The sequence below is a fragment of the Duganella sp. CF402 genome (genome assembly GCF_900109645.1).
GTDB lineage: Bacteria > Pseudomonadota > Gammaproteobacteria > Burkholderiales > Burkholderiaceae_D > Rugamonas.
Window position 1 is genome coordinate 224,503 of sequence record NZ_FOBG01000004.1, and the last position, 54,471, is coordinate 278,973.

Sequence of the window (54,471 nt, forward strand, 5' to 3'; positions counted from 1 at the left end):
AATTCCTGGGTAAAACCCTGCTGCAAAAAGGCGTGCGCGAGACACACACCTACGCCGTGATGGAAGAAGTGAAGAATACCACCAAGTTGCCCATAAAATAGCATCAAAGAAATAAATTAGTGGAGCCGCCCAAGGCGCCTGTTGTGATAACGGGGGACAGATGAAGCTTTTGCAGCATAAGTTGGTGCAACGTGGATTGTGGATTTTGGGTGCGACGGCTGGCGGTACCTGCCTCGCTTACTTATTCAACCTGATGGGAGCCGGCCCGGTGACGGCGGCCATTCCGGCTGCACTGGGCGGCGCGGCGGTGGCCTGGTGGGCGGCGCGCGGCGGCAATGAAGACGGCGGCGTGCGCCACTTCGCCCATACCGTGGGCGCGGAAATCGACGCCATCATGATCGGCGCGGCGGAAACCTCGTACTTCGTCGATTCGGTCAAAAAGAAAATCGAGCTGGACGTCGGCACTGCCGGCAATATTGTCCACAGCTCCAGCCAGAACGCCGACGCCACCGAGCGCATCGCCGCCAATGCCGAACGGGCCGCTAAAATTGCTGCCCAGGTGCGCGGCGAAACCGTGGCGGGCCGCACCGAGGCCGACAGCGGCCTGCAGCGCATCCGCACTGCGCGCGAAGATGCGCAAACTGCCGCCGCCGTGATGGCGGCGTTGCAAACTAACTCCCGCAAAATCTATGGCTTCACCGAGGCCATCAGCGAAATCTCGGCCCGCACCAACCTGCTGGCGCTGAATGCCGCGATCGAAGCGGCGCGCGCGGGTGAACAAGGCCGTGGCTTTGCCGTGGTCGCCAGCGAAGTGCGCCAGCTGGCGCTGCGCACCAAGGAAGCCACCGACGAGATCAGCACGATGGTGCGCGAGATTAACCAGCAGGCGGAGAAAGCGGCCAACGGCATGAGTTCGCTGGCGGTCAAGGTCAGCGAGGCGGCTGGCAACGTGGAAACCGTGCACGGGTTGCTGGGCAATATCGAGCGTTCGTCGAGCGAATCGGAGGACCAGATCGGCGAAATCGCCCGGGCCTCGCGCGAGCACGTGGCCACCACCGAGGAAATCGCCCATGCCATCGCCAGCATCCGCGACAGCCTGTTATCCACCGAGAAGGAATTGCCGCGCGCCGCTAGCTCGGCGATGGCGCTGGCGGAACGGGCGGAAGTGATTACCGGCGCGCTGGGCGAGTCAGATATCGAGAGTTCGCACGATGAAATCCGCCTGGCGGCGCAGCGTGCGGCGGCGGAAGTGGGCAAGATTTTCGAGCAAGCCATCGCCAGCGGCAAGATCACGCGCGAGGCGCTGTGGGACCGCCAGTACACGCCGATCCCGAACACCGATCCACCCAAGCACAAGACCCGCTTCGATGATTTCACCGACCGCGTGCTGCCGCCGCTGCAGGAAGGCTTGCTGCAAGCCATGCCGCAGCTGGCTTACGCCGGTGCTGTGGATAACAACGGCTATTTCCCCACCCACAACAAGAAGTTTTCCCAGCCGCTGACCGGGAACTATGACGTCGATATCGTCAACAACCGCACCAAGCGGATTTTCAGCGATCGCACCGGCAAGCGCTGCGGCTCGAACACCAAGCCGTTCCTGCTACAGACGTACAAGCGCGATACGGGCGAGGTCATGCATGACCTGTCGGCGCCGATTTATGTGGACGGCAGACACTGGGGCGGTTTCCGTATCGGTTACCGCTCCAGCAGCAAATAGTTTGACGAGTTAGCGGGTGGAAGCCGGCGGCGTCGGTGGATTGGCGACGCGGCTCTGGGTGACCGAGTTCATTTTCTCGAGGTGCATGCGCAGCCACTTGTGGGCCGGGCTGCGCGCATCGCGTTCGTGCCACAGCATGTCCAGGTGGACCGCCGGCAGCTGGAACGGCAATTCCTTGTGGATCAGCGCATCGGTCATGCCGGTCGCTGCGATCAGGTGGCGCGGCAGCACCGTAATCAAATCCGAGTTGGCCACCACGCGGCCGGCGGTAAAGAACTGGTTCACCGTCAGCAGGATGCGGCGCTCGCGCTGCAGCTGGGCCAGCGCCTCGTCGACCAGGCCGTGGGCGCGGCCCGAGAAACTCACCAGCAGGTGGTTGGCATCGCAGTAGTTTTCCAGGTTCAATTCGACCTTGGACAGCGGATGGTCGCGCCGCATCACGCACACATATTTACCCGAATACAAACGCTCATGGCGGATCGGCGAACCGGTTTCGTACGACAGCTGGGCCGCCACGCCGGGGAAGAAACCCACCGCCAGATCGATGTCGCCGCGCAGCAGCATCGGGCGCGGCTCGCGCGTGGTCAGCGGCACCATGCGCACGTTGACGCCCGGCGCCTCGCTCTCGATCGAGCGCATCAGCGACGGCAGCCACATGGCAGCGGTTGCATCGGCCATCGCCATCCGGAAGGTGGCGTGGGCGGCCGAGACGTCGAAGGTTTCCGGCGCCACCGCCGCTTCCAGGCTGGCCAGCGCGCTGCGCACGGACGGCCACAGCGATTCGGCGCGCGGGGTCGGCTTGACGCCGTAGGCGGTGCGGATCAGCAGTTCATCCCCGAGACTTTCGCGCAGCCGCTTGATGGCGTTGGAAACGGCCGGCTGGGTCATGGCCAGATGGCCGGCGGCGCGTGTCAGATTTTGCTCTGTCATCACGGCGTCGAAAACGCGCAGCAAATTCAGGTCCAGCGTCAGGAAGCTCATAGCGGCTCAAGGGAAGTGGTGTTGGAGAAATAACGATAGCACAGTCCATTCACCAAACGAATAATTGTTATGGAGAAAGAGAATTGGATACTTATGTTGCGCCGCACTATAGTTACGTCAGATTCTAAAGCTACGCTTAAACTATGTCCATCGCGATTTCTGTAATGCAAGATTTTTCATTGTTCGCCGCAATCAAGCTGGCGCTGGTTATCGCTGTGAGCGGCGGTTTGCTGGTGCTGTTCCAGCCGCTGCTGCGCGGCTGCCTGCGTGCGGCGGTGCTGGTCGTTAAGCCAAAGTTGAGCAAAGAGGAACGCTTGCAGCGCCGCCAGATGCGCGACGCCATGCTGCTCAAGCGCATGTTGAACCGTAGCGAGTGCGACCCGAGCCACGCCGCCGAACTGCGCGCAATGGCTTCGCGTGCTTAAAAATTAGGCGCGGTCACTGCTACCGCGCTGCACCATCAACCTCGCTTCACTTCTCCCCAAGCAAAGCCGGCTTCAAGGAACTATCGACCGGCTTATCACCCAGCCAGATACGCAGCACGGCGTTGTAGAACGCCACGTCCGGCATCAATTCCCCGAGTTTTTTACCGTTCAGATAGCACTGGGTGCCCTCGTTCGGGGTCCAGTCCAGCGACAGCTGGTCGCCTTTTTTCAGGGCCGGCGTCTGTGCGAACACTTCGCCGAACTTGGTGATTTGCGGCAGGATCTTGTTGCGCTCTTCCTTGCTGGTGTTGGCATTCAGGCCGTCCAGGAAGGCCTTGCCGAAATCGTCCGAGCTGACTTCGCGCAGCATGGTGATGGCCACCCGGCGCGGACCGGCCACCGCCAGCACGTCCGGCACGGTAGTTTTCTTTTCGGTCAGGTAGAGACCGGCGGCGTAGACCTTGAAGATGACCTTGGTGCGGATGCCGGCGCCGTTCAGCTTGAGCGGCTGGCCGGCCAGGGTGATGCTGTCGTCGAATTTGACGCCAGCCACCTCAACGGCGGCAAACGCAGGCACGGCGGCCAGCAGGGCGGCCGCCACGAGGGTACGCAGGGTAGTTCTACGGTTCATGAATGTCTCCGGGTTAGAAGTCTGTCGACTATACCACTGCGGAGACGGTGCGGCGCAGTTGGCCGCACGGTCATGCTTTTTTGCGCGGTTTTGGCTCGTCAGGCCTTGGCGGCCTGCAGCAGTTCGAACTTGGCGAACAGCTGGTCTTTGGTTTCGCGGTGTTCCGGGTGGAACGGAATGCAGCTGACCGGGCACACTTGCTGGCACTGCGGCTCGTCGAAGTGGCCGACGCACTCAGTGCACTTGTCCGGATTGATTTCGTAAATTTCCGCGCCCATGTAGATCGCGTCGTTCGGGCACTCGGGCTCGCACACGTCGCAATTGATGCAGTCGTCGGTAATCATTAAGGCCATGACAGAACTCGCTTATTCGGCTTGGGTGGCAGCAATTTTCTTTTGCAGCCAACGGTCGACCGATGGGAACACAAACTTGGACACATCCCCACCCAGCATGGCGATTTCGCGCACGATGGTGCCGGAGATGAATTGATACTGGTCGGACGGCGTCAGGAACATGGTTTCGACGTCCGGCAGCAGGTAGCGGTTCATGCCCGCCATCTGGAACTCGTACTCAAAGTCGGACACGGCGCGCAGGCCGCGCACGATCACGCGGGCGTCGTGCTCGCGCACGAAGTCCTTCAGCAGGCCGGAAAAGCTTTCGACCCGCACATTTGGGTAGTGGCCCAGCACTTCATTGGCAATTTCCAGCCGTTCATCGAGCGAAAAGAATGGCTTCTTGTTCTTGCTATCCGCCACGCCGACCACCAGCGTGTCGAACAAGCCCGATGCGCGACGCACCAGGTCCTCGTGACCACGGGTCAGCGGATCGAACGTACCCGGATAAACAGCTACTACCATTGCGGCTCCCTGCAGTGCACCAATATAGAACGCGCATTATGCCCTAAAAATGACATTTGCCTTCATTTGGCGCTGTTTTAACTGCAATTACGCTTGATATTTTATTAAATGATAGAACACCATCCCGGCCTTGTCGGCCCGGAGGATTTCCCAATTTGCCATCCATTCAGGGGCTTCGCCCTCGGCGAATTCCAGCGACAGTCCAGATTCAGCATATACCAGTCCGCCCTCTTTCAACAGTTTGCTGCACAGCGGCAGGGCGCGCTCCAAAAAAGTCTGCTGGTACGGTGGATCGAGGAAAACCAGGTCGAATTTCTGGCCGCGCAGGGCCGCCGATTGCGCCGCCGCCAGCGCATCGCCGCGCGTGATGGTGACGTTGTCGGCTTTGAGCTTGGTTTTGATCTCGTCCAGCTGGCGCGTGACTTGGGTGTTGCTGTCGATCATGATGACCGACTGCGCGCCACGGCTGGCAGCCTCGAAACCGAGCGCGCCGCTGCCGGCGAACAAGTCCAGCACCTGCAGGTCGGCCCAGTAGCCGTCGCGCTGGTGGTTGATCCAGTTAAACACCGTCTCGCGTACGCGGTCCGGAGTCGGGCGCAGGCCAAGCGCGCTCAGCACCGGCAGCGGCGTGCGCTTCCACTGGCCGCCGATGATGCGTACCTGGTTGGAATGCTGAGGACCGTGGACCGGAACTTTGGCGGGTTTGGCAGGCTTGCTGGCGGGCTTCTTCGGCATGTGGCGATGATCTAAGTCATTGATTCAAAGGAGAATCATACCACAGCAGACCTTAGCGCTGCTCGGCCGCCAGTTGCTTGAGGTCGTCGATCCAGCCCTGCATGCGTTTGTTCGCGTGGGCTTTCTGGGCCGGCGTGGCCAGCTGGATCACGGTCAGGATCAGCTGCACATTGCCTTCCTCTGCGGCATCGAAAAACGCCTTGCGCTCGGACGGCTGGTCCATGCGGTCAAAGCTGTCCTTGATCAGTGTGTGCAGCAGCGCGATGGTGGCGTCCTTGCTGAGTTTGTCCTGCTGCACCTTGCGCACCGCCGTCAGGATCATCTTCTGGCGTCGCTGGCGTTCGTCCAGCCACAACGCATTGTCCAGCGGCCGCGCGTCGGACGCCTTGCGGATCTGCGCTTCCTGCTCGCTGGTGAAGTTGCCGAACCACAGCTCGAACTGCTCCATCGATTTCTGATAGCGGAACTTTTGCTGCGCTTCCCTGTCGCCGCGCATATTCTTTTTGCGGAACTCGGCAGTGTTGGCAGCAAACTTGCGTTCCAAGGTGGCGATCTGGTCTGGCTGCAATGAGCGCGCCAGGTCGGCCAGTTCCGGCAGCGCCTTGAACAGCAGCAGCTCGGTACGGTCCTTGATTTCGTCGTAGTCGTTGTGCAGGTCGGCTGCAGTGGGCCCGGCGGCCAACTGGCGCTGCGCCGTCTGCAGGATTTGCATGTAGTCGCGCAGCTGGGTCTTGCGGTGCCAGCGGAACAGCTCATCGATATCCTTCCTGACCCAGTCTTTTTGATCGCTGTTCAGGTCGACATAGCCGTCGATCCACCAGTACAGCAGCGTGTCGCCATTGTTGTAGGCCAGGCGCAGCGAACTGCAGCCGGCCAGCACGGTCATGAGCATGATCAGGAACAGGCCGTATAGCGTCCGGCGGCCGACTGGGGGCATGTTAGACTTTTGCATTTACACACTCACTCGATTTGGCACCTCTATGAACGTCGTTATCCTCGCCGCCGGCATGGGCAAGCGCATGCAATCCGCACTGCCGAAAGTTTTACATCCGTTGGCTGGCAAGCCGCTGCTGCAGCACGTGCTCGATACCGCGCGCAGCCTGTCCGCCGGCCGATTATGCGTGATTTACGGTCACGGCGCTGCGGCTGTCCAGGCCTTGCTGGCCAAGCAGCCGGCGCCGGTCGCCACCGCGCTGCAGGAACAGCAACTGGGCACCGGCCACGCCGTGATGCAGGGCCTGCCGGAGCTGGATGACAACGTCCCTACCTTGATTCTCTACGGCGACGTGCCGCTGACCACTGCCGCCTCGCTGCAAGCGCTGATCGACGCCGCCGGCAACGACAAGCTGGGCATCCTGACGGTGGTACAGGACGATCCTACCGGTTTGGGCCGCATCGTGCGTGAGAACGGCCACATAGTGCGCATCGTCGAGCAAAAAGATGCCAATGAGGCTGAACGCGCCATCAAGGAAATCAACAGCGGCATCATGGTCGCGCCGACCAAGCGCCTGAAACAGTGGCTGGGCGCCATTAAGAATGAAAATGCCCAGGGCGAGTACTACCTGACTGACATCGTCGCGCTGGCCGTGGCGGATGGCGTGCCTGTGGTGTCGGCCCAGCCGTCGGCGGTGTGGGAAGTGGCCGGCGTCAACAGCAAGGTGCAGTTGGCCGAGCTGGAACGCATCCACCAGCGCAACATCGCCAACCAGCTGCTGGAACAAGGCGTGACGCTGCTGGACCCGGCTCGCATCGACGTGCGCGGTGAGCTGGTCTGTGGTAGCGACGTCACCATCGACGTCGGCTGCGTGTTTGAAGGCAAGGTTGAGCTGGGCGAAGGCGTGCACATCGGCGCACACAGCGTGATCGTCAACGCCCGCATCCTGGCCGGCGCGCAGATCAAGCCGTTCTGCCACATCGAAGAGGCGGTGGTGGGCGAAGTGTCCATCATCGGGCCATATGCGCGCCTGCGTCCGGGCACCGTGCTGGCCGAGGATGTGCATGTGGGTAACTTCGTCGAGATCAAGAACGGCCAGGTGGCCGCGCACAGCAAGGCCAATCACCTGGCCTACATCGGCGACGCCACCATCGGCTCGCGCGTCAATGTCGGCGCTGGCGTTATCACCTGCAACTACGACGGCGCCAACAAATTCCGCACCGTGATCGAAGACGACGCCTTCATCGGCAGCGACAGCCAGCTGGTGGCCCCGGTCACGGTCGGCAAGGGCGCGACGCTGGGCGCCGGCACCACCCTGACCAAGGATGCACCAGCTGGCAAGCTGACGGTATCGCGTCCGCGCCAGGTCACCATCGACAACTGGACCCGTCCTGTCAAAGTCAAAAAGTAAGCGAGAAGTTTTCCACTGGAATGGCGCCTGCGGGCGCCATTTTTTTTGTGGATAAACTTGTGCGTAAGCGCTTGGCAAGCGCAGGACAACGCGTGGACAAATAATTCATACAGCTATGAAATATCTAGCGTGCTGCAATTTCAGCACCTGCTGCCAGTAAACCCGGCAAATGTGTATAACTTTGTGAGTAAGTGGCTGGGTAAGTGCTGGATAAGTGCTGGGTAAGGCTGAATAAGTAGCGGATAACTATTTCTTCGCCAAATAGCCTGTGCATAAAGCTGTGGGAAAGCGCTGGAGTAGCGTCGGGATAACTGCGGGATAAGTTGGTCTGTACAAGTTTTCCCAGTTCGCCGGAAAAGGCTTGTGGAAAAACTTGTGGCTAACCTTGTGAAAACAGGCGGGATAAACTTGTATAAGCCTGGGATAACCTGGCTCAAATGGCGATGCGCGTCTCGAACTTGCTGCGGAAAGTCGAGAAATACGCCTTCACATTGCGGACGTTGGCGTGGCTGGTGAATACCCGGTGCGCCAGCGCGTGGTAGGCCGGCATGTCGGGGACCTGTACCACCAGCACAAAGTCCGGCCCCGGCGCCACGCGGTAGCATTGCAGCACCGCCGCCTCGCCGGCGACCAGCGCTTCAAACTCAGCCATGCGCTCGGCGGCCTGGATATCCAGCGAGATTTCCACAAGCGCCGTCAAACTGGGCCCGACTTTTTCGGGCGCCACGATGGCGACTTGCCGTTGGATCACCCCGCTTTCGCGCAAATGCTTGACGCGGCGCAGGCAGGTTGGCGGTGAAACGTGCACGGCAGCGGCCAATTCAGCGTTGGTTTGAGATGCATCAACTTGCAGCGCATTCAAAATGCGACGATCTATTTCATCCATAGGGCGTTTAAGAAATAATATTTCACAAGATGGGTATGGTGAAATTTTATGCCAATTTAGCGTAAATTAAGAAAGCTTATTTCATCAGCGCTGTTCTACGATGGCTTTCTGACTTAACTGAAGAGGTTTCCCATGTGCGGCATCGTCGGCGCGGTAGCGCAACGCAATATCACTCCTATCCTGCTGGAAGGCCTGAAACGCCTGGAATATCGCGGTTACGATTCCTGCGGCGTTGCCCTGCATGTGGATGGCCAGCTGCAGCGCTCGCGCAGCACCTCGCGTGTGGCGGATCTCGAAAAGCAGATCAGTGACGCGCACCTGCAAGGCTTCACCGGCATCGCCCACACCCGCTGGGCCACGCACGGCGCGCCGGCTTCGCACAACGCCCATCCGCACTTCTCGCCATCGACCGAACAGGCGCGTATCGCGCTGGTCCACAACGGCATCATCGAAAACCACGACGAACTGCGCGCCGAACTGACCGCGCTCGGTTACGTGTTCCAGAGCCAGACCGACACCGAAGTGATCGCCCACCTGGTCGACCACATGTACAACGGCGACCTGTTCGACACCGTGCAGCACGCCGTCAAGCGCCTGACCGGCGCCTACGCGATCGCCGTGTTCTGCCGCGAAGAGCCGCACCGCGTGGTGGCCGCGCGCCAGGGTTCGCCGCTGATCGTCGGCATCGGCCAGGGCGAAAACTTCGTCGCCTCGGACGCGATGGCGCTGGCCGGCACCACCGACCAGATCATTTACCTTGAAGAAGGCGACGTGGTCGACCTGCAATTGGGCCGCGTCTGGGTGGTCGACAGCAATGGCAAGCAAGTCCAGCGCGAAGTGAAAACCGTGCAGGCGCACACCGGCGCGGCCGAGCTGGGCCCGTACCGCCACTACATGCAGAAAGAAATCTTCGAGCAGCCGCGCGTGATCGGCGATACGCTGGAAGGCGTCACCGGCGTCATGCCCGAGCTGTTCGGCGACGGCGCCTACAACGTCTTCAAGCAGATCGACCGCGTGCTGATCCTGGCTTGCGGCACCAGCTACTACTCGGGCCTGACCGCCAAGTACTGGATCGAATCGGTGGCCAAGATCCCGGTCAACGTCGAAATCGCGTCCGAATACCGCTACCGCGACAGCGTGCCGCACCCGAACACGCTGGTGGTGACCATCTCGCAAAGCGGCGAAACCGCCGACACCCTGGCCGCGCTGAAACACGCGCGAGCGCTCGGCATGGAACATACGCTGACCATTTGCAACGTCGCCACCAGCGCGATGGTGCGCGAATGCAAACTGGCCTATGTCACCCGCGCCGGCGTCGAAGTGGGTGTGGCGTCAACAAAGGCCTTCACCACCCAGCTGGCCGCGCTGTTCCTGCTGACCCTGTCGCTGGCGCAAGTCAACGGCCGCCTGACCGATGCGGAAGAAGCCGAACACCTGAAAGCCATGCGTCACCTGCCGGTGGCGATCTCGGCGGTGCTGGCGCTGGAGCCGCAAATCATCGCCTGGGCCGAAGATTTCGCACGCAAGGAAAACGCCCTGTTCCTCGGTCGCGGCATGCACTATCCAATCGCGCTGGAAGGCGCGCTCAAGCTCAAAGAGATTTCCTACATCCACGCGGAAGCCTATCCTGCGGGCGAGCTGAAGCACGGCCCGCTGGCGCTGGTGACGGAAGAAATGCCGGTGGTCACGGTGGCGCCGAACGACGTGCTGATCGAAAAGCTCAAATCGAATATGCAGGAAGTACGCGCGCGCGGCGGCCAGCTGTACGTGTTTGCCGACGTCGACTCGCGCATTACCTCGGGCGAAGGCGTGCACGTGATCCGCCTGCCGGAACACTACGGCCTGCTGTCGCCGATCCTGCACGTCGTCTCGCTGCAGCTGCTGGCCTACCACGCCGCCCTGGCGCGCGGCACCGACGTCGACAAGCCGCGCAATCTGGCGAAGTCGGTAACCGTGGAGTAAAACATGGCGCATTTCAGGGGTGTCGCCGGCGCATTTGCTCTAGTGGTTTTGTCCGCTTGCAGTTTCAGAGGTTTTAAACCTCCACCGCCTGCTTTTGAAAGTTACGTGCGCGCAGGCGCGTCGGGCGATGATGTAAAACGCTCGATGCTGGCATGCGGGTACCGTAATGTCTTCATAACCGATCGTGATGAAACGCTGAATGATCTCGCAAGCCATGAAAATTGTATGTTCTCTCAAGGCTATCGACACCCTGATGGCTGGAAAGGTCTATGCTCCAGAAACTATGAGCAGGATCTTGCCTTGCCGGCTTGCGTTGAGAAGAAACAAGGCTATCCCGTAAGCCTTGATCAGCTAAAAGCGCTGCCTTTTTATGGCGACGCGGGGTTTGCGCGGTTTTCGCAAAGTGAATCGCATTTTACGGAGTCTGACCGCATCACTTGGCGTAGGGCTGATTCATCCCTGGATTTCCGGCAGGTTGGGGAGAATCAGCGTATCGCGTTGCCTGTAATGTATGAATGCGCTTACCCCCAGCCCTTGGGGAGCAATACGACTGAAGTCACGGTGGATACCGTTGTGAAGGCGCAAGTGTGTATGCAGAACAGGGGCTTTATTCCTGCTGGGACTCGTTCAGTTCCGCACCCAATGATTCCGATTTGTCGATGGTATCCAAAGCTGCCTGAATGTCAGTAGGTTTCAGGGCGCTATTCGGGGATCGGTTTGGTGACCAGGAAGTGGTAGGCCATTGCGCCGGCGAAGGCGATGCCGGCGCCGGTCAGCAGGGCCGGCACGAACGACCAGCCCTGCGCGATATAGCCGGTCAGCACCGGCGCCAGCGCGCCGCCGAGGAAGCCGCCGAAGTTCTGGATCGCACCCAGCGAGGCGATGTGGCTGCGCGGCGCCGCCACCGTCGCCAGCGACCACGCGCAGGCCGACGAGGCGTTGGCCAGGAAGATCACCATCGAGATGCAGGCCACGGCCACCACATTGCTCTCCACCAGCGCCGCCGGGATGGTGAACGCGACCATGCCCAGCATGGTGGCCACCACCGCGTTGCGGCGGCCGGAGATCGGCGAGGTGGCCGCCTTCACCACCCGGTCGGAGGCCCAGCCGGCCACCAGCGCGCCAGCGAAGCCGCACAGGAAGGGAATCGACGCCGCCACGCCGGCGTAGGCCAGGTCCATATGGCGCTCGGTGCGCAGGTAGCCCGGCAGCCAGGTCAGGTAGACCCAGTTCAGATAGACCGAACCAAAGAAGCCCAGCATCATGCCCCACGTTGCCCGATGGCGGAACAGCGCGCCCCAGGCGGCGGCGCTGGTCTTGGGGGCGGCGGCGCCGGTCTCGGCGATTTCAAGGTAGGCGCGTTCTTCGGCGTCCAGCTGGGCCGGGACCGGATCGCGATACAAGCTGACCCACACCAGCGCCACCACCAGCCCGAGCGCGCCGGTGACGAAGAAGGCCCAGTGCCAGCTGGTGGCCAGGATCAGCGGCGGCAGGCACAGCGGCGCCAGCGCCATGCCCAGCGGCGAGGCCGAATTGAAGATGCCGGTTGGCGTGCCGCGCGCGCGCGGCGGGAACCAGTTGCTGACGGCGCGCGCCGCCGACGGGAAATGCGGCGCTTCGCCGATGCCCAGCGCGATGCGCGCCAGCACGAAGTAGCCGAAGCCCGAGGCCAGTCCGCCGGCCGCCTGCGCCAGCGACCACACCAGCAGCCCGATGCCGAGCAGCCAGCGCGGGCCGATCTTGTCGACCAGCGCGCCCACCGGCAGCTGGCACAGTGCATAACTCCACGAAAACGCCGATAGCAGCAAGCCCATCTGGCCTAGCGTCAGGCCGAGATCGGCGCGGATGAATTCATTGGCCACCGCCAGCGTGGCGCGGTCGAGGTAATTGATGACGCCGCCGACCACCAGCAGCGTCAGGGTCAGGATCTGGCGGCCACGGATGCGGGCGGGAGGGGCTGGGATGGTTATCATGGCGGCGAGTATAGCCAACTCCGCCATGCCGCCGGGAATTTCCTTAACCGGCCGCCGGCAGCGCCAGGTAGCGCGCGGCAAAGTCCTGCGGCGGCATCGGCCTGCCGAGCAGGAAGCCTTGCGCCATTTCGCAACCGGCCGCGCGCAGCCAGTCCAGCTGCGCCTGGTCTTCCACGCCTTCCGCCACCACCGTCAAGCCAAAGCCGTGCGCCAGCGCCAGGATGGCGTGGATCACGGTCTCGCCGCTGTGTGGCAGCAGTTGCACGAAGCTGCGGTCGACCTTGAGCTGGTTGATCGGGAAGCTTTGCAGGTAGGCCAGCGAGGAATAGCCGGTGCCGAAATCGTCGATGGACAGCCCAACGCCGAGCGCCCGCACCGCCTGCATGAAGGCCACCGCGCCGGCGACGTCCTCCATCAGCACGCTTTCGGTCAGTTCCAGCTCGAGCCGCTCGGGGGGCAGCCCGCTCAGGGCCAGCGCACGCATCACGTCGTCGATGAAGCCCGGCTCGCGCAGCTGGCGCGCCGACATGTTCACGGCCAGGGTCAGCGGCGGCGCCCCGGCCTGGTCCCACGCCATCACCTCGTGGCAGGCGCGGTGCAGCACCCAGCTGCCGAGCTGCACGATCAAGCCGCTGTCCTCGGCGATCGGGATGAACTCGGCGGGCGACACCAGCCCGTGCTCGGGATGGTTCCAGCGCAGCAGCGTTTCCACCCCGACCAGCGCGCCGCTGGTGCAATCAAACTGCGGCTGGTAGTGCAGCGTCAGTTGCTGCTGGTCGACGGCATGGCGCAGCTCGCGCTCGAGCGCGGCACGGCGCTGGGCGGCGACGGTCATGGCTGGCACGAACTCGGCCAGACGGTTGCGACCACCGTGCTTGGCGTGGTACAGCGCGGTGTCGGCGCTGCTTACCAGTTCGCTCATGCTGTGGGCGTCGTCCGGATACAGGCACAGGCCGACACTGGCGGTGGCAAAGAATTCGCCCGATTCCAGCTGGAACGGCCGCCGCAGCGCCTGCGTGACCTGGGACGCCATCGCCAGCGCGGCGGCGCGGTCGGCCACCGGCCAGGCGATGATGGCAAACTCGTCGCCGCCGATGCGGCCCAGCAGGTCGGTCGCGCGCACCGCACCCAGCAAGGCCGCCGCCACTTGCGTGAGCAATTCGTCGCCGGCCGCGTGGCCGGCGGTGTCGTTGACCACCTTGAAGTTGTCGAGGTCGACCAGCAGCAGCGCCAGTTGCTGCCCCTGGGCCCGCGCGCGCTCGAGGTCGACCGCCAGCCGCGCATAGGTGGAATGGCGGTTGGGCAGCCCGGTGACGTGGTCGGTGTGCGCCATGTACTCGAGCTTGCGCTCGGCGGCGGCCACGCGCGCGCGCGTCTTGCGGCTGAGCACCGTTACCACCAGCATGGCCAGCAACGAGGCCACCGCCAGCAGGCCGAGGTAGCGCAGCATGGCGGTGCGCAGCTGGCTGGTGCCGGTCCGCAGCACGGTCTGGCCCAGCACGGTGTTGCGGTGGCGCACGGTCTCGGTGACGGTCACCACGTCGTCCGGGCTGTCGCCGGCGTCCGGCTGGCGCGCCGGCAATTGGCTGTCCGGATAGGAAAATTCGGCGAACAGCTGGCCATGTTGGTCGTAGACGCCGATCGCGCGCAGGCCGGGTGCGTAGCGGAACGCGCGCAGCACGTCGCGGGCGGCCTCGCGGTCGCCAAACATCAACGGCGCGGTCACGCTGTCGGCCACGATGGCGGCCTGCACGCGCGCGCCCTCGGTCAGCGCGTGGCGCATGTCGAGCAACTGGTAAGCGATCAGCACCGCGCCGGTGATCACCAGTGCGGCCACCGCCGCAATCAGCTGGCTGGTGCCGAGGGCGCTGGCGATCGGCACCGGCCTGGGGGCGGGCGTGCGGGTCATCGGACATTCCTTGCCAGCCGCAGCAGGCGCGAGCTGAAGTGCAGGCCGGCCCGTGCCGCCTCTGCCGTATCGATATCAAAGCGCAAGTGCTGGTCCTCCTCGATCAGGGCCACCGCGCCGGCGTAACCGTTCTTGGGCTCGTCGACGATGGCCAGGATGCCATTGCCCAGTTCGGCGGGCCGGGGGCCGCCGCCGCGCAGCACGGCCACGTCGCATTGCACGCCGGGGCCGGCTTCGAGCACGGCCAGCGGCCGCCCGCTCACCGGCTTGCCCTGCAGCTTGCGCAAGCTCTGCCCTAGCGCATGGCCGCCGCTGACGCATACGGTCAGCGGGCGCGCGGCCGGCGCGGCGGCCGGCCAGCTGGTGAACTGCGCGATATTGTAGACATAGGCGGCCTTCAGCGCGGCGTCGTCCGACTGGGCGCAGGCATAACGCGCCAGGGCCGGGACCAGCGCCAGCACGGCCAGCGCGACGCCGCACCGCAGCCTGGCTCCGCTGGGCCTGAAGTCAGAACGCATAGCCGATCTTGGCGACCACGGTGCGCCCTTCGCGCGGGATCGTCTGCTGCACGAAAGCCGGCCCGGCCGGGTCGGCATAGCGCTGGTTGCCGGTGTTGAAGAGGCTGACCGACCAGTCCAGCCCGGCCGTGCGGCGGCGCGCCGGCAACACGGTCAGGTTCCAGCCGCAGTAGCCGGCGGCGGTGGCTTGCTCGGTCAGGCGGCGCGACATGCACCGGCCTTCGATGCCCAGCCGCAGGGCCGCGCCCAGCGGCGTGGTGGCGTTGAGCTTGGCCAGGTGGCGCGGCGAATTAACCAGCCCCGCCCCGTCGCCATCGCGCGCGCGCTGCCAGGCATAGTTGGCGCGCAGCCGGGTGCCGCCGGCAAACATGCGCTCGGCGGACAGCTCGATGCCGTTGGCCGAGGCCCGCTCGGTGTTGTCGAACATCAGCAGGCCGTCGGCGCGGACGATCTGGGTGATCAGGCCGGAGAGGCGGTAATGGTAAGCCGCCACCGTGACCTTGCTGTAGGCGTCCGGCTGGCGCTCCCACACCAGCTCGTGCGTGGAGATTTCTTCTGCGCGCAGGCGCGGGTTGGCGGCCTGGCCGCCTTCGCCCTCGCCCACCGCGTAGTAGAGTTCGTAGGCGTTGGGCGAGCGGTAGGCGGTGCCGTAGATCAGCTTGAGGGTGTCGATGGCGCTGGCCTGCCAGACCAGCGCCGTGCGCGGACTGAAGCGCTTGCCGGAAATGCTGTCGTGGTCATAGCGCAGGCCGGCGTTGAGGATGAGTGCGCTGGTCAGCCGCAGCTCGTCTTCCAGATAGGCGCCGGCGCGGCTGTCGTGGCGGCGGTCGTCCAGCCGCAACTCGCGCGGGTCGAGGTCAAAGTTGAATTGGTCGCGGCGGGCATTGCGGCGGGCGTCGAGCCCGATCACCAGCCGGTGGTCGCGGAGGCCGGTCAGGGTGGCGTTGAGGTTGAGCGCATACCACGCGGCGTGATCGCCATCGACGTTCTGGCGGGGCTGGCCCTGCTGGTCCGGATACCAGCCCACACCGGTGTATTCGGCGCGTCCCCAGTCCACGCGGCTGGTCAGCGATACATGCTCGCTGGCGGTCATGTTGTAGGACAGGCTGGCAAAGCTTTGCGTATCGCGCGTGTAGTTGGGGGCATTAAAAACGGCGCCGAAGGAAGCGGTCGGCACGCCTTTCACGCGGTCGATGTAGCCGCTGCTGAAGGCCCAGCCGCCGTGGCTGGCCTTGAAGAACGCGCCGTGCGTGCGCTGGTAGTCGAGGCCCTCGGCCAGGCCGTTGTTTTGCGACGGCGTATCGAATTCCGCCGCGTACAAGGCGTCGCCGCGGCGACGCGAGGCGTTGACGGAAAACAGCACATCGGTGCCATCCTGGGCATGGTAGCCATAGCTGGCGCGGCCGCGCCGTTCGCCCTTGCTGCCGACCGAAAACCCGGCTTGCGGCCCGCTCATGGCACTGCCGGCCTTGGTGATGACGTTGATCACGCCAAACAGCGCGTTCGAGCCGTACACGGCCGCACCCGGCCCCGGCACGTATTCAATGCGCTCGACCAGGTCCATGTCCACCAGGCTTTCGTTGCCGATGGAGGCCTGGTCGTACACGCTGTCGTTGATGCGCACGCCATCGATCAGCAACAGGAAGCGGCTGTCGTAGTCGCCAGGGCGCAGGAAGCCGCGCGCGCCCAGGTAGTCGTAGTTGCGGTCGCTCGATACGTACAGGCCCGGGAGGGAGGACAGGGCGTCGCCCAAGGTGCGCCAGCCATGCTCGCGCACGTCCTGCGAGGTCAGCACCGCCACCGCCGACGGGGCGTCGCTGACGCGCTGGGCCAGGCGCGAGGCCGACGTCACCATCGTGACGTCCATCAGGCTTTCCAGCGGCAAGGCGCTGAGTTCATCCTGCCCGGAAACCTCGGCCGCCTGCGTGTGGCAAGTCTGGAAGAAAAACAAAAGCAGCAAGCTGCGGAGGCGGTCGGATGGATTCACAATCGGGCGATAACACATTGGCTCAGGGAAATCATGTTACCCTCGGCCCGCCCGGAAAACCCGATTTCATGCCATTTTGGAAATTTCCTGCTGCGTCATTGCAACAGCCTGGCGCCGAGCAGCCACCGTGGCCCGACCTTGTCGATCAATGCGCCGACCGGCAACCGCACGGCTGGGAAATTGCTATGGCGCCTGTTGTTGAATCGGCTCTTCCCCTGGGCGCAGGGTTAACACCTGCACCCCGTTGCGCGTCACGGCCACCGTGTGTTCGAACTGGGCCGAGAGTTGGCCGTCGCTGGTGACGACGGTCCAGCCATCGTCTTCGGTGTGGACGTGGTGGTGGCCGGCGTTGAGCATGGGTTCGATGGTGAACACCATGCCTTCGCGCAGAATCAGTCCGGTACGCGGGCGGCCCCAGTGCAGTACTTGCGGCGGCTCGTGCATTTTGCGGCCGATGCCGTGGCCGCAGTAATCGCGCACCACTGAGTAGCCGTTGCGGCGCGCGTGTCGTTCGATCGCGTAGCCGATGTCGCCCAACTGCGCGCCCGGGCGGACCGCGTTGATTCCCTTCCACATCGCTTCGTAGGTCGCTTGCACCAGTTGCCGTGCCGGCGCCGAGACCGCGCCCACCAGGTAGGTTTTGCTGGAATCGGCGATGTAGCCATTCTTTTCCAGCGTGATGTCGAAGTTGACGATATCGCCGTCCCGCAAGATCTCCGAGGCGGATGGCACGCCGTGGCACACCACGTTGTTGCGCGACGAATTCAGCGCGTAGGCGTAGCCGTATTGCCCCTTGCTGGCCGGGCGCGCCTTGAGCTCGTCCACGATGTATCCATCGACCAGGTCGTTCACTTGCATGGTCGACATGCCAATCAGATCGAGCTGGTCCAGGTAGCCGAACACGCCGGCCAGCAGCTTGCCGGACTCGGCCATCAAGGTGATTTCTTCCGGCCGCTTGGTCATATCGAGACTGCCCTGAGCGCCTGTGCATCGACGCCGGCGGCGCGCAGCTCGCGGCTCACGATGTCGTTGAAACTCTGCGTCGGGTTCATCTCGCACAGCATGCCGATCTTGATCCAGAACGCTGCCTGCGCATTGATGGAGCGGCAGCCCACGGCGCTGGCCTTGCGGACCTGGTCGTGCAGGTCCTCGTCAATGTTCACAATCCCCATAATTATCCCCTATATACGAAACGTATACGAAGTATATAGTATTTCAGGGGTGGCGGCTTGCCCTTGCCGCGCAACGTGGTTGCTAGACCTCGCTCCACTGGCGCAGCAGGTTGTGGTAGTGGCCGGTGAGGCCGACCATTTCCGGGCTGTCGCCCAGGCGCGCGCGCAGGCTCTGGATGTTCTGGTCCAGCTCCAGCAGCATGCCGCGCCGCATGTCGTCGCGCACCATGCTTTGGGTCCAGAAGAACGAGCAGATGCGCGCGCCGCGCGTCACCGGTTGCACCCGGTGGATGCTGGTCGACGGGTACAGGATCAAGTCGCCGGCCGGCAGTTTGACTTCGTGCTCGCCGTACTGGTCGGTGACGATCAGCTCGCCCCCGTCATATTCTTCCGGATCGCACAGGAACAGGGTTGACGAGACGTCGGTGCGCAGCCATTGCGCGCTGCCGGGGATGCGGCGCATCGAGCCGTCCACGTGCGCGCCGTAGTGCTCGCCGCCGGCGTAGCAGTTGAACAGCGGCGGGCTGATGCGCAGCGGCAGCGCGGCGGAGAAGAACAGCGGGTGGTTGGCCAGCGCCTGCAACACGATCTGGCCCAGCTCCGCGCCCAGCGGCGAGGTGTCCGGCAACTGGCGGTTCTGCTTGACCTTGGCGCCCTGCGTGCCCACGGTGGCGCGGCCGTCCACCCATTGCGATTCATCGAGGCGGCGGCGCATGTCGGCCACTTGTTCGCGCGTCAGTACGCCGGGGATGTGCAGCATCATGGTGAAACTCTCCTCAAAAAGCAAAAGCCCCGCCGGTCAGGGCGGGGCCAGCATACCAGAATCGGGACTGGTGCTTAGAACTTGAAGTTGGCGGTCAGGCTGCCCGAGCGCGGTGCGCCTGGGGTGTAGCGGTAGCCCGACTTGTTGATCGCTTGCACGTACTCTTTGTCGGCCAGGTTGTACACGTTCAGACGCAGGTCGATGTGCTTGTTGATCGGGTACGAAGCCATCGCGTCGAACACCCAGTACGAATCGGCGTAGGCCGGGGTGCCGACGGCGCCGTCGGTGCCGCGAGCCAGCTTGTCGCTGAAGCGCGCGCCGCCGCCAAGCTGCAGGCCGAACGGCAGGGTGTACGAGGTCCACAGGGTGAACGATTGCTTAGGCGTGTAGGTCAGCTGGTTGTCGCCGCTGGCGGTGATGACCTTGCCCGACTCGACGCTGGTATTCTGGTGCACATAGCCGGCGCTGACCAGCCACTTGGCCATGATCTCGCCGGTCACGCCCAGTTCGATACCTTGCACGCGCTTCTTGCCGGTCTGGTAGTACAGCGCATCGACCGGATCCTGTTCCACTTCGTTTTTCACTTCGGTGCGGAAGGCGGTTGCCGACAGCGACAGTTTCTGGCCCAGCAGATCCCACTTGGTGCCCAGCTCATAGTTGGTGGTTTCCTGTGGATCGAACTTCGGATTGGCGGCGCTGCTGGCCGAGGTGCTCAGCGCGAAGTTGGTGCCGCCCGGCGGCGCTTTCGACGAGGCCACCAGCGCGTACACGCTGCTGTCCTTGGTCGGCTTGTACAGCGCCGACAGCTTGCCGTTGACCAGGTTGTCCGACGCTTCGATCGAGCTGGCCAGCAGGGTGCCGACCGGGATCAGCTGCGGCTGGCCGGCCGCCACGGCCGCTTGCAGCGTGGTGGCGTTGTAGGTGGTGTTGTAGTGGTCGACGCGCACGCCGCCGTTGAAGATCCACTGCTCGCCGACCTTGATGGTGTCAAACACGTACAGGCTCTGGGTGTTGGTGGTGCCGTCGCTGCGCGCACCGCTGCGCTTCAGGTTGACCTGGGCGGTGGTGATCGCGGTGTATGGATTCGGGTGGTAGATGCTGGTCGGCGGCAGGCCGGCGGTCGCGCTCGGCGCCGTGTTCACGTATGAGTAGTTGGTTTGCTTCTCGTTGGTCAGCTCGACGCCGCCCACCACGGTGTGCTTGAGTGCGCCGGTGGCGAAGTCGGCGGTCAGGGTGGTCTGGTTGGTCAGGATTTCGTTCAGCTGATCCTTGGTGGTCAGGTTGGTACGCAGCATGGTCCAGTTATCGGCGCCAGTGGTTGCGGTGTTGGCGTTCAGGTTGGCGTTGGTGGCCATGAACGAGGTCAGCAGGTAATCCTGCTTGGTCTTGCCGTAACGGCTGGTGTTGACCAGCTTGGCGCCGTTGGCGAAGTCGTGCTCGACTTTCACGGTGGCCATGTCGGCTTTGACATTGTCGTGGTCCAGCACCGAGCCGTAGAAGTTGCTCGGATCGACCGGCTTGGCGCCCGCCATGAAGGCGAAGCTCTTGGCCGGCTTGGCCGGGCTGGTCGCGGTGGCAGGCACGGCAGCGATGTCGGGCGGTGGGGTCCAGCCTGGCAGGCCGATGGTCAGCACGCCGCCGTCAGGAATATTGTCCTGCTTGACGTGGAAGTAGTTCAGGTAGACGCGGGTGGCCGAGTTCAGGCCGAAGGCGACCGATGGCGCCACGCCCCAGCGCTTGGATTTGACGAAGTCGCGGCCCGGGTTTTCGCTGTCCTGGTCCAGCAGGTTCAGGCGGAAGGCGGTGCCGGCATCGGCATCGATCACGGTGTTGATGTCGGCGGTGGCGCGGCGTTGCTTGCCGCTGCCCACGGTGGCCGAACCGCTGTAGGCGTTTTCCAGCTGCGGCTGTTTGCTGACCAGGTTGATCGAACCGGTCGGCGAGGAGCGGCCGTTGTCGGTGCCGGCCGGGCCTTTCAGCACGTCGATTTGTTCGATGTTGAAGGTGTCGCGCGAGATCGAGCCGATGTCGCGCACGCCGTCGACGTAGATGCTGGACGAAGCGTCGAAGCCGCGCATGTAGATGGCGTCGCCGGTGTTGGTGTTGCCGTTTTCACCGAGGAAGAAGGCGCCCACGCCCGGGGTGTTGCGCAGCGCTTCGGTCAGAGTGGTGGCGCCCTGCTGTTCGATCAGCTCTTTCTTGATGACGGTCAGGGTCTGGGCGGTGTCGACCAGTTTTTCGGTGTACTTGGCGGAAGAGGCACGTTCGGCTTTGAAGTCGTTCTCGCGGCTGCCGTTGACTTGCACTTCTTGCAAGGTCTTGGTTTTCTCGGCGGCATCCGGTGCTGCAGCGGCGTCGACGGCGTGGGCGGCCACTGGCAGCAACATTGCAGCCAGCGCTGCACTCATGTGTTGGTTGAAGCGCGTCTGCGCATGTTTGCGACTTTTAATCATTGCCATGTGCTTTCTGTATGTAAAGAGACGGTAAAAATGATGGGAAATATTGTAACAATAAAATACCGTAACGTAAATGCGAATTATTATCAATATGATTTAGATAGGGGCGTGACGGTGCCGGCGTTGCGGAAACGCCTAAAAAAGCGGCAGGGAAGAGCTTAGGATTGTTCGCGTTCCAGCCAGGCGCGGGCCTGGGCCAGAGTCTGGTCCAGCTCGGTGCGGACGTTGCGGTAGAGCGCGTCGAGCTCGTCCTCGCGCTGATCGTGGATGGCGTCTTCCGCCGCCATCGTGGCCTGGATCAGGCGCCGCGCACCGAGCACGCCGACCGCGCCGCGCAGACTGTGGAAGGCGCGGGCGGCATCGCGCAGCCGGCCTTCCTGCAGCGCCACGGCGGCCTGGTCGAGCGGCTCGCTGCCGCTGTCGATGGCGCCGCGCACCATCTTGAACATGGCAGCGCGGCCTTTGGGATCCTTGCCCATCACCCGCATCAGGCCGTCCATATTAAAGATGGCGGCTTCGCCGGTCGGCATGGGCGAACTGACCAGCCTGGGTGGCGGCGCGGTCGCCGCCGCTTGTGTCGGCGCCGGCAGGGGCGCGCCCAGCGGCACGGCGTCGCGCGGGGCGAACACCGGGGCCGGCGTTGGCGGGTCTGCCGCTGCCGCCATCGCGGCCAGCAAGTCGTCTTCGGACGGCAGCGCTGCCGCCGCTGCGGCGGATGGCGGCGCCGAGTTTGCCTGCAGTGGCTGCAGCGGTTGCGGCAAGTGCTGGCGCAGCACCGCCAGCATTTCCTCCACCTCGATCGGCTTGGGAATGAAGTCGGTGATGCCGGAATCGCGGCTGCGCTCGCGCTCGGACTCCAGCACCCCGGCCGTCATGGCGATGATCGGCAAGGTCAGCTTCAGTTCCTCGCGCAGGATGCGGGTGGCGGTGAAGCCGTCCATCACCGGCATTTGCATGTCCATCAGCACCATGTCGTACTCGCCGGGGCGTTCGCGCAGGATATCGACCGCCTGGCGGCCGTCGCCGGCGATGTCCAGCGTGGCGCCGGCGTGCTCGAGGATGCCGCGCGCCACCGCCTGGTTCAGCAGATTGTCTTCCACCAGCAGGAAGTGGATGTCGGCCAGGGTGCCGACGATGCCCTGCTCGGCCGCCGCCTGCGGATCGGCCTCGCCCTGCGCGGCCACGGCCTGGTGCAGCGCGTCGAACAGGTTGGAGCTGGTGATCGGCTTGACCAGCACCACGTCCGCCTCCGGCGCGCTGGAAATTTCCTCGATGCGGTCGCGGGCGAAGGCGTTCAGCATCACCACGATCGGCTGCGGCTTGCCGTTGGCGGCGGCGCGGATGCCCTTGGCCGTGGCCAGCCCGTCCATGCCCGGCATATGCCAGTCGGCCAGTACCACGTCGTACGGTTGCTGGCGCTCGAGGCTCTGGCGGTAGCGCCGCAGCGCGGCCTCGCCCGAATCGACCTCGTCGGCTTGCCAGCCCCAGGCGCGGATCAGGCGCGCCACCAGCTCGCGGCTGGTGCGGTTGTCGTCGGCCACCAGCAGGCGCAGCTGGCCCAGCGCCGGCTTGCGCCGTTCGTCGCTCTGGTCGGCCTGGATTTCAAACGGCAGGCTGTACCAGAAGGTCGAGCCCTGCCCCGGCCGGCTGCTGACAGCGATCTGTCCACCCATCAGCTCGATCAATCGCTTGGTGATGGCCAGCCCGAGGCCGGTGCCGCCGAAGCGCCGCGTGATGCTCTGGTCGCCCTGCGAGAAGGCGTTGAACAGCTGGCCGAGCTGGGTTTCGGTCATGCCCATGCCGGTGTCGCGCACCTCGAAGCGCAGCAGCGCGCTGTGGTCGTCGCGCGCGGTAAGTGCCACGCTGACCACCACCTCGCCCTGCTCGGTGAACTTGATGGCGTTGCCGGCCAGGTTGATCAGGATTTGCTGCAGCCGCATCGAATCGCCGCGCAGGCGGTTCGGGATGGCGGCGTCGACGCTGATGGCCAGCTCCAGTTCCTTGTCGCCGGCGTTCATGGTCATCATGGTGGCCAGCGAATCCATCACATCGTTGAGCGCGAAGTCGACCGGCGACAGTTCCAGCTTGCGCGCCTCGATCTTGGAAAAGTCCAGCACGTCGTTGAGGATGCCCAGCAGCGACTGGCCGGAGACCCGCACCATGTTCAGGTATTTGCGCTGCTGCGGCGTCAGCTGGGTATTGCCGAGCAGGTAGACCATGCCCAGCACCGCATTCATCGGGGTGCGGATTTCATGGCTCATATTGGCCACGAAATCGCTCTTGGCGCGGTTGGCGGCCTGGGCGCGGTCGCGCTCGCGCTCAAGTTCGGTGGCGCGCTGCTCGACCTCGAGGCGCAGGCGGTGGCGCTCGGTGATGTCGGAAATCACCGCCAGCACCTTGGTGCCCTGGTCGGTGCGCACCGCGCTCAGGTTGACCTCGACCGGGAACTCGCTGCCGTCGCGGCGCAGGCCGAATAGCACCTTGCCCTGCCCCATGCGCACCGGCTCGGCGCTGAGGCGGTCGGCAAAGAAGCGATGGCGGTGGTGGGCGTGGTTGGCGCGCAGCCGTTCCGGCACCAGCATTTCCAGCGGCTGGCCGAGCACCTCGTCGCGTTCGTAGCCGAAGCAGCGCTCGCCCTCGCGGTTGAAGGTTTCGATGCGGCCGTCCACGCCCACCACCACGATCGCGTTGGGCGCGAACTCGACCAGGCTTTGCAGGCGCGCGTCGGCCGCCAGCCGTTCGTGCATCAACTCGTTGAAGGCCGAGGTCAGCTGGCCGACCTCGTCGCGCGCGTGCACCGGCAGCGGCGTGAAGCTGGCCGGATGGGCGCGCAGCGCGACGATGGCGTTGCGGAGTTTGATCAGCGGCGCCATCAGGCGCAGCGTGAGCACGCTGATCAGCAGCGCCGTCAGCACCGCCGCCGCGCCGCTCCACAGCAGCACACGCCGCAGCACGCCCTCGAACGGCTCGAACGCTTCCTCGGCCGGCAGCGAGGTGGCCAGCAGCCAGTCGACCGACTTCAGCTGCTTGTAGCTGTTAAGGGTTTGCCGGCCCTCGCCCATGCCCATCACCGTGCCCTCGAAGCCCTCTTCCAGCGCGCGCGTGGTGGCCGGATTGGCGTTGGCCGCGCGCGGCTTGAGCAGGCGGGCGATATCGGGATGCAGCACGTACACCGGCACCGCGTCGCGCGTCAGCGCAAAGTAGTAGCCGCTGCGGCCGACCTTCGCGGTGCGCAGGTGGCCCAGCAGATTGTCCTTGTACAGGCGCAGCACGCCCATCAGCACGCAGCGCACCTCGCCCTTGGCGTCCAGCACCGGCGCCACCATCTGCACGATGGGCTGCTTGTTGGAGCGGCCGATCAGTGGTTCGGTGATCATCGGCTTGCGGGTGCGCATTACGGTCTTGAAGTAGGCGCGGTCGGAGGCATCGATGCCGACCCGGCCCGGCACCAGCGGCAGGTCGGAAATGATCTTGCCTTGCGGATCGAGCACCAGCAAGTCGTCGAACAGCGACAGCACGGCGCGGTTGTTGTAATACTCGCGCAGCTGGTCCTCGGCGATCGGCAAGCTGGCCGGCTGGTTGCGCGCGGACAGCGCGATGATATCGAGCAGCATGGTCAGCTTGTCGTCGAGCTCTTGCGCAGAGCGATTGATCAGCGCGGTCTGCTGCGTGAACAGCACCCGCGTGTAATCTTCCTGCATGCGCCGGGTCTGGACCAGCGTGACCAGGCCTATCATCAGGACCGAGGTAATGCTGGTAGCGAGCGCGACTTTAGCCTTGATGCCGAGAGGCTTCATATCATCCTTGATCTAGCGAGGGCTGGGTCGATTCTCCTATCAATGGCTTACCTTGGCAAGAAAGAAAAAGCCAGCGTGCGCGGGGCACGCTGGCTTGTTTGCAGCACGTAAGCGGATTAATTTTTTGCGGCGGCGAGAATCACCTCGGCCACCTTGGCCGGCTGCGACACCATCGGCACGTGGCTGGTTGGCAGCGTGGTGGTGACAGCGTTGATTTTCTTGGCGAACGCTTGCTCCAGCTCCGGCGCGATCATGCGGTCCTTGCTTGCAACGATGTAGTAATTGGCCTTGTTCTTCCACGCGGCCACGGTGGTGGTTTCACCGAAGGCCTTGGCGGCGATCGGGCCCTGGGTGGCGGCGATCAGCGCGGCCTGGGCCGGCGTCACATCTTGCGCAAAGTTCTTGGCGACCGAGTCGGCCGGCAGCCAGGCGTAGCCGCCGGCGTCGATTTGCAGGGTGGCGATACCAGGCGGCACGGCGTAGTCTTTGCCGAGGTTGCCGGTGGCCTCACCTTCCGACGGGGCGAACGCGGCCACGTAGACCAGGGCTTTCACTTTGTCGCTGGTGCCGGCCTGGGTGATGACGGTGCCGCCCCACGAGTGGCCGACCAACACGACTTTACCGGTTTGTGCATCGATCACGCGCTGGGTGGCGGCGACGTCGTCGGCCAGCGAGCTCAGCGGGTTCTGCACGGCGACCACTTTGTAGCCTTTGGCTTGCAGGATCGGAATCACTTTGTCCCAGCTGGAGCCGTCGGCGAAGGCGCCGTGGACCAGCACGATGGTGGTGTCGTTGGCAGGGGCGGCGGCGTGGGCGAAAGCGGTGGCGGCCAGCAGGGCGGTAGCGATCAGGGTGCGTTTCATGGTGATTCCTTTCGTTGAGTAGTTAGCGATTTAGTCGCGTTCGATGTGTCGATGGGTGAACTGTAGCGCACAATTCAATCGCATGCAACGAGTTTTTAAAAATATTTTTGCGGCCGCGAATCCAAATGCCATCAGCCCCCCTCTTAGCGGGTGAGGGACTTCCTCGATCACCGAATGGAGAGCACAATGTTTTACGTTAAAAATGTACCGGGTTGGGAGCGCGTGCTGCGCGTAGTAATGGGTCTGATCGTGGCGGTGGCTGCGCTGGCGCTGCTGGGCGGCATGTGGGGCACGGTGGTGGCGCTGTCGGCGAGCGGTATCGTCGCGTCCGGCCTGTTCGGCTTTTGCCCGATGTGCGCAATGGTTGGCCGTCGCCTCGATAAACAAAGGAAGCAATGAGTCTTGCGGAACAACATTTGCCGGTGCTGGACGCCGCCCATCGCGGTGATCCGGCCGCCTTGGCGCAGTTGCTGCGGCTGTGCCAGCCCGACATCCGCCGCTATGCACAGCGCAACTGCCTGATCGCTGACGTCGATGATGCGGTACAGGAAACCTTGCTGGTGCTGTCGCGCAAGCTGGGTTCGGTGCGCATGCTGGCGGCGTTTTCCGGCTGGTTGTTCCAGGTGGTCAAGCGCGAGTGTCACCGGCTGGCGCGCAGCGCGCTCGGCCACGATCCCTGGGACGACGAACGCGCCGAGCAATGGCTGGCCAGCCAGGACACGGCCGGCTTGCGGGTGGAACTGATACGCGCGCTGGAATCCCTGCCGGCCGACTACCTGCAGGTCGTGCTTTTGAGGGACTTCGCAGAAATGTCGATGGCGGAAATCGCTGCAGAGACGGGCGAATCGGTGGCTGCGGTGAAAAGCCGCTTGCACCGTGCAAGGCAGCTGGCGCGCGAATACTTGATCGGATGACTGCGGAAAGACGCGCAAAAGGCACTCGATGGGCTACACTGGCCGCATGATACAAGAACTTCCTTCGCTGGTGATCCCCGGCGCGACCATCGACATCCTCAAGGCCAGTTGCGCCTCGTGCAGCATGCACCAGCTTTGTCTGCCGATGGGGCTGGACAATAAGGACATGGCGCGGCTCGATGAAATCATCGGCCGGCGCCGCAAAGTGGCGCGCGGCGGCACCCTGTTCCGCATCGGCGACCCGTTCCAGAACCTGTACGCGATCCGCCTCGGCCACTTCAAGACCTACCAGGTGAACCGCGAGGGCGCCGAGCAGATCACCGGCTTCCAGATGGCGGGCGAGCTGCTGGGCATGGACGCCATCAGCGCCGACGAACACCATTGCACCGCCATCGCGCTGGAGGACAGCGAAGTGTGCGAGATTCCGTTCGCCACCCTGCAGCAGTTGCTGGCCGAGATGCCGACCCTGCTGCGCCATTTCCACCGCATGATGAGCCAGGAAATCACGCGCGAGCAAAGCGTGATGCTGTTGCTGGGGAATATGCAGGCGACCCAGCGCTTTGCGGCGTTTCTGGTCAACCTGTCCTCGCGTTATGAGGCGCGCGGCTATTCGCCGACCACCTTCCAGCTGCGCATGTCGCGCGAGGAAATCGGCAACTACCTGGGCCTGACCATCGAGAGCATCAGCCGCCTGCTGTCCAAATTCAAGAAAGAAGGCCTGGTGCGCGTCAGCAACCGCGAAATCGAACTGCTCGATCCGCGCCTGCTGAAAGCCATCACCGCCGGCACCGAAACCTGCGCTTAATCAGGGAGCAGCGCCACGCCGCGCTGTGCCGGGTACGACCATGAACCGGCCAGCCGCCATTCGCGCTTCGGCCCTTCCACCAGCACGATCCAGCGGCTGCGCTCAAGCAGCGGCAGCTCGGCGCTGAAGGCGCCCTTCTCATCCGGCACCAGCATCAGCTTGATATCCTTCTCCGGCAGCGTGGCGTGCGACAGGTGCAGCAGCAGCGGGCCGCTATCCTTGCGGTTGATGCGGCCGCTCAGCACGCCGGTGGCGGCGTCGTAGCCCAGCGCTACCGACAAGCCCAGCTGCGCGGCCACATGGTCGCGCCGCAAATCCTGATTGATGGCCTTGCCCTGCTTGTAGTAATCGCCGACCACCAGCGCGTCTGGCGTCGACACGGCCAGATAGGCGGTGTAGACGCTGGCCAATGCCACGATCATCGGACCGGCCATCAACAACCACGGCCAGCGCTGCTTCCACCACGGCGTGATGGGCATGTTCAGTGTGTGCATAAATGCTCCCTAGCGCGGCACAATGAAGACCGCCGATTCTTTCACATGCAGCGACGGATCGTCGACTGCGGTCAAGGTCACTTCAATTTTGTTCGAGCCCGGCTTGCCGGCGCCATGCGCCACGCGCAGGCGCACCGGATAACCCTTGGTCTCGGTGGCCTCAACCGACACGGTGTCGGCCGTGACCTGCGCCAGCGTATCGATGCCGCTGACGGCAATCTTGTACCCATGCGCCTGCTCGGACGTGTTCATGATCTGCAGGCGGTAGACGTTTTCAATCATGCCGTCCTCCACCTCGCGCCCCATCGAACCACGGTCGCGGATCACGTCCAGCTTGAGCGGCATGCGCAGGTACAGCGCGGCACTGGTGGCCAGCATGATCAGCACCAGCACGGCGCTATAGATCCGCACGCGCGGGCGCCAGGCGCGGCGGCGGATCTCGGTCGGCGTCAGGTGATCCTGCATCGCGCGCTCGGTGCTGTAGCGGATCAGGCCGCGTGCCTGGCCGGTCTTGTCCATCACCGTATTGCAGGCGTCCACACAGGCGGCGCAGCCGATGCATTCGTACTGCAAGCCCTTGCGAATATCGATGCCGGTCGGGCACACCTGCACGCACAGCGAGCAGTCGATGCACGAGCCACCGTTGCCGTGCTCGTTTTTCGACAGCGGACCGCGCGGCTCGCCACGCTTGGCGTCGTAAGTGATGATGAGCGTGTCGCGGTCGAACATCGCGCTTTGGAAGCGCGCATATGGGCACATGTATTTGCACACTTGCTCGCGCATCCAGCCGGCGTTGCCGTAGGTGGCAAAGCTGTAGAACACCACCCAGAACCATTCCCACGGGCCGAAGTTGAGCGTCATCACCTCGCCCATCAGCTTGGCGATGGGGGTGAAGTAGCCGACGAAGGTAAAGCCGGTCCATAGCGCCACCGCGCCCCATGCCAGGTGCTTGGCCGTCTTCTTGCCAAACTTCGTCAGCGAAGGCGGCTGCCGGTCCAGCGCGATGCGGGCGCTGCGCTTGCCTTCGATCTTGCGTTCTATCCACAGGAAGATTTCCGTGTACACCGTTTGCGGACAGGTAAAGCCGCACCACACCCGCCCCGCCACCGCCGTGGCGAGGAACAGCAGGTAGGCGCTGATGATCAGCAGCGCTGCCAAATAGATGAAGTCCTGCGGCCACAGCACGATGCCGAAGATATAGAACTTGCGCGCGCCCAGGTCGAACAGCAGCGCCTGCCGGCCGTTCCACCGCAGCCACGGCGTGCAGTAGAAGGCCAACTGCGTCAGCCACACGAACAGCCAGCGCAGGCGGGCGTAGCGGCCGTCGGTTTCGCGCGGATATATTTCCTCGCGCGCGGCGTACATCTTGACGACTTGGGGCTGCGGGGCGTTCATTTTTCAGCGACCGGTGGCGGTGTTTCGTTTGGATTGTTCGACAAGCTCCACACGTAGGCGGCCAGCACGTGCACCTTGGCCTCGCCGAGGAAGTCCTCGAACGGCGGCATAGTGGCGGTACGGCCCTTGCGGATGGTTTCCATGATGGTTTCGGCGCTGCCGCCGAACAGCCAGGTCTTGTCGGTCAGGTTGGGCGCACCCAAGGCCTGGTTGCCCTTGGCGTTGGCGCCGTGGCACGCCATGCAGGCGCCGAACTTGCCCTTGCCGAACACGGCCTTGATCGGGTCGTGCGTCGATTCGGACAGGCTCAGCACGTAGTGGGCGACGTTTTCCACTTCCTTGTCGCCGCCCAGCGCCGCGCCCATCGGCGGCATGGCGCCGACCCGGCCGTGCAGGATGGTTTCCTTGATGTTTTCCGGCGAGCCGCCGAACAGCCAGTCGTTGTCGGTCAGGTTGGGGAAGCCCTTGTTGCCGCGCGCGTCCGAGCCGTGGCACTGCGCGCAGTAGGTCAGGAACAGGCGTTCGCCGATGGCGCGTGCTTGCGGATTGGAGGCTACCGCCTTCAAATCCTGCTTTTGGTATTGCGCGAACAGCGGGCCGAAATCGGCGTCGGCTTTCTTCAGCTCGCCCTTGTACTCGGCGGTGGAGGTCCAGCCCAGCTTGCCTGCATAGGTGCCGAGGCCGGGGTACAGGAACAGGTAGGCGAGGCCGAACACGATGGTCAGGTAGAACAGCCACATCCACCAGCGCGGCATCGGCGTGTTCAGCTCGGTCAGGTCTTCGTCCCATACATGGCCGGTAGTCTCGGCCTTGCCGGGACCGCGCTTGACGGTCGATTGCGAGTACAGCAGCACGCCGCAGCCGATCACGCCGAGCAGGGTCAGGACGACGATGTACCAGTCCCAGAAACCGTTGGTGAAATCAGCCATGACGATGCTCCTCCTCGTCGGCGAAAGGCAGTGCCGCTGCGGCGGCGAAATCGGCTTCCTGGTGGCGCACGTAGGCCCACCACAGGATGCCGGCAAAGGTGAGGAAGGAAATCACCGTCATCACGCTGCTGGCTTGGTCGAACAGGATATCCATGTCAGTTCCTTGTCTTGATCTGCGTGCCCAGGCCTTGCAGGTAGGCGACCAGGGCGTCTTCTTCGGTCTTGTCCTTGAGCTCGTCCGGCGCGGCGGCGATCTCGGCGTCGGTATAGGGCACGCCGACCAGGCGCAGCGCCTTCATCTTGGGCGCCACTTCGGCCGCCACCAGCGAGGTCCTGGCCAGCCAAGGGTAGTTCGGCATATTCGATTCCGGCACCACGTCGCGCGGATTCTGCAAGTGGGTGCGGTGCCATTCGTCGCTGTAGCGGCCGCCCACGCGCGCCAGGTCGGGGCCGGTACGTTTGGAGCCCCACTGGAACGGATGGTCGTAGACGAACTCGCCCGCCACCGAGTAGTGGCCGTAGCGCTCGGTCTCGGCGCGGAACGGGCGGATCATTTGCGAGTGGCAGTTGTAGCAGCCTTCGCGGATGTAGATATCGCGGCCGACCAGGCGCAGCGGCGAGTACGGCTTCAGCCCGGCCACCGGTTCGGTGGTCGACTTCTGGAAGAACAGCGGGGCGATCTCCACCGCGCCGCCGACGCTAACCACCAGCGTCACCAGCGCGATCAGCAGCCACGGGTTTCTTTCGATCCAATCGTGAGAGAACTTCATGCCAGCTCCAGTCCGGGAATACGGGCGACGGCGGTGTCGCGGTTACGCAAGGTCATCCACGTGTTGTAGGCCATCACGCACATGCCGCTCAGGTACAGCAGGCCGCCGGTGAAGCGCACCACGTAATACGGGTAGGTGGCTTTCACGCTTTCAGCGAAGGTGTAGGTCAGCGTGCCGTCGGGATTGACCGCGCGCCACATCAGGCCCTGCATCACGCCGGCAATCCACATCGCCGCGATGTACAGCACGATGCCGATGGTGGCGACCCAGAAGTGCAGGTCGATCAGCCTGGTCGAATACATCTTGCGTTCTCCGGCCAGGCGCGGCAGCAGGTAGTAGATCGAGCCCATCGTGATGAAGCCGACCCAGCCGAGTGCGCCGCCGTGCACGTGGGCGATGGTCCAGTCGGTGTAGTGCGAGAGCGCGTTGATGGTTTTGATCGACATCATCGGGCCTTCAAAGGTGGCGATGCCGTAGAACGACAGCGAGACGATCAGGAATTTCAGGATCGGATCGGTGCGCAGCTTGTGCCAGGCGCCCGACAAGGTCATCATGCCGTTGATCATGCCGCCCCAGCTTGGCGCCAGCAGCACCAGCGAGAACACCATGCCGATCGATTGCGTCCAGTCCGGCAGTGCGGTGTAGTGCAGGTGGTGCGGACCGGCCCACATATAGGTGAAGATCAGCGCCCAGAAGTGCACGATCGACAGGCGGTACGAATACACCGGGCGCTCGGCCTGTTTCGGGATGAAGTAGTACACCATGCCGAGGTAGCCGGCGGTGAGGATGAAGCCGACCGCGTTGTGGCCGTACCACCATTGGATCATGGCGTCCTGCACGCCGGCGTACACCGGATACGATTTGAACAGCGAGGCCGGCACCACGGCGCCGTTCACCACGTGCAGGATGGTGACGGCGATGATGTAGGCCGCGAAGAACCAGTTGGCCACGTAGATGTGCTTGACGCGGCGCTTGATGAGGGTGCCGAAGAAGACAATGGCGTAAGTCACCCACACCAGCGCGATCAGGATCGCGATCGGCCATTCCAGCTCGGCGTATTCCTTGCCGCGCGTGAAACCCATCGGCAGCGTCACCACCGCGCTCAGGATCACCGCTTGCCAGCCCCAGAAGGTGAAGGCGGCCAGTTTGTCCGAGAACAGCCGCACCTGGCAGGTACGCTGCACCACGTAGTAGGACGTGGCGAAAAGACCGCAGATACCGAATGCGAAAATCACCGCGTTGGTGTGCAGTGGACGCAGGCGGCCGTAGGTCAGCCACGGTATGTCGAGGTTGAGCGCCGGCCACGCCAGCTGGGCGGCGATGATCACCCCCACCAGCATGCCGACCACGCCCCAGACTACCGTCGCCACAGCGAACTGTTTGACGACCTTGTAGTTGTAGTGTTGATCCAATTGAGTTCTCCCCAGAACACTTTAATGATGTAGATCAAAGGTTACTCAGGAGCACTTCAAAAAACTTTGATGTGGATCAAAATTCTCCGAATCCACGTCATTCCGGCCTGCGCCGGAATGACGGTGGTGGCAGGTCGTCGTCTTGCAGTATGCGATGCGCAGGACCGACCAGATCATCGAACTGTCCGTCGTCGGAGGCGCGGAAGAAAACCCACAGCGCAGCAAACACCAATGCCACGCTGAGCGGGATCAGCAAATACAGTGCTTCCATCATGCCCCCTTGCGCAGTCGCAGCGCGTTTAGCACCACCACGGCGGAACTAACCGCCATGCCGACGCCGGACAGCCACGGATTGAGCAGGCCAAACGCTGCCGCCGGAATCGCCACCACGTTGTACATGGTGGCCCAGCACAGGTTCTGTCGGATCACCTGCATGGTGCGCGCGGCGATGCGGGCGCTGTCCGCCACCGCGCTCAGGCGGCCGTTAAGCAGTACCGCATCGGCATGCGCTTGCGCCAGCGCGGCGCCGCCGCCCATCGCGAACGACACGTCGGCCGCGCCCAGCACGGCGGCGTCGTTGATGCCGTCGCCCACCATCGCCACCACACAGCCGCGCCGTTGCAGCTGCTGGACGAAATTCAGTTTGTCAGCAGGCAGGTAGCCGCCGACCGTGGTCTCGATGCCCAACTGGTCGCCGACCTTGCGCGTCAGCGCGGCGTCGTCGCCGCTGACCAGCACCACGATCTTGCCGCGCTGGCGGAAGTAATCAACCGTTTGCTGCGCATCGGGACGCAGGCCGTCGTGCAGATGGAAGCAGGCCAGCCATTGCCCTTCTGCGCCGAGGTAGACCGGCGTGGCGCCTTCCACCCTCGGGTGTTGCGGCAGTTCGCCGCTGATGGCGGCAACGAATTGCGCGCTGCCCAAACGATAGCGGCGGTTGTGCACAATGCCATCCAGTCCACTGCCCGGCGTTTCTTGCAGCGCGACGGCGCACCAGTCCTGCCGCCCTGCTTCGTCGGCGGCGCCGATAATGGCGCGCGCCAGCGGATGGGCGCTGCCAGCTTCCAGCGCGGCGGCGATCTGCAGGCAGAATTGCGAGCGCATCGCGCTCAGCGCCTGCACTTCCTGCAGCATCGGGCGGCCCCATGTCAGCGTGCCGGTTTTGTCGAGCACCACGTGGGTGGCGCGGTGCAAAGTCTCCAGCGTTTGTGCGCCGGTGACCAGCACACCCTGCCGCAGCAAATAGTCGGTGGCGGCGGCCAGCGCGGTTGGCGTGGCTAGCGACAGCGCACATGGGCAGGACACCACCAGCACCGCAATCGCAATCGGCCAGGCGCGTGTGGCGCTGCCGTCTAGCAGATACCAGAAGCCGAAGGCGGCCAGCGCGAACAGCAGCAACCCGGCCACGAACCAGGCGGCCACGCGGTCGGCCCATTGCGCGATGCGCGGTTTCTCGCCGCCGGCGCGGTCGACCAGTTTGAGCAAGTCGGATAAGGTGCTGTCTTGCGCGCGCTTGACCACGCGCGCCAGGATCACATTGCCGGCGTTGATGGCGCCGCCGGGGATGAAGTCGCCGCTGTTTTTCGGCACCGGCACGCTCTCGCCGCTCAGCAGCGACAGATCGAGCGTGGTCTGGCCTTCGATGATGATGCTGTCGGCGGCCACCGCTTCACCGGGTTTGATAACTATGATGTTATCCACAGCCAGCGCCGCCGCGTGCACGATGGTGATGGCGCGGCTGGCTGGATAGTGTTCCAGCAGCGCGGCCGATGCGGGCAGCGCGTGCTGCAGGTGTTCCAGCGCGGCCCCCGCCTTGCGGCGCGCTTGCAGTTCGAGGTAGCGGCTGCACAGCAGCAGGAAGATGAACATCGTCACCGAGTCGTACCAGACCTCGCCCTGGCCACTGACGGTGGCGATCACGCTGGCGCCGAAGGCGGCGGCGATGCCGAGAGCTACCGGCACGTCCATGCCGAGCGAGCGTGCGCGCAGGCTGGCCAACGCGCCGCGCCAGAACGGCAGCGCCGAGTAGCAGATTGCCGGCAGCGTCAGCAGCAGGCTGGCCCAGCGCATCAGCGCGGCCATGCTGTCATCGAGCGCGCCGTCTTCGGCGAGATAGGCGGGAGCGACGTACATCATCACCTGCATCATCGACAGGCCGGCCACGAATAGTTGACGGCCCAGTGTCTTGGCGGCGCGGCGCTGCTGGCCGGCGTGGCGCTCAGCGTCGTAGGGCCAGGCGGTGTAGCCGATGGCGTGCAACGCGCCGAGGATGTCGCTGGGGCGGCAGCTGTCATTGCGCCAGCGGACATAGAGTTTTTCGGTGGCGACGTTGAGCTGTGCGCTCTCCACGCCGGGAAGGCGCGCCAGCCGCTGTTCGATCAGCCAGACGCAGGCCGCGCAACGGATGCCTTCCACGCTGAAGGTGGATTCGCGGCTGTCTTCATCAAGCGCGAAACGCGGGTCGGCGTTGTCGTACAGCTGCAGTTGCGGCGGCAGTTGCTGGGCGCCTTCTGCGCTGGCGGCGTAGGCGGTGCGGTCGCGGTAGTAGTTTTCCTGTCCGAGGTCGACGATGGTTTGGGCCACTGCTGCGCAGCCGGGGCAGCACATGGTGTGTTCGACATCGGCGATCAGCACGGTCCACGCAGCGCCTTTAGGCAAGGGCTGTCCGCAGTGGTAGCAGTTGGCAGGCGCTTGGCTTATGGGTGTGGTGTGATGCATAGCATTTCCATCCAGTCGGGCGTGACGCCGCCGGCGGCGCGTGCCAGCCCCAATGCGCCGAAGCCCAGCACCAGCAGGCCGCAGGCGATACGCACCGGGCGGCGCTGCATGGCCTGCCGCAGGCGCGCACCGAGCAGGCCAAGGCCGGTCAGCATGGGCAGGGTGCCGAGGCCGAAGGCCAGCATTACGGTGGCGCCGTCGGCGGCCGAGCCGCTTAGCAGTGCGGTGGCGAGCACGCTGTAGACCATGCCGCACGGGAGCCAGCCCCACAGCGCGCCGAGGGCGAAGGCTTTGGCTGGTGTATCGGCGGGCAGCAGCGGTTTGGCCGCCGGTGCAAGGTGACGCCACAGTGTGCGGCCGCCTTGTTCCAGTTTGGCGAGGCCGCGCCAGGCGTTCATCAGGTACAGGCCGAGGGCGATCAGCATGGCGTTGGCGAGCCAGTAGAAACCGAGCTGCACGCCGGCCAGCGACGCCATGCTGCGCGCACCACCAGCCAGTCCGCCGGCCAAGGCGCCAGCCAGCATGTAGCTGCCGATCCGGCCGGCGTTGTAGACCAGCACCCGCAGCCCGTCATTCCCGCGAAGGCGGGACGGTCCGCCGTTCGCCGGAATGACGGTGATGGTGGTGGTGGTGGTGGTGGCGAGTGCGGTAACAATCCCGCCGCACATACCCGCGCAGTGGACGCTGCCGGCCAAGCCGACCACAAACACCGGCAGTAGCTGTGCGCCGTTCATATCAAATCGTTTTCGAGTAACGCAGCGGTTGTGGCGTTTGCGCCATGCCGAGGTAACGGTCGAACACCATGCAGATATTGCGGATCAGCAGTCGGCCTTTCGGCGTCACCGAAATCCATTCATCGTCGATGGTGAGCAGGCCGTCGTCCTCGAACGCTTTCAACTTCTCCAGCTCCGTCATGAAGTACTGGCGGAAGCGGATCGGAAAGCCCTGCTCGATCGACGATATCGACAACTCAAAATTGCACATCAACTTCTGAATCACAATCCGCCGCAGCAGGTCGTCGTTATCCAACTTGATGCCGCGCGTGACCGGCAGCACGCCGTGTTCCAGCTTGTCGTAATACGCCTCCAGCGTTTTCTCATTCTGGCTATAGGTCGCGCCGACCGCGCTGATGGCCGACACGCCGCACGAAATCAGCTCCGCCTCGGCGCGCGTGGAATAGCCCTGGAAGTTGCGCTGCAGGCGGCCCTGGCGCTGCGCCACCGCCAGTTCGTCGTCCGGCTTGGCGAAATGGTCCATGCCGATGTAGATATAGCCGGCGTCGCACAGGCGCTGGATGCTCATCGCCAGCAGTTCCAGCTTCACGTCCGGCGTCGGCATATCGGCTTCCGAGATACGGCGTTGCGGCTTGAAGATATGCGGCAGGTGCGCATAGTTGTACAGCGCGATGCGGTCAGGGTTAGCGGCGATCACCTTGTCCAGCGTTTGCTCCATGCTGCGCATGGTCTGCTTGGGCAGGCCGTAAATCAAATCGATGCTGATCGAGCGGAAACCGGCGGCGCGCGCAGCGTCCATCACGGCGCGGGTTTCGGCCTCGGGCTGGATGCGGTTGATTGCCTTCTGCACCTCCGGATCGAAGTCCTGCACGCCTAGGCTGATGCGGTTGAAGCCCTGCGCGCGCAGGCTGTGCACGCGCTCCACGCTGACTGTGCGCGGATCGATCTCGATGGAGTACTCGCCGTGTGCATCGTCGGCGAAATCGAAGTTCTTATGCAGGTGCGCCATCAGGTCGCCCATCTGCTTGTCGTTCAAATAGGTTGGTGTGCCGCCGCCGAAGTGTAGCTGTTCGATCTGGCCCATGCCGTCGAACAGGCGGCCCTGCATGTCGATCTCTTGCTTCAGGTAGCCGAGATAGACGGCCGCCTTGCTGTGGTCCTTGGTGACGATCTTGTTGCAGCCGCAGTAGTAGCAGACCGTGTCGCAGAACGGGATGTGGATGTACAGCGATAAGGGCCGGCGGCTGCGGCGCATGCGCAGGCCGGCCACCGCTTCCAGGAACTGACCGTAGCCGAAGTCGTTCTGGAAGCGGTCGGCAGTCGGGTACGAGGTGTAGCGCGGTCCCGACTGGCTCAGTTTGCCGATGATCCCTGCATCGAACTCAATGGGTGGGAAGGGCGTGTTCATAATGGGCTCAGGCGGCGAGGCGTTTCACGTTCTGGACTGCTGGACGGCTGGTGCGCGCGGCGCGGGCGGTGCTGCGGGCCGGGCCGAACTTGAACAGGCTCACGGCTTGCGTCAGGCCGCCCGCTTCCATCGCCAGGCTGGCGGTGGCTGCTGCCGCTTCTTCCACCAGCGCGGCGTTTTGCTGCGTCACCTGGTCCATGTGGGCGATGGCCGAATTCACTTGGTCCACGCCGATGCTTTGCTCGTGCGAGGCCACCGAAATCTCGCGCATGATGGCGGTCACTTGCTGCACCGAGGCCACCACTTCCTTCATGGTGGCGCCGGCGCGGTCGACCTGCACCATGCCGGCGCTGACCTTGCCGACCGAAACATCGATCAGGTTCTTGATGTCCTTGGCGGCGGTGGCGCTGCGCTGGGCCAGGTTGCGCACCTCGCCTGCCACCACGGCGAAGCCGCGGCCTTGTTCACCGGCGCGCGCTGCTTCCACGGCGGCGTTCAGCGCCAGGATGTTGGTCTGGAAGGCGATACCTTCGATCAGGCCGATGATATCGACGATCTTGCGCGAGGAGCTGTTGATCTCGTCCATCGTGGCGATGACGTCGGCCACGATCACGCCGCCCTGCACCGCCACTTCGGAGGCGCTTTGCGCCAGCTTGTTGGCTTGCTCGGAGTTGTCGGCGTTCTGCTTCACGGTCGAGGAGAACTGCTCGACGCTGGACGCGGTTTCTTCCAGGCTGGCGGCCTGCGCTTCGGTGCGGCCGGACAGGTCGGCGTTGCCGGCGGCGATCTGGCGCGTGGCCACCGCCATCGTCTCGACATTGACGCGCACATCGCGGATGGTGGCGATCAGGTTGCTGTTCATTTGCTGCAGGGCGCGCAGCAGCTGGCCCACTTCATCGGTGGCTTCGGTGTCGAACGAGGACGACAGGTCGCCGGCGGCGATCGAACGCGCGCCTTGCAGCGCGCGGTCCAGCGGTTGCAGCACCGAGACGCGCAGCGTGTACCACAGGAACACGTTGATCAGCAGGCCAAGGAAGGTGGCGGCAAAGATGCCATAGTTATGCGCGCTATTCCCGTCCAGCAGCACCGCGCCGCAGACGATCACCTGCAGCACATTGACCATGCTGGTGGCCAGCCAGATGCGCATGCCAAGCGACACATGGCTCAGGCGCGACAGCAGCGAGCCAACACCGGGTTCGATCACCTGGCCGTTCTTGATACGGATGCCGTGGTTGGATTCGGTGCGCATGGTGCGGTACACCTGTTCGGCCTGGGCGACCTGCTGGCGCTCGGGGCGGGTGCGTACCGACATGAAGCCGATGGTGCGGCCGTTTTCGCGGATCGGGGTGACGTTGGCGCGCACCCAGTAGAAATCGCCGTTCTTGCAGCGGTTCTTGACCAGGCCGGTCCACGGCGTGCCGGACTTGATCGAGGCCCACAGGTCGGCAAATGCCTCGACCGGCATGTCGGGGTGGCGCACGATGTTCTGCGGTGCACCGATCAACTCCTGCTCGCTGAAACCGCTGATCTCGGTGAAATACGGATTCACATACGTGATATTGCCATTCAGATCCGTTTTTGAAACGATGGCCTGGTCGTCCAGGACTTCCACTTCGCGGTTGCTGACAGGTTGATTGTTGCGCATAACGTACTCCGGCTGGTTTTATTGCTTTATCGCAATAGACACCGCCAGTTTACGTAGTCCACCCCGCAAATTTATTGATGTAGATCAAAATTTCCCGGATTGGATGGTCTAGGCCGACTTTTTGAACAGGCCGGCGATTTTGCCGCCCAGCGTGACCACCACCAGCGCCAAGGCGCCTGCCAGCACGCCGGTGACGGCGTCCAGCACCGTCGGGACGATGGCGCCGAGCACCGGGCCGGAGGCTTCGGCGGCGTGGTGGATCAGGTCGTGTGCGAACGGCAGGCCGTGGGTCAGGATGCCGCCGCCGACCATGAACATGGCCACCGTGCCGACCACGCCCAGCAGTTTCATCAGGATTGGCGCCGCGCCCAGCAGCACCCGGCCCAGCGTGCGCACCGCCGCGCCGCCGCGCTGGCTCAGGTACAACCCGGCGTCGTCCATCTTGACGATGGCCGCCACCAGGCCGTACACGCCCACCGTCATCAGCAGCGCGATGCCGACCACCACCGTCACCTGCTGCATGAACGGCGCCGTCGCCACCGTGCCCAGCGCGATCACGATGATCTCGGCCGAGAGGATGAAGTCGGTGCGTATCGCGCCCTTGATCTTGTCTTTTTCCAGCGCCACCAGGTCGACCTCCGGGTTGGCCAGCGCCTCGTGCAGTTCCTGCTTGTGGTGGTCGTCGTCGGCGCGGTGCAGCAGGCTGTGGGCGATTTTCTCGAAGCCCTCGAAGCACAGGTACAGGCCGCCCACCATCAGCAGCGGGGTGATGGCCCACGGCGCGAACGCGCTGATCGCCAGTGCGGCCGGCACCAGGATGGCCTTGTTCTTCAGCGAGCCGACGCCCACCGCCCACACCACCGGCAGCTCGCGCTCGGCGCGCACGCCGGACACCTGCTGCGCGTTCAGCGCCAGGTCATCGCCCAGCACGCCGGCGGTTTTCTTGGCCGCCATCTTGCTCATCAGGGCAACATCGTCGAGGATGGTGGCGATATCGTCGATCAGGGCTAACAGGCTGGAACCGGCCATTTTGGGCACTCCGGGTATGGTTGGAACAGCAATATTAACCCAAGCAAGATGGGCGGCGATACCGCTACAATGGAGATCGCTGATTTGAATGGAACCGTCATGAGCTTCGCCACCTGGATTACCTTCTTCGTTGCCGCCTGCATTATTGCCGTGTCGCCGGGCTCCGGCGCCGTGTTGTCGATGTCGCACGGGCTGTCGTACGGCGTGCGCCGCGCCAGCGCCACCATCATCGGCTTGCAGACTGGCTTGCTGCTGGTGTTTTTCATCGCCGGCGCGGGCGTCGGTTCGCTGCTGCTGGCGTCGGAATTGGCGTTCAATGTGGTGAAGACCGTGGGCGCGCTGTACCTGATTTACCTCGGCCTGAGCCAGTGGCGCGCCAAGGTCAGCATCAGCGAGCAGAAGCAGGCCGAGGTGGAAGTGCCGACCGTGAAGAAGCGCTTCCTGACCGGTTTCCTGACCAATGCCACCAATCCCAAGGGCATCATCTTCATGGTGGCAGTGCTGCCGCAATTTATTACGCATGAGGCGCCGCTGTTGCCGCAGCTGTTGATTCTGGCCGTCACCATGTGCTGCATCGACCTGGTGGTGATGCACAGCTATGCCTTCCTGGCGTCGTCGATGCAGCGCTTCTTCCGCGATGCGGGCGCGGTGAAAAAGCAGAACCGCGTATTCGGCGGCCTGCTGATGGCGGTTGGCGCGGCGCTGTTCTTCGTCAAGCGCGGTGGCGCGGCTGCCTGATTTGCAACGCTTTGTAACCCCTGTAGTCGAACCGTGGCGGTCGGCGTTAAATCAATAATATCCACAGGAGACGCTGCCATGAGCCGCAAAATTATCCATACCGTCGTGCTGGCCGCCTTGGCCGGCTGGAGTTCGTTGGCGCTGGCCGAAGATCCGCCGGCGATGGTCGGGCGCATTTCCGCCGTCCAGGGCCAGGTGACGCTGGTTGGCGACGGCGAGCCGGTCGGCGCCGGGCTGAACTGGCCGGTGACGGTCGACAATCACATCAATACCGCCAGCGGCGCGCGCACGGAGTTCCGCGTCGGCTCGACGGCGGTGCGGCTGGACGGCGATTCCGACCTTGAAATCACTGGCATGGATGACGATTTGCTGCGCCTGCGCCTGAACTACGGCAGCGTCAGCATCCGCGTGCGCGACCGCGAGCAGTTGCGCGATTTTGAACTGAGCACGCCGCAGGCGCGCATCACCATGATCGAGCCGGGGATTCTGCGGGTGGACGTAGACCGCACGCCGGACACCAGCCAGATCAGCGTGCTGAGCGGCACGGCCCGGGTCGAAGGCGCCGGCTCGTCGGTGGTGGTCAACAATGGCCGCCACGTCGACGTCAGCACGGAAGACGTGCGCACCACGGTGGCGCGCCGCGACGGCTTCGATGTCTGGGCCGAGGACCGCGACCGCCTCGACAGCGCCACCACCACCACCCGCTACGTCTCCAGCGGCATGACCGGCTACGAAGAACTGGACCGCAACGGCAGCTGGACTGAAAGCGTCGAGTACGGCCCGCTGTGGACGCCGCGCAATGTGGCAATGGATTGGGCGCCCTACCGCGATGGCCGCTGGGTCTGGGTGGCGCCGTGGGGCTGGACCTGGATCGACAACGCGCCGTGGGGCTATGCGCCGTCGCACTATGGCCGCTGGGTGATGGTCAACCGCCGCTGGTGCTGGGCGCCGGGCCGTCCGAGCGGGCGTCCGGTGTGGGCGCCGGCGCTGGTGGGCTGGGTCGGCGGCAATGGCGGCGGTCATCGTCCGGGGCCTGGATTGGGCTGGTATCCGCTGTCGCCGCGCGACAGATTCGTGCCGGGCTACCGGGTGTCCTCGGACTATGAGCGCCGCGTCAGCTGGACCCACAACGGCAAGCCGTTCACGCCGCGCAATGACTGGAACGGCCACCGCGACGGCCTGACCGTGCTGCCGCGCGAGCAGTTCGACGGCCATCGCAATGTGGTGGTCAACCGCAGCACGCCGGTGATCCCGCCGGCCAGTTTTGTCCACAATGTGACGCCGGTGGCGCCGCCGACGCCGCCGGGCCGTCCGATGACGCCGAATCGCGGCGGCATGGGCGATCGCGACCATGACGGCGTGCCGGACCGCTATGACCGCGTCGATAACCGCAGCGAACGAAACGACCGCGTGGGCCGCGTGCTTACCGCGCCGTCGCAGCCGGTGCAGGTGCCGGCGCAGCAGCCGCGCGGGACCATCAGCACGCTGGCGCCGAACCAGTTCGGCAGCCCGGATTCACGGCCGCAGACCATCAACCCGAACGATGTGCGCATCGACGTGCGGCCGCGCATCAATGCACCGGGCCAGGCGGGCGTGGGCGGGCAGGTGCAGCAGGGGATGCCGGCGCCGGTGATCCAGGTATCGCCGGCGCAGCCATCGCAACCACCGCAGCCGGTGCGCGACCGCTATGACCGTGATCATGAACGCCAGCGCGGCAACGATGACAATCGCCGCTTCCGCCAGAACGATGAGCCGCGCCAGCAGCAGGCGGTGCAGGTGCAGCAGCCGCAGATCCAGCAGCCGCAACAGCCGCAACAGCCGCAACAGCCGACATCGCAGCCGCGCCAGTTCACGCCGCCGTCGCAGCCGCCGCAACGCGAAAGCCGCAGCGAGCCGCGCCAATTCACGCCGCCGCAGCAGCCACAACGTGAGAGCCGCAGCGAACCGCGTCACGAACCGGAACGCCGCAGCGAGGAAAAAGGCGACCGCCGCAACAAGCAAAACGACAAGTAAGCCTTACTGCTGCGCCTTCAGGCGCAGCCGGGCGCGCCATTCGCCAAGGGCGGACAGCGCGCCCTGGAATTCCCGCTCGATCAAATCCGCTTCCGCAGCGGTGACCTTCCCATCCAGCAGCGCGGTCGACACCGCCTCCGCTACCGCTCCCACCTGGCTCATCACCTTGCATACCGTTTGCGACAGATCGTCGTCGCCGATGGTGTCCGGCATTGGCACCACGAAGGCCGCCATGCCGTGCCGCGTCAGCAGCGCGTGCAGCGGCAGGTGGGCGTCGTTCACGCCCGCCCGGTGGCACAAGTCCACCACCGTCGACACCTCTTCGAACGAGGGATAGTGCGACGCAATCGTCGGCGCCAGCTTGTTGCGCAGGACGTTGACCGAGATCCCCATCGCTTGCGCCAGCGCGTCGATGCCGCCGGGGTATGCGCGCGCCACTTTGTAGAGCGCGTCGTGCTGATTCATGTCCAGGTATTTGCGAGTCATGGTGAAGCGTGCCTTTTATTACCGATGCAAGCACCAACGCGCGGCGCTATGCTGTTTTTCATTCAACTTCTTTGTGAAATGACATCATGAAGTCACTTCGATCTGCGCTGCTTTTGATGGTTTGCCTTGCCTTTGCGGGCAATGTGCCGGCGGAAGCGCGCCCGGCCTCACATTCTGGCACATCAAAGTCGTTTAAAAGTGGATTTTCTTCACAAAAGAACAACTCCGCTGCCCATAGCCGTCCGGCGCCGCCGGCCAACCGCCAGAGCGGTCCCGGCGCATTCGGGCAGCAGGCTGGCTCGCCGGCCCAGCAGCAGCGCAACACGTCGGCCATGTCGCGCGACGTCGATCAAAGCGCCGCCCGCGAACGTGCCTTGAGGACGCTGGACCAGCGCCGCACCGCCGCCAACGCGCCGCAACCGCTGCCGCCAGTACCTGCGCCGCGCCCGGCCCCGGCCTATGGCGCGCCGCCCTACGCGCCATCGCCGGTGTATGCGCCACCCGCCCAGCAGTCGAATGGCCTGATGGCTGGCGTGCTCGGCTTCATGCTAGGCCGCGCGATGAGCCAGAGCAACCAGCCGGTAGCCTACCCGACCACCAACGGCAACCAGCCCGCCCCGGCCGCGACCGTGCCCGCCGACGCGGCTGGCGCCGCTGCGACGGCCGGTCCTGACGGCACGGGTCTGGTGGGCGGCATGCCTGGCCTGGGCGCTCCCGCTCCGGCAGCCATCCCGGCGCCGCCGCCCGAGCCGTCGTTCATGGCCGGCGTGCTGCGCCTGTTTGCCTGGCTGTCCATCCTGAGCCTGCTCGGCTGGGCCGCGTTTTACTCGGTGCGCAAGTTCCGCCGCTTGCGCGCCGGCCCGAACTACTCGTTTGAAAGGAATTAACGATGGGCTGGACTGATGCAGTCAACTACCTGCGCACCGGCGCCGCCAAATTGGCCGGCACCGACGCTCCGCGCACCGACGGCGACCTGCCGCTGGGCGCGCGCATCGGCAGCGTGGTCGGCATCCAGCAATCGCCGCTGCTGCGCGCCGTAGCCGACGGTTCGCTGGTCGCCCTGCCGGATGCCGAAGACGTGCGCATCGTGGCCGTGTCGCAGCTGCGTCTGAAACAAGCGGGCGGCCTGTACCGCTACTACCTCGACACCGGCGACCGCGACGACCAGGAGAAATTCCTGCAGGTCTACCAGAACGCCAGCGGCGAAGTCGGCGAGGTCCTGTATTGCACCCAGCTGGCGCGCGTGATTCCGGAAACGGCCGAGGAACAGGACGCCTACACCGGCCAGTCCGGCGCCGGCCTCGGCGACCGCAGCTACACCCTGTGGCGCGAGCAGCTGGACGATCCGGCGCTGGACCTGGAACTGATCTTCGGCGCCAGCGAAGGCCTGGACTACTGGCGCGACGCCGGCGATCCGCAAGCGCCGTTCGTGCCGCCGTTCACCGGCACCGAAACCCGGCTGGACGACGCCGGCGGCAACACCGGCCTGCGCCAGGAACTGTACTTCATGCCGTACGTGCGCCAGCTGCGCGGCGGCGGCCACGAATATCTGCTGATCACGACGGAAATCATCCACAGCGTGAACGGCGACCGTAGCAAACGCGGGATCCATGTCGACTTCGTCATTGGCATCCCGGTGGAGCAGCAACGCATCGTTATCCAATGATGCGCAACTTTGATTGAGGAAGACTGACATGAGCAACTTGAATGGCTGGGGTTTGACCGCGCGACTGATCACCAAGCATTTTGGCGCGCTGGGCAATCGCGTTTCCGAGGCGATCGCCAACTTCGATCCGGAAACCGCCACCGAGGCCGACCGCGACCGCCTGGCCGACAATCTGCGCAGCGCCGCCCAGAAGCTGGCCGCCGCCCGCGCCGCCTTCAACAAGGAAGCGGACGACGTCACCAAGCTGCGCCAGCTGATCGCCACCGACGAGCAGGCCGCCGGCACCTTGGCCGAACGCCTCGCCGCCGGCAAGATTTCGGAATCGACCATCACGCTGTTCTGCGACGAGCTGGAAGGCAACAAGGCGCGCTTGCCGCAGGAATTGCAGGAAGAAGCCGATGCCAGACAGTACATGAGCGAGCTGCAAACCATCGTTGATGCGCTGTCGAAACAGCTGTCCGAATTCGACGCGCAGGCGAAAAAGGCGATGCAGGCGCTGGCCTCGGCCCGCGCCCAGCAGGATCTGCAGCAGCTGCGCGCCGACCGCCAGGCCCAGCTGGCCGGTCTGCAAGGCATGCGTGGCCAGTCGAGCGCGCTGTCCGCCCTGACCCGCCGCGCCGAGAGCATCCGCAACGATGCCGAGGGCTTGCGCATCGTCACCGACATCGGCCAGAAGCCGCTGGACCAGGCCGCCGAGCTGGAGGCGATCCGCAAATCGGTGAGCCAGCCGGCGCTTGGCAATGAGTCGGCGCTGGCCCGGTTGCAGCGCCTGTCGGCACCGCCGGCCGCTGAGCCTTTGGCGCTTGCAAAGTCCTGAACGGGCTACAATATAGGCTGGTGACGCGATTTGGCGTCACCGGTCTTTATTGAAGAAATGGAACAGAATATGCAAGCGATCCCACCATCAGAGTCCCTCATCGAGTACCCGAGCGACTTCCCGATCAAGGTCATGGGGCCGACTCATATCGATTTCGCCCCGACCATTATTTTGGTCGTGCAAAAGCATGACCAGGAATTCCACGAAGGCCGCATGGAGGTGCGTCCTTCGGCCAAGGGCAATTACACCGGCCTGACCTGCACTGTGCGCGCCACCAGCCGCGAGCAGCTGGATGCGCTGTACACCGAGCTGTCGGCGCACCCGATGGTCAAAATCGTGATGTAAATCAGGCTTGCTGGCGCTGGAAGGCTTCGATTTCTTCCAGCAGCCAGCTGCGGAACGCCAGCACCTGCGGCTTGCTTGCCGCAGCGGGCGGCGTGACGAAAAAGTATTCGTCCGGGCTGGGCGTGGCGATGTCGAACAGCCGCCGCAGCTGCCCGGAAGCGATCTCCTGCATCGCCACCACGTGCCGCACCAGCGCCACGCCGTTGCCATCGGCAGCGGAGCGGATCAGCATCGATAAATCCTCGAACAGCAGCCCGCCGGACGGCTCCGGCAGGTCGACGCCGGCTGCCTGCAGCCACGGCGTCCAGTGCTCGACCGAGCGCAGCAACGTGTGCCGCGCCAGATCGTCTGGCTGCAGCGGCAGGTCTCCACCGCGATAGTGGGGACTCACTACCGGGTAGTAAACATCCCCCATCAGCCGCAGCACCACCATGCCCGGATAGTGGCCGCGCCCAAAGCGGATGCCCACGTCCACGCCTTCCCTCGCCAAGTCCTGCATGTGGCCGCTTGATTGCAGCACCACCTCAATATCCGGATGCAGCTCGATGAATTTGCCGAGCCGTGGCGCCAGCCAGCGCGCCGCAAACGACGGGATCGAGGTAATGGTCAGCCGCTGGTTGATGCTGGTGGCGCGCATGGCGTCGGTGGCGGCGGCGATGTCGGCAAAGGCCTTGCCGAGGAACTGGGCGAACTTCAGCCCGTCGTTAGTTATTTTCACCTGGCGGCCGTTGCGCACGAAGAGCGGCCGGCCCAACTCCTCTTCCAACCCCCGAACCTGATGGCTGATGGCGCCGTGCGTCAGATGCAATTCGTCCGCCGCGCGCGAGAAATTCTCGTGGCGGGCCGCCGCCTCGAAGGCGCGCAGTGCGGAAAAATTGGGCAGGCGACGCGCCATCCTGTGGATAACTATGTGAGTAAAACTAACAAGAATTGCGAAAATATACCGTTATACAGGGACTTACACAAGGTTTACCATGTGAATAAATCTACCTAAGCGGAGCTTGCCATGCCTTTTGAACTGTACGTCGATAGTCTCTACACCAGTCCCTATGCGCTTTCGGCCTTCGTGGCGCTGACCGAGAAGGGCTTGCCGTTCAGCGTCAAGACCGTGGATCTGGAAAGCGGCGAGCAGCGGCAAGCTGCCTACGCCGGCCGCGCAGTGACCGGCCGTGTGCCGGCGCTGGTCGAGGGTGAAGGGGATCACCAATTCGTATTGACCGAGTCCACCGCCATCACGGAATATCTGGAAGAGTCGTTCCCGGCGCCGGAATACGTCTCGCTGTACCCGCAAGACCGCCGCCAGCGCGCGCAGGCGCGGCAAATCCAGGCCTGGGTGCGCAGCGACCTGGTGCCGGTACGCGTCGAGCGCGACACGGAAATGGTGTTTTTCGGCAAAGCCTGCTCGCCGCTGAGCGACAACGCGCAAGCGGCCGCCGCCAAGCTGGTGCACGTGGCCGAGCGCTTCGTGCAGGGACCGCAGAACGTGTTCGGCGCTTGGTCGATTGCCGATACCGACCTCGCCATCATGCTGAGCCGGCTGGTGCGCAACGGCGATCCGGTGCCGGCCAAGCTGCAGGAATACGTCGAATTCCAGTGGCAGCGGCCGTCCGTGCAGCAATGGCTGGCAAGGCACCAGCCGGGCTGAAAATAGCCGCCGGGGTATAATGGCGGCATGACGTCTCCTACCTCTCCCGAGATCAAGCATCTCGGCAAAGCCGATTACGACAGCACTTTCGCCGCCATGCGGGCCTTCACCGACGCCCGCACGCCGGACACGCGCGACGAACTGTGGATCGTCGAGCATCCGCCGGTTTACACGCTGGGGCTGGGCGCCGATCGCGGCCACCTGCTGGCCGGTGCGTCCGACATCCCGGTGGTGCAGACCGATCGCGGCGGCGAAGTCACCTACCACGGCCCTGGGCAGGTGGTGATTTACCTGCTGATGGACCTGCGCCGCAACAAGCCCGGCGGCAAGCTGTATGCCCGTCAGTTCGTGCATAAAATCGAGCAGGCGATCATCAATGTTCTAGAAGCGTATAATCTCGTCGGTGAGCGCGTGGAAGGCGCGCCGGGCATCTATATGGCCGGCGGCGACCACAAAGGCGCCAAGATTGCCGCGCTGGGCTTGAAGGTACGCGGCAATGGCTGCACCTACCACGGGCTGTCGCTGAATGTGGCGATGGACCTGGCCCCGTTTTCCTGGATTAATCCCTGCGGCTATGCCGGGTTGGAAACGACAGATATGCGCACCGTTGGCGCGCAGGCAATCCTGTCTGATGTGCAACAGCAGCTGGCCGAGGAATTAGTCCGCGTCCTGGCGACAAACGAATAAAACTGATTATGACCACCGAAACTACTCCAGCGTACAACCCGAGCGAAAAGCAAAAAGGCGCCAGCAAAACCTCGCGCATTCCGATCAAGATCGTGCCGGTCGAGCAGGTCGAGCGCTTGAAGAAGCCGGACTGGATTCGCGTCAAGGCCGGTTCGCCGAACACCCGTTTCTACGAAATCAAGGAAACGCTGCGCGAGAACAAGCTGGTCACCGTGTGCGAAGAAGCGAGCTGCCCGAACATCGGCGAATGCTTCGGCAAAGGCACGGCCACCTTCATGATCATGGGCGACAAGTGCACCCGCCGCTGCCCGTTCTGCGACGTCGGCCACGGCCGCCCGGATCCGCTGGACAAGGATGAGCCGACCAACCTGTCGCACACCATCGCCAAGCTGCGCCTGAGCTACGTCGTGATCACCTCGGTGGACCGCGACGACCTGCGCGACGGCGGCGCCCAGCACTTCGTCGAGTGCATCTCCAACACCCGCGCGCTGTCGCCGAAGACCCAGATCGAAGTGCTGGTGCCGGACTTCCGCGGCCGCCTGGAAAAAGCGCTGGCCATCTTTGCCGACGGCCTGCCGGACGTGATGAACCACAACCTGGAAACCGTGCCGCGCCTGTACAAGGAAGCGCGTCCGGGTTCGGACTACATGCACTCGCTGAAGCTGCTGAAAGACTTCAAGGCCATGTATCCGAACGTGAAAACCAAGTCGGGCATCATGGTTGGCCTGGGCGAGACCGACGAAGAAATCCTGCAAGTGATGCGCGACATGCGCGAGCACGACATCGACATGCTGACCATCGGCCAATACCTAGCGCCATCGAACAGCCACCTGCCGGTGCGCCGCTACGTGCACCCGGACGTGTTCAAGCAGTTCGAAGAAGAAGCCTACAAAATGGGCTTCAAGCACGCCGCAGTCGGCGCAATGGTCCGCTCCTCCTACCACGCGGACGAGCAGGCACACAACGTACTGGCCGCAGGCTAACGACAAGGGCTCCTAAGGGAGCCCTTTCCTTTTGGCCGCCTGCTGGTATGAGCGGTTTGGTAGTATTATTTCTATAGTTAACCATCAAATTATAGGAACGCTACCATGTCGCTGCGCATTAACGACACCGCACCGGATTTCACCGCTAATACCACCCACGGCAAGATCGAGTTCCACAACTGGATCGGCGACCAGTGGGCGATCCTGTTCTCGCACCCGAAGGATTTCACGCCGGTCTGCACCACCGAACTCGGCTACATGGCCAAGATCGAGCCGGAGTTCACCAAGCGTAACGCCAAGCTGATCGGCCTGTCGATCGACCCGGTCGAGAACCACGAGAAGTGGGCCGCCGATATCGAGGAAACTCAAGGCGCCGCCGTTAAATACCCAATGATCGGCGATACCGATCTGGCCGTCGCCAAGCTGTACAACATGCTGCCCGCCGATGAAGCCGGCACCTCGGAAGGCCGCACCGCCGCCACCAACGCCACCGTGCGCTCGGTGTTCATCGTTGGCCCGGACAAAAAGATCAAGCTGATGCTCACCTACCCGATGACCACCGGCCGCAACTTCGACGAAATCCTGCGCGTGCTCGATTCGATGCAGCTGACCGCCAAGCACAAGGTCGCCACCCCGGTGAACTGGAAGAACGGCGAGGACGTCATCATCACCACCGCCGTCAGCAACGAAGAAGCCGAGACCAAGTTCCCAGGCTTCCGCACCATCAAGCCTTACCTGCGCGTGACCAAGCAGCCTGTGTAAGCATGAGCGTACGCATCGAGGAGTCGTGGAAGCAGCAGCTGCAGCACGAGTTTGAGCAGCCTTACTGGGAATCCCTGACCTCCTTTGTGCGTGCCGAATACGCGGCCGGGCAGTGCTGCCCGGCCGGCAAGAATATCTTCCGCGCCTTCGACCTGACGCCGTTCGATCAGGTGAAGGTGGTCATCCTCGGCCAGGATCCGTATCACACGCCCGGCGCCGCGATGGGCTTTTGCTTCTCGGTCCCCGACGGCAACCGGCCGCAGCCCAGCTTGCAGAACATCTTCCAGGAACTGCACGACGATCTCGGTCTCGACCGCCGCCACACCGACCTCACCGACTGGGCGCAGCAAGGCGTATTCCTGCTCAACAGCGTGCTCACCGTGCGCGCCCGTGAAGCCGGTTCGCACGCCAACAAGGGCTGGGAGACCTTCACCGACAGCGCCATCCGCGCCCTGTCGCAGCAGCGCGAGAAGATCGTCTTCATCCTGTGGGGTAGCTACGCCATCGCCAAGCGTGCGCTGATCGACAGCCGCAAGCATCTGGTGATTACCTCACCGCACCCGTCGCCGTTTTCCGCGCACAAGGGCTTCTTCGGCAGCAAGCCCTTCTCGCGCGCCAACGATTACCTGCTCGCCAACGGTCAGCCGCCGATCCACTGGGCCTGAACATCGAACGCGCGCTCGACGAACCACACCAGCGCCACCAGCGCGATCACGAAGGAGCCGCCGCTCAGCAAGCGGCGATACAACCACGTCCGCCGCAGCAGGAACGCCAGCGGCAAAAACACGGCGACAATGCACAGCTGGCCGATTTCCACGCCGAGGTTAAAGCCAAACAGGCTGGCCAGCAGCGCGCCCTGTGGCAGGCCAAGGTCGATCAGCACGCTGGCAAAACCAAAACCGTGGATCAGACCAAAGCCGAACGCCGCCACCGGCCGCCGCCCGCGAAATAGCGGATAGAGGTTGTTCAGCGCCGCCAGTATGACGGACGCCGCAATCGCCGATTCCACCAGCCGCGACGGCAGCGAGATCAGCGACAGGCTGGCCAGCGTCAGCGTCAGCGAGTGCGCCAGCGTGAACGCCGTCACCACTTTCAGCACGTCGATGAAGGCCCCGCGCAGGTTGTCGGCCGGCGCCGCGAGCAGCACCGCCGGCAGCAGCAGCGACAGCAGGAACAGGATGTGGTCGTAGCCGATCCAGATATGCCACACGCCGTCGCGCACGTAGGCGCTGAATTGCTGCAGCTGGTCCGGCGCCGACAGCGACAGGCGCTGCTGCGCATGCGCCGGGTCGAAAATCGCGGTGGTGGTGACGCCGTCATGGGTCAGCCGCAGCAACCCTTTGTGCTGCGGATCGAGATCGGCGAACAGGCGGTAGCCGATGGTCAGCGAGCTGATCGGCCCGGCACAATTGGCCTCGAAGTGCAGCACGCTGTAGGCGCCGTCGGTATGCTGGTCGATCAGTTGATCGCCGGGCTCGATGCGGCAGGCGCCGTTGTCGGCCGCCAGTTGCAGGCGTTCCAGCGCGTAGGCCGCGATGGCGGCGTGGCGGGCGCGGATCTCGTCCCAGGTCAGCTGGCCGTCGCCATCCTGATCCAGGCCGATAGCGTAGTCGAGGTCGCGCAAGGCGATATCCCACTGGCCGCTGATCCGTTCGCCTTGCACGGCCAGCGTCAGATAGCTGTCGCTCGGCTTGTGCGCCGAGGCTGGCGCCAGCGCGCAGCACAGCATGAACATCAGCAGCAGGCGTCGCAGCATCATGACCCCGCTTTCAGCTGGCGCAGCAGGCGTGTGGCCGTGACGTTCTCGGTGCGGTGCGCGGCGATCCAGTCGGCGGCCGGTTTGGCGGCGGCCGCATCACGCGCCTGGGCGGCCGCTTCAAGGTAGATGCGCAAGTCGGCCGGTTCCTTTTGCACCGCCCAGTTTTTGCGCGCCAGCGCCAGGGCGGTGGGCACATCGCGCCGCAGCCACAGCTCAAAGCGCGCCTGCTCGCGCTGGTGCACGGTGTCGCCGCGCTGGCCGGCGGCGTCGAAGCGCGCCGCCAGTTCGTGGATATCGGCCTGCAGCGCCAGGCGCTTGTCGGCCTGCTGCAGCGCCAGTGCGCGCCGCAGCAGCAGTGCGTCGATGCGTTCCTGGCCTTGCAGCAGTTTGAGCACGTCGGCGGCGCGGCCCTGGTCCAGCAGCAGGTCGGCGTACGCGCCTTGCAGATAGCTGTCGTGCGGACGCATGGCCAGCGCCTCGCGGAAGCGCGACTCGGCGGCGGCGCCATCGCCGCGCCGTTGCGCCATCTCGGCCAGCAGGGTCAATGCCCATACCTTGAGTTCGTCCGGCGCGTTGGGACTGCGCGCCAGCGTCAGGTCCAGCAGCTGTTCGCTGGTGGCCGCCTTGCCGGTCACGGCGCCGACGTTGGCCAGGCAGGTAATGGCGGCCAGGTCGATGGACAAGGTGGACACGCGGGCGCAACTGGCAGTGGCGCCGGCGTAGTCGCCTTGCACGGTTTGCACGGTGGCCTGGGTCAGCCACGCTTGCACATTGTCTGGCTCGGCTGCCAGCACGGCGCGCAGGTCCGCCAGCGCGGCGCGGAATTGGTGTGTGCTTTGCAGTACGGTGGCGCGCAGCAGGCGCACTTCGCTCGGTGGCGCCGGCTGTTGCCACCACGGCTGCAGCGCCGCTTGGGCGTAGCCAAGGTAGCGCGGATCGGTTTCGCTGCGGGCCAGCGTGATGTAGCGGCGCGCCAGGCCGGCGGCCAGCGTGACGTCGCCCGGATGCGCGTTCAGCTGGCTGCGCAGGCGGCGGATGTCCTGCTGCACCGGATCGCCCCGGCGCGGCACGGTCTCCACCACTTGCTGGCCGCTGGCTGGAATGTATGGCGCCGCCTGCGCCACGGCGGCCAGAGAACCCATCAGCGCAAAGAGTAGTTTATGCATGGTGAATAGAGGCGGACGTGTGGACGTCCGCCCTCTCCGAGGTTACTTCACGGCGACCGGTTCGCTATCTTCCGGCATGGTCACGGCCACGCTGTCGATCGCTTGCGGTTCGCTGGTGGTTTCGGCGCCGTCGCCGATCACCGCCAGCACTGCGGTGACAAACTTGTCGATCATGGAAACCGGCGGCGTGGTCGGCGTGGTGGGCGGCGCTTCGTCGTGATGGCTGCTGCCGCCGCAGCCGCCCAGCACCAGTAGCGCACACAGGCCCAGTGTCAGGCCCGCCGCTTTCATGGCGCCCTCCGCACAGCTTGCGCCATCGCCGCGCTCTGTGGCGAACCCGGCAGCGGATCCTTCAGGTAAGGGAAGGCCGCGCTGAAGTAGCTATCGTCCAGGTAAGCGCCATCGGTGAAGTGCAGGCCGCCCGCAGGCGCGTCAGCCGGTGCGCAACCGAGGTTCAACGTGCACAGCTTACCCATCACCACGCGCAGTGCGATATCGACTACGTCATCGCCCGGACGGCGGCCATTCGGGAAACCGGCATTGTCGCCGCCGATCACGCCCAGGCGGCTCTGCTTGCCCATCGCGGCAGCCGGCGTGGTGGTGTTCAGGCGCAGCATTTCGGACGCCGTGACGGTGGCGGGCTGGTTCAGGCCCTTGACGCCGGTCAGGAACGCCGCCACCAGGTCGTTGCGCGGGAAGTTGGTTGGCGCCTTGGCGCCGGCGCTGCCGTACAGGATTTCAATCAGCGCCGGCAGGGTCGGGTTGGTCACGTAGGTGGCGAACTGCGCATCGCCGGACGGCTTGCTGGCGTTGAAGGTGTCCTTGTCCTTCAGGCCGATCACCACCTCGTTCACCAGCGGCATACCGAGGCGCGACACTTGGGTCCAGGCGCCGCCCTCTTTCGACGGCGCGCCGCTGTTCGGCGTCGGGTTCAGCAGCCGGCCCTGGCGCACGCTGGCCGTGGTCCAGCCGCCGATCACCGGATCGGTGCTGCCGGACGCGGTCAGGCAGGAGGCCGCCACTTCCATCGTAATGGCGGTGACGTTCTTGCCGGCCAGGTCATCCTTGGCAGCGCTCTCGGCATTGGCGGCAAACTCGGTGGCTGGCGCCTTGATGTTCACCAGGTCGAAGGTCTCGCCGAGGTTGACCACGAACGGGTCCTTGCGCTGGCCGA

At 64.3% G+C, this 54,471-nt stretch carries 55 protein-coding genes (2 of these 55 cut by a window edge); 20 read left to right on the forward strand and 35 right to left on the reverse strand.

Going from position 1 to position 54,471, the window contains the following annotated elements:
• On the forward strand, positions 1–101 hold the 3' end of the coding sequence (locus tag BMZ70_RS25365; protein ID WP_008443393.1) for an Lrp/AsnC ligand binding domain-containing protein. Its footprint begins 355 nt before the window's first position; only the last 101 of its 456 coding nucleotides appear in the window; its start codon lies beyond the left edge, outside the window; the stop codon is at positions 99–101.
• A gap of 59 nt (positions 102–160) precedes the next feature.
• Entirely contained in the window at positions 161–1,717 is a 1,557-nt protein-coding gene (locus tag BMZ70_RS25370) for a methyl-accepting chemotaxis protein (RefSeq protein ID WP_092280774.1), read from the forward strand.
• 9 nt (positions 1,718–1,726) lie between these two features.
• Here BMZ70_RS25370 and BMZ70_RS25375 read toward each other — a convergent pair whose 3' ends face one another.
• Positions 1,727–2,698 (reverse strand): LysR family transcriptional regulator, encoded by a 972-nt coding sequence (locus tag BMZ70_RS25375; RefSeq protein ID WP_092280776.1) that lies wholly within the window; start codon positions 2,696–2,698, stop codon positions 1,727–1,729.
• A gap of 164 nt (positions 2,699–2,862) precedes the next feature.
• Between BMZ70_RS25375 and BMZ70_RS25380 the strand changes: the two genes are divergently transcribed.
• The gene (locus BMZ70_RS25380) at positions 2,863–3,123 is read left to right on the forward strand and encodes a hypothetical protein (RefSeq protein ID WP_229205591.1); all 261 of its coding nucleotides are present in this window, start codon (positions 2,863–2,865) and stop codon (positions 3,121–3,123) included.
• 46 nt (positions 3,124–3,169) lie between these two features.
• Here the strand turns inward: BMZ70_RS25380 and BMZ70_RS25385 are convergent, their stop codons facing one another.
• The 5 genes from BMZ70_RS25385 to BMZ70_RS25405 all read right to left on the reverse strand — a co-directional run bounded on the left by BMZ70_RS25385 (position 3,170) and on the right by BMZ70_RS25405 (position 6,298).
• Positions 3,170–3,754 (reverse strand): chalcone isomerase family protein, encoded by a 585-nt coding sequence (locus tag BMZ70_RS25385; RefSeq protein ID WP_092280780.1) that lies wholly within the window; start codon positions 3,752–3,754, stop codon positions 3,170–3,172.
• A 98-nt stretch (positions 3,755–3,852) separates the two neighbouring features.
• Positions 3,853–4,107 carry a YfhL family 4Fe-4S dicluster ferredoxin gene (locus tag BMZ70_RS25390; protein WP_092280782.1) on the reverse strand — a complete coding sequence of 85 codons (255 nt, stop codon included), beginning with the start codon at positions 4,105–4,107 and terminating at the stop codon, positions 3,853–3,855.
• Positions 4,108–4,119: 12 nt separating this feature from the next.
• Positions 4,120–4,611 (reverse strand): pantetheine-phosphate adenylyltransferase, encoded by a 492-nt coding sequence (coaD, locus tag BMZ70_RS25395; RefSeq protein ID WP_092280784.1) that lies wholly within the window; start codon positions 4,609–4,611, stop codon positions 4,120–4,122.
• An 87-nt stretch (positions 4,612–4,698) separates the two neighbouring features.
• A complete protein-coding gene (gene rsmD, locus BMZ70_RS25400; protein WP_092280786.1) occupies positions 4,699–5,346 on the reverse strand; it encodes a 16S rRNA (guanine(966)-N(2))-methyltransferase RsmD in 648 nt (215 codons plus the stop codon).
• 52 nt (positions 5,347–5,398) lie between these two features.
• A complete protein-coding gene (locus tag BMZ70_RS25405) occupies positions 5,399–6,298 on the reverse strand; it encodes a DUF6279 family lipoprotein (protein ID WP_229205592.1) in 900 nt (299 codons plus the stop codon).
• 28 nt (positions 6,299–6,326) lie between these two features.
• Between BMZ70_RS25405 and glmU the strand changes: the two genes are divergently transcribed.
• Entirely contained in the window at positions 6,327–7,691 is a 1,365-nt protein-coding gene (glmU, locus tag BMZ70_RS25410) for a bifunctional UDP-N-acetylglucosamine diphosphorylase/glucosamine-1-phosphate N-acetyltransferase GlmU (protein ID WP_092280790.1), read from the forward strand.
• Between the two features lie 433 nt (positions 7,692–8,124).
• Here glmU and BMZ70_RS25415 read toward each other — a convergent pair whose 3' ends face one another.
• Positions 8,125–8,577, reverse strand: coding sequence for an Lrp/AsnC family transcriptional regulator (locus BMZ70_RS25415; protein ID WP_092280792.1), 453 nt, complete (start codon positions 8,575–8,577; stop codon positions 8,125–8,127).
• A gap of 132 nt (positions 8,578–8,709) precedes the next feature.
• Between BMZ70_RS25415 and glmS the strand changes: the two genes are divergently transcribed.
• Both glmS and BMZ70_RS28185 read left to right on the forward strand, forming a co-directional pair.
• Positions 8,710–10,539, forward strand: a complete 1,830-nt coding sequence (gene glmS / locus BMZ70_RS25420; RefSeq protein ID WP_092280794.1) for a glutamine--fructose-6-phosphate transaminase (isomerizing) — start codon at positions 8,710–8,712, stop codon at positions 10,537–10,539.
• Positions 10,540–10,542: 3 nt separating this feature from the next.
• Complete coding sequence (locus BMZ70_RS28185; protein ID WP_130301010.1) at positions 10,543–11,229, forward strand: hypothetical protein; 687 nt, start codon at positions 10,543–10,545, stop codon at positions 11,227–11,229.
• An 11-nt stretch (positions 11,230–11,240) separates the two neighbouring features.
• On the opposite strand, the gene BMZ70_RS25425 is transcribed toward BMZ70_RS28185, so the two are convergent.
• The 10 genes from BMZ70_RS25425 to BMZ70_RS25470 form a co-directional block, all read right to left on the reverse strand.
• The gene (locus BMZ70_RS25425; RefSeq protein ID WP_092281163.1) at positions 11,241–12,512 is read right to left on the reverse strand and encodes an MFS transporter; all 1,272 of its coding nucleotides are present in this window, start codon (positions 12,510–12,512) and stop codon (positions 11,241–11,243) included.
• 43 nt (positions 12,513–12,555) lie between these two features.
• Complete coding sequence (locus BMZ70_RS25430; protein ID WP_092280796.1) at positions 12,556–14,421, reverse strand: putative bifunctional diguanylate cyclase/phosphodiesterase; 1,866 nt, start codon at positions 14,419–14,421, stop codon at positions 12,556–12,558.
• Positions 14,418–14,939 carry a YfiR family protein gene (locus BMZ70_RS25435; protein ID WP_165403574.1) on the reverse strand — a complete coding sequence of 174 codons (522 nt, stop codon included), beginning with the start codon at positions 14,937–14,939 and terminating at the stop codon, positions 14,418–14,420. Before BMZ70_RS25435 ends, BMZ70_RS25430 begins: the two co-directional genes overlap by 4 nt.
• Positions 14,929–16,899: a TonB-dependent receptor plug domain-containing protein gene (locus tag BMZ70_RS25440; protein ID WP_229205593.1), complete on the reverse strand. Its 1,971-nt coding sequence runs from the start codon at positions 16,897–16,899 to the stop codon at positions 14,929–14,931. The genes BMZ70_RS25435 and BMZ70_RS25440 overlap by 11 nt, the downstream gene beginning before the upstream one ends.
• 210 nt (positions 16,900–17,109) lie before the next feature.
• Positions 17,110–17,889 carry a type I methionyl aminopeptidase gene (map, locus tag BMZ70_RS25445; protein WP_092280800.1) on the reverse strand — a complete coding sequence of 260 codons (780 nt, stop codon included), beginning with the start codon at positions 17,887–17,889 and terminating at the stop codon, positions 17,110–17,112.
• Positions 17,886–18,098, reverse strand: a complete 213-nt coding sequence (locus BMZ70_RS25450) for a ParD-like family protein (protein WP_092280802.1) — start codon at positions 18,096–18,098, stop codon at positions 17,886–17,888. Before BMZ70_RS25450 ends, map begins: the two co-directional genes overlap by 4 nt.
• Positions 18,099–18,180: 82 nt before the next feature.
• On the reverse strand, positions 18,181–18,861 hold the full coding sequence (locus BMZ70_RS25455) for a Fe2+-dependent dioxygenase (RefSeq protein ID WP_092280804.1): 681 nt from the start codon (positions 18,859–18,861) through the stop codon (positions 18,181–18,183).
• 74 nt (positions 18,862–18,935) lie between these two features.
• Entirely contained in the window at positions 18,936–21,320 is a 2,385-nt protein-coding gene (locus BMZ70_RS25460; protein ID WP_092280806.1) for a catecholate siderophore receptor Fiu, read from the reverse strand.
• Between the two features lie 155 nt (positions 21,321–21,475).
• Positions 21,476–25,114, reverse strand: coding sequence for a response regulator (locus BMZ70_RS25465; protein WP_092280808.1), 3,639 nt, complete (start codon positions 25,112–25,114; stop codon positions 21,476–21,478).
• 116 nt (positions 25,115–25,230) lie between these two features.
• Positions 25,231–25,977 carry an alpha/beta fold hydrolase gene (locus tag BMZ70_RS25470; RefSeq protein ID WP_092280810.1) on the reverse strand — a complete coding sequence of 249 codons (747 nt, stop codon included), beginning with the start codon at positions 25,975–25,977 and terminating at the stop codon, positions 25,231–25,233.
• 186 nt (positions 25,978–26,163) lie between these two features.
• Between BMZ70_RS25470 and BMZ70_RS25475 the strand changes: the two genes are divergently transcribed.
• From BMZ70_RS25475 to fnr, 3 genes are read left to right on the forward strand one after another with little or no spacing between them, the layout of a single operon-like run.
• Positions 26,164–26,376 carry a YgaP family membrane protein gene (locus tag BMZ70_RS25475; protein ID WP_092280812.1) on the forward strand — a complete coding sequence of 71 codons (213 nt, stop codon included), beginning with the start codon at positions 26,164–26,166 and terminating at the stop codon, positions 26,374–26,376.
• Positions 26,373–26,891: an RNA polymerase sigma factor gene (locus tag BMZ70_RS25480; protein ID WP_092280814.1), complete on the forward strand. Its 519-nt coding sequence runs from the start codon at positions 26,373–26,375 to the stop codon at positions 26,889–26,891. Before BMZ70_RS25475 ends, BMZ70_RS25480 begins: the two co-directional genes overlap by 4 nt.
• A 46-nt stretch (positions 26,892–26,937) precedes the next feature.
• Positions 26,938–27,696 (forward strand): fumarate/nitrate reduction transcriptional regulator Fnr, encoded by a 759-nt coding sequence (fnr, locus tag BMZ70_RS25485; protein ID WP_092281167.1) that lies wholly within the window; start codon positions 26,938–26,940, stop codon positions 27,694–27,696.
• On the opposite strand, the gene BMZ70_RS25490 is transcribed toward fnr, so the two are convergent.
• The 12 genes from BMZ70_RS25490 to BMZ70_RS25545 form a co-directional block, all read right to left on the reverse strand.
• Positions 27,693–28,190: a FixH family protein gene (locus BMZ70_RS25490; RefSeq protein ID WP_092280816.1), complete on the reverse strand. Its 498-nt coding sequence runs from the start codon at positions 28,188–28,190 to the stop codon at positions 27,693–27,695. The two genes, fnr and BMZ70_RS25490, sit on opposite strands and share 4 nt — an antisense overlap.
• A 9-nt stretch (positions 28,191–28,199) precedes the next feature.
• Positions 28,200–29,585, reverse strand: a complete 1,386-nt coding sequence (gene ccoG, locus BMZ70_RS25495; protein WP_092280818.1) for a cytochrome c oxidase accessory protein CcoG — start codon at positions 29,583–29,585, stop codon at positions 28,200–28,202.
• Entirely contained in the window at positions 29,582–30,514 is a 933-nt protein-coding gene (ccoP, locus tag BMZ70_RS25500; protein WP_092280820.1) for a cytochrome-c oxidase, cbb3-type subunit III, read from the reverse strand. Before ccoP ends, ccoG begins: the two co-directional genes overlap by 4 nt.
• Positions 30,507–30,668 (reverse strand): CcoQ/FixQ family Cbb3-type cytochrome c oxidase assembly chaperone, encoded by a 162-nt coding sequence (locus BMZ70_RS25505; RefSeq protein WP_092280822.1) that lies wholly within the window; start codon positions 30,666–30,668, stop codon positions 30,507–30,509. Before BMZ70_RS25505 ends, ccoP begins: the two co-directional genes overlap by 8 nt.
• A 1-nt stretch (position 30,669) precedes the next feature.
• A complete protein-coding gene (ccoO, locus tag BMZ70_RS25510; protein WP_092280824.1) occupies positions 30,670–31,284 on the reverse strand; it encodes a cytochrome-c oxidase, cbb3-type subunit II in 615 nt (204 codons plus the stop codon).
• A complete protein-coding gene (ccoN, locus tag BMZ70_RS25515) occupies positions 31,281–32,696 on the reverse strand; it encodes a cytochrome-c oxidase, cbb3-type subunit I (RefSeq protein ID WP_092280826.1) in 1,416 nt (471 codons plus the stop codon). The genes ccoO and ccoN overlap by 4 nt, the downstream gene beginning before the upstream one ends.
• Before the next feature lie 97 nt (positions 32,697–32,793).
• A complete protein-coding gene (ccoS, locus tag BMZ70_RS25520) occupies positions 32,794–32,967 on the reverse strand; it encodes a cbb3-type cytochrome oxidase assembly protein CcoS (RefSeq protein WP_092281169.1) in 174 nt (57 codons plus the stop codon).
• Entirely contained in the window at positions 32,967–35,414 is a 2,448-nt protein-coding gene (locus BMZ70_RS25525; protein ID WP_092280828.1) for a heavy metal translocating P-type ATPase, read from the reverse strand. The genes ccoS and BMZ70_RS25525 overlap by 1 nt, the downstream gene beginning before the upstream one ends.
• Entirely contained in the window at positions 35,393–36,148 is a 756-nt protein-coding gene (locus tag BMZ70_RS25530) for a sulfite exporter TauE/SafE family protein (protein ID WP_092280830.1), read from the reverse strand. The genes BMZ70_RS25525 and BMZ70_RS25530 overlap by 22 nt, the downstream gene beginning before the upstream one ends.
• A 1-nt stretch (position 36,149) precedes the next feature.
• Positions 36,150–37,556, reverse strand: a complete 1,407-nt coding sequence (gene hemN, locus BMZ70_RS25535; RefSeq protein ID WP_092280832.1) for an oxygen-independent coproporphyrinogen III oxidase — start codon at positions 37,554–37,556, stop codon at positions 36,150–36,152.
• A gap of 7 nt (positions 37,557–37,563) precedes the next feature.
• Positions 37,564–39,201: a methyl-accepting chemotaxis protein gene (locus tag BMZ70_RS25540; protein WP_092280834.1), complete on the reverse strand. Its 1,638-nt coding sequence runs from the start codon at positions 39,199–39,201 to the stop codon at positions 37,564–37,566.
• A gap of 108 nt (positions 39,202–39,309) precedes the next feature.
• On the reverse strand, positions 39,310–40,230 hold the full coding sequence (locus BMZ70_RS25545) for a DUF808 domain-containing protein (RefSeq protein ID WP_092280836.1): 921 nt from the start codon (positions 40,228–40,230) through the stop codon (positions 39,310–39,312).
• Between the two features lie 99 nt (positions 40,231–40,329).
• Here BMZ70_RS25545 and BMZ70_RS25550 point away from each other — a divergent pair, with 99 nt between their 5' ends.
• Positions 40,330–40,968: a LysE family transporter gene (locus BMZ70_RS25550; protein ID WP_092280838.1), complete on the forward strand. Its 639-nt coding sequence runs from the start codon at positions 40,330–40,332 to the stop codon at positions 40,966–40,968.
• Positions 40,969–41,046: 78 nt separating this feature from the next.
• Positions 41,047–42,981 carry a DUF6600 domain-containing protein gene (locus BMZ70_RS28490; protein ID WP_092280840.1) on the forward strand — a complete coding sequence of 645 codons (1,935 nt, stop codon included), beginning with the start codon at positions 41,047–41,049 and terminating at the stop codon, positions 42,979–42,981.
• Between the two features lie 3 nt (positions 42,982–42,984).
• Here the strand turns inward: BMZ70_RS28490 and BMZ70_RS25560 are convergent, their stop codons facing one another.
• Positions 42,985–43,467: a phage regulatory CII family protein gene (locus BMZ70_RS25560; RefSeq protein ID WP_092280842.1), complete on the reverse strand. Its 483-nt coding sequence runs from the start codon at positions 43,465–43,467 to the stop codon at positions 42,985–42,987.
• Between the two features lie 116 nt (positions 43,468–43,583).
• On the opposite strand from BMZ70_RS25560, the gene BMZ70_RS25565 reads away from it, so the two are divergent.
• The 4 genes from BMZ70_RS25565 to BMZ70_RS25580 are packed head-to-tail and all read left to right on the forward strand — an operon-like array spanning position 43,584 to position 46,295.
• Positions 43,584–44,354, forward strand: a complete 771-nt coding sequence (locus tag BMZ70_RS25565; RefSeq protein ID WP_229205594.1) for a hypothetical protein — start codon at positions 43,584–43,586, stop codon at positions 44,352–44,354.
• Positions 44,355–44,356: 2 nt separating this feature from the next.
• A complete protein-coding gene (locus tag BMZ70_RS25570; protein WP_092280846.1) occupies positions 44,357–45,133 on the forward strand; it encodes a DUF2491 family protein in 777 nt (258 codons plus the stop codon).
• A 28-nt stretch (positions 45,134–45,161) separates the two neighbouring features.
• Positions 45,162–45,950 (forward strand): hypothetical protein, encoded by a 789-nt coding sequence (locus tag BMZ70_RS25575; protein WP_092280848.1) that lies wholly within the window; start codon positions 45,162–45,164, stop codon positions 45,948–45,950.
• Positions 45,951–46,007: 57 nt separating this feature from the next.
• The gene (locus BMZ70_RS25580) at positions 46,008–46,295 is read left to right on the forward strand and encodes a DUF493 family protein (RefSeq protein WP_255372225.1); all 288 of its coding nucleotides are present in this window, start codon (positions 46,008–46,010) and stop codon (positions 46,293–46,295) included.
• A 1-nt stretch (position 46,296) separates the two neighbouring features.
• Here BMZ70_RS25580 and BMZ70_RS25585 read toward each other — a convergent pair whose 3' ends face one another.
• The gene (locus BMZ70_RS25585; RefSeq protein WP_092280850.1) at positions 46,297–47,190 is read right to left on the reverse strand and encodes a transcriptional regulator GcvA; all 894 of its coding nucleotides are present in this window, start codon (positions 47,188–47,190) and stop codon (positions 46,297–46,299) included.
• Positions 47,191–47,301: 111 nt separating this feature from the next.
• Here BMZ70_RS25585 and yfcF point away from each other — a divergent pair, with 111 nt between their 5' ends.
• The 5 genes from yfcF to BMZ70_RS25610 all read left to right on the forward strand — a co-directional run bounded on the left by yfcF (position 47,302) and on the right by BMZ70_RS25610 (position 51,037).
• The gene (gene yfcF, locus BMZ70_RS25590; protein WP_092280852.1) at positions 47,302–47,940 is read left to right on the forward strand and encodes a glutathione transferase; all 639 of its coding nucleotides are present in this window, start codon (positions 47,302–47,304) and stop codon (positions 47,938–47,940) included.
• A gap of 27 nt (positions 47,941–47,967) precedes the next feature.
• A complete protein-coding gene (gene lipB, locus BMZ70_RS25595; RefSeq protein ID WP_092280854.1) occupies positions 47,968–48,627 on the forward strand; it encodes a lipoyl(octanoyl) transferase LipB in 660 nt (219 codons plus the stop codon).
• 8 nt (positions 48,628–48,635) lie between these two features.
• Positions 48,636–49,610: a lipoyl synthase gene (gene lipA, locus BMZ70_RS25600; protein ID WP_092280856.1), complete on the forward strand. Its 975-nt coding sequence runs from the start codon at positions 48,636–48,638 to the stop codon at positions 49,608–49,610.
• 105 nt (positions 49,611–49,715) lie between these two features.
• Positions 49,716–50,372: a peroxiredoxin gene (locus tag BMZ70_RS25605; RefSeq protein WP_092280858.1), complete on the forward strand. Its 657-nt coding sequence runs from the start codon at positions 49,716–49,718 to the stop codon at positions 50,370–50,372.
• A 2-nt stretch (positions 50,373–50,374) separates the two neighbouring features.
• Positions 50,375–51,037, forward strand: coding sequence for a uracil-DNA glycosylase (locus BMZ70_RS25610; protein ID WP_092280860.1), 663 nt, complete (start codon positions 50,375–50,377; stop codon positions 51,035–51,037).
• Here the strand turns inward: BMZ70_RS25610 and BMZ70_RS25615 are convergent.
• The 4 genes in view from BMZ70_RS25615 to BMZ70_RS25630 are tightly spaced (at most 42 nt apart) and all read right to left on the reverse strand, a layout consistent with a single transcriptional unit that may run on beyond the window.
• On the reverse strand, positions 51,013–52,128 hold the full coding sequence (locus tag BMZ70_RS25615) for a HupE/UreJ family protein (protein WP_092281173.1): 1,116 nt from the start codon (positions 52,126–52,128) through the stop codon (positions 51,013–51,015). The genes BMZ70_RS25610 and BMZ70_RS25615 overlap by 25 nt on opposite strands.
• Entirely contained in the window at positions 52,128–53,297 is a 1,170-nt protein-coding gene (locus BMZ70_RS25620; protein WP_092280862.1) for a tetratricopeptide repeat protein, read from the reverse strand. Before BMZ70_RS25620 ends, BMZ70_RS25615 begins: the two co-directional genes overlap by 1 nt.
• Positions 53,298–53,339: 42 nt before the next feature.
• Positions 53,340–53,588, reverse strand: a complete 249-nt coding sequence (locus BMZ70_RS25625) for a hypothetical protein (protein WP_092280864.1) — start codon at positions 53,586–53,588, stop codon at positions 53,340–53,342.
• Positions 53,585–54,471 carry the 3' portion of a DUF4331 domain-containing protein gene (locus BMZ70_RS25630; protein WP_092280866.1) on the reverse strand. The gene runs 643 nt beyond the window's last position, so 887 of the gene's 1,530 nt are visible here — the last part of the coding sequence; the start codon falls outside the window, past its right edge; the stop codon is at positions 53,585–53,587. The genes BMZ70_RS25625 and BMZ70_RS25630 overlap by 4 nt, the downstream gene beginning before the upstream one ends.

What these genes read in the sequence shown, in the direction of transcription:
- BMZ70_RS25370 (WP_092280774.1), top strand. Translation starts at nt 161, where the DNA reads ATGAAGCTTTTGCAGCATAAGTTGGTGCAACGTGGATTGTGGATTTTG.
- BMZ70_RS25375 (WP_092280776.1), bottom strand. Translation starts at nt 2,698, where the DNA reads ATGAGCTTCCTGACGCTGGACCTGAATTTGCTGCGCGTTTTCGACGCC.
- BMZ70_RS25380 (WP_229205591.1), top strand. Translation starts at nt 2,863, where the DNA reads ATGCAAGATTTTTCATTGTTCGCCGCAATCAAGCTGGCGCTGGTTATC.
- BMZ70_RS25385 (WP_092280780.1), bottom strand. Translation starts at nt 3,754, where the DNA reads ATGAACCGTAGAACTACCCTGCGTACCCTCGTGGCGGCCGCCCTGCTG.
- BMZ70_RS25390 (WP_092280782.1), bottom strand. Translation starts at nt 4,107, where the DNA reads ATGGCCTTAATGATTACCGACGACTGCATCAATTGCGACGTGTGCGAG.
- coaD (WP_092280784.1), bottom strand. Translation starts at nt 4,611, where the DNA reads ATGGTAGTAGCTGTTTATCCGGGTACGTTCGATCCGCTGACCCGTGGT.
- rsmD (WP_092280786.1), bottom strand. Translation starts at nt 5,346, where the DNA reads ATGCCGAAGAAGCCCGCCAGCAAGCCTGCCAAACCCGCCAAAGTTCCG.
- BMZ70_RS25405 (WP_229205592.1), bottom strand. Translation starts at nt 6,298, where the DNA reads ATGCAAAAGTCTAACATGCCCCCAGTCGGCCGCCGGACGCTATACGGC.
- glmU (WP_092280790.1), top strand. Translation starts at nt 6,327, where the DNA reads ATGAACGTCGTTATCCTCGCCGCCGGCATGGGCAAGCGCATGCAATCC.
- BMZ70_RS25415 (WP_092280792.1), bottom strand. Translation starts at nt 8,577, where the DNA reads ATGGATGAAATAGATCGTCGCATTTTGAATGCGCTGCAAGTTGATGCA.
- glmS (WP_092280794.1), top strand. Translation starts at nt 8,710, where the DNA reads ATGTGCGGCATCGTCGGCGCGGTAGCGCAACGCAATATCACTCCTATC.
- BMZ70_RS28185 (WP_130301010.1), top strand. Translation starts at nt 10,543, where the DNA reads ATGGCGCATTTCAGGGGTGTCGCCGGCGCATTTGCTCTAGTGGTTTTG.
- BMZ70_RS25425 (WP_092281163.1), bottom strand. Translation starts at nt 12,512, where the DNA reads ATGATAACCATCCCAGCCCCTCCCGCCCGCATCCGTGGCCGCCAGATC.
- BMZ70_RS25430 (WP_092280796.1), bottom strand. Translation starts at nt 14,421, where the DNA reads ATGACCCGCACGCCCGCCCCCAGGCCGGTGCCGATCGCCAGCGCCCTC.
- BMZ70_RS25435 (WP_165403574.1), bottom strand. Translation starts at nt 14,939, where the DNA reads ATGCGTTCTGACTTCAGGCCCAGCGGAGCCAGGCTGCGGTGCGGCGTC.
- map (WP_092280800.1), bottom strand. Translation starts at nt 17,889, where the DNA reads ATGACCAAGCGGCCGGAAGAAATCACCTTGATGGCCGAGTCCGGCAAG.
- BMZ70_RS25450 (WP_092280802.1), bottom strand. Translation starts at nt 18,098, where the DNA reads ATGGGGATTGTGAACATTGACGAGGACCTGCACGACCAGGTCCGCAAG.
- BMZ70_RS25455 (WP_092280804.1), bottom strand. Translation starts at nt 18,861, where the DNA reads ATGATGCTGCACATCCCCGGCGTACTGACGCGCGAACAAGTGGCCGAC.
- BMZ70_RS25460 (WP_092280806.1), bottom strand. Translation starts at nt 21,320, where the DNA reads ATGGCAATGATTAAAAGTCGCAAACATGCGCAGACGCGCTTCAACCAA.
- BMZ70_RS25465 (WP_092280808.1), bottom strand. Translation starts at nt 25,114, where the DNA reads ATGAAGCCTCTCGGCATCAAGGCTAAAGTCGCGCTCGCTACCAGCATT.
- BMZ70_RS25470 (WP_092280810.1), bottom strand. Translation starts at nt 25,977, where the DNA reads ATGAAACGCACCCTGATCGCTACCGCCCTGCTGGCCGCCACCGCTTTC.
- BMZ70_RS25475 (WP_092280812.1), top strand. Translation starts at nt 26,164, where the DNA reads ATGTTTTACGTTAAAAATGTACCGGGTTGGGAGCGCGTGCTGCGCGTA.
- BMZ70_RS25480 (WP_092280814.1), top strand. Translation starts at nt 26,373, where the DNA reads ATGAGTCTTGCGGAACAACATTTGCCGGTGCTGGACGCCGCCCATCGC.
- fnr (WP_092281167.1), top strand. Translation starts at nt 26,938, where the DNA reads ATGATACAAGAACTTCCTTCGCTGGTGATCCCCGGCGCGACCATCGAC.
- BMZ70_RS25490 (WP_092280816.1), bottom strand. Translation starts at nt 28,190, where the DNA reads ATGCACACACTGAACATGCCCATCACGCCGTGGTGGAAGCAGCGCTGG.
- ccoG (WP_092280818.1), bottom strand. Translation starts at nt 29,585, where the DNA reads ATGAACGCCCCGCAGCCCCAAGTCGTCAAGATGTACGCCGCGCGCGAG.
- ccoP (WP_092280820.1), bottom strand. Translation starts at nt 30,514, where the DNA reads ATGGCTGATTTCACCAACGGTTTCTGGGACTGGTACATCGTCGTCCTG.
- BMZ70_RS25505 (WP_092280822.1), bottom strand. Translation starts at nt 30,668, where the DNA reads ATGGATATCCTGTTCGACCAAGCCAGCAGCGTGATGACGGTGATTTCC.
- ccoO (WP_092280824.1), bottom strand. Translation starts at nt 31,284, where the DNA reads ATGAAGTTCTCTCACGATTGGATCGAAAGAAACCCGTGGCTGCTGATC.
- ccoS (WP_092281169.1), bottom strand. Translation starts at nt 32,967, where the DNA reads ATGGAAGCACTGTATTTGCTGATCCCGCTCAGCGTGGCATTGGTGTTT.
- BMZ70_RS25525 (WP_092280828.1), bottom strand. Translation starts at nt 35,414, where the DNA reads ATGCATCACACCACACCCATAAGCCAAGCGCCTGCCAACTGCTACCAC.
- BMZ70_RS25530 (WP_092280830.1), bottom strand. Translation starts at nt 36,148, where the DNA reads ATGAACGGCGCACAGCTACTGCCGGTGTTTGTGGTCGGCTTGGCCGGC.
- hemN (WP_092280832.1), bottom strand. Translation starts at nt 37,556, where the DNA reads ATGAACACGCCCTTCCCACCCATTGAGTTCGATGCAGGGATCATCGGC.
- BMZ70_RS25540 (WP_092280834.1), bottom strand. Translation starts at nt 39,201, where the DNA reads ATGCGCAACAATCAACCTGTCAGCAACCGCGAAGTGGAAGTCCTGGAC.
- BMZ70_RS25545 (WP_092280836.1), bottom strand. Translation starts at nt 40,230, where the DNA reads ATGGCCGGTTCCAGCCTGTTAGCCCTGATCGACGATATCGCCACCATC.
- BMZ70_RS25550 (WP_092280838.1), top strand. Translation starts at nt 40,330, where the DNA reads ATGAGCTTCGCCACCTGGATTACCTTCTTCGTTGCCGCCTGCATTATT.
- BMZ70_RS28490 (WP_092280840.1), top strand. Translation starts at nt 41,047, where the DNA reads ATGAGCCGCAAAATTATCCATACCGTCGTGCTGGCCGCCTTGGCCGGC.
- BMZ70_RS25560 (WP_092280842.1), bottom strand. Translation starts at nt 43,467, where the DNA reads ATGACTCGCAAATACCTGGACATGAATCAGCACGACGCGCTCTACAAA.
- BMZ70_RS25565 (WP_229205594.1), top strand. Translation starts at nt 43,584, where the DNA reads ATGGTTTGCCTTGCCTTTGCGGGCAATGTGCCGGCGGAAGCGCGCCCG.
- BMZ70_RS25570 (WP_092280846.1), top strand. Translation starts at nt 44,357, where the DNA reads ATGGGCTGGACTGATGCAGTCAACTACCTGCGCACCGGCGCCGCCAAA.
- BMZ70_RS25575 (WP_092280848.1), top strand. Translation starts at nt 45,162, where the DNA reads ATGAGCAACTTGAATGGCTGGGGTTTGACCGCGCGACTGATCACCAAG.
- BMZ70_RS25580 (WP_255372225.1), top strand. Translation starts at nt 46,008, where the DNA reads ATGGAACAGAATATGCAAGCGATCCCACCATCAGAGTCCCTCATCGAG.
- BMZ70_RS25585 (WP_092280850.1), bottom strand. Translation starts at nt 47,190, where the DNA reads ATGGCGCGTCGCCTGCCCAATTTTTCCGCACTGCGCGCCTTCGAGGCG.
- yfcF (WP_092280852.1), top strand. Translation starts at nt 47,302, where the DNA reads ATGCCTTTTGAACTGTACGTCGATAGTCTCTACACCAGTCCCTATGCG.
- lipB (WP_092280854.1), top strand. Translation starts at nt 47,968, where the DNA reads ATGACGTCTCCTACCTCTCCCGAGATCAAGCATCTCGGCAAAGCCGAT.
- lipA (WP_092280856.1), top strand. Translation starts at nt 48,636, where the DNA reads ATGACCACCGAAACTACTCCAGCGTACAACCCGAGCGAAAAGCAAAAA.
- BMZ70_RS25605 (WP_092280858.1), top strand. Translation starts at nt 49,716, where the DNA reads ATGTCGCTGCGCATTAACGACACCGCACCGGATTTCACCGCTAATACC.
- BMZ70_RS25610 (WP_092280860.1), top strand. Translation starts at nt 50,375, where the DNA reads ATGAGCGTACGCATCGAGGAGTCGTGGAAGCAGCAGCTGCAGCACGAG.
- BMZ70_RS25615 (WP_092281173.1), bottom strand. Translation starts at nt 52,128, where the DNA reads ATGCTGCGACGCCTGCTGCTGATGTTCATGCTGTGCTGCGCGCTGGCG.
- BMZ70_RS25620 (WP_092280862.1), bottom strand. Translation starts at nt 53,297, where the DNA reads ATGCATAAACTACTCTTTGCGCTGATGGGTTCTCTGGCCGCCGTGGCG.
- BMZ70_RS25625 (WP_092280864.1), bottom strand. Translation starts at nt 53,588, where the DNA reads ATGAAAGCGGCGGGCCTGACACTGGGCCTGTGTGCGCTACTGGTGCTG.